This is a genomic window from Armatimonadota bacterium, from assembly GCA_017993055.1.
In the GTDB taxonomy this organism is placed as follows: domain Bacteria; phylum Armatimonadota; class UBA5829; order DTJY01; family DTJY01; genus JAGONM01.
Map to the genome: position 1 here is coordinate 1 of JAGONM010000020.1, position 57,671 is coordinate 57,671.

The window sequence follows — 57,671 nt, forward strand, 5'->3', positions numbered from 1 at the left end:
GTCCATCGGGAACGACTCGGGCGGCGCGATGGTCTTGTGATAGGCGATCGTTTCGAGCCGGAGGTCCGGCCGGACCTTCGCCACCTCTGCCTTCACGCGAGAGATAAGCCCTGACTGTCTGTCCGGCGGCTCTCCGAGGGCCCTGCACTTCTCGCATTCGCACCACGAGGCGCCGTCGGGCGGCCAGAAGTCGAACACCCGTATCTCCGGGCGCTCGCTCAGGTACTTCGCGAGGTTCGCCGTCAGGTACGCCACCGCGTCGGGGTTCGACGTGCAGATCACCCTCCCGCGCGACTTCACGCGCTCGCCCCTCTCGTTCATGCCGAACCACTCGGGGTGCTCTTCGAAGAGAGTGCCGCCTTCCATCTCGGCGTTCAGGAAGTTCTGGTAACCGTGGCCTCCGACCTCGATGATGATGCCGCGCCTCTGAAGCTCCGGGGTCAGTTCCTCCCGCCAGTTGTCCCACATCACCCGGCCGCCGCCCTGGTAGTCGGTCGGCACGACCAGCGTGTTGTACCGCGCCTTGGGCATCCACTCGATCAACTGCACGAGGTTCTCGGCATTGTGGGAGTGGCCCTCCTCGACGTAGAGTTTGCGGATGGGGAACGACGACGCCTCGCGCAGGTAGTCCTCCTCGGCCTCGTACACGATGGTGGGCTTCCTCGGAACGATCTCCGCCGTCCCCTTGTAGTGGTCGAACCTCGGCGCGAGCCACCGGCATCCGAGAAGTCGCAGGAACTCGTACACCCCGTTCAGAGCAGCCCGGTCCCACGCTCCGACGATGTACAGATGCCCGCGCTCCAGGGCGATCGCGAAGCCGTCGCTCTCCTCGCTGTTGTCGGCGATAAGCATCGCCGCCTCGGGGAGGGACTCCTGTGCCCCGACGATGACGGCGCGGTCGGGAAGCCTCGAAGACCGCTTCACGATCGGGATTTGGGCGCCGGACATCCGCTCGAGATAGCGCGACAACTCGCCCGCCGCGAACTCCTCGGTCGGCGACGGCTTCGACGGGACGACGATCGAATAGTCGCTGCGCCCGTCGTCGGCGATGGTGATCTTCGCGGCGTCGGCTCTGCACATGATCAGGATTCCGGCCGCGGCAAGCAGTAGAACGCGCATGGTGACGGCCTCCGATGTAGGTCTGCTTCCGGAATCCTGTTTGACGCCGTCCGCCGGCAATCCTTCGGAGGCGCGCCGCATAGCACAGAGCCGGGAACGCCCACCGCCCCACAAAAAAAAGTGCTTACAGTTCTACGATACTTTGCTATACTCGAACAGGTAACGCTCGGCAATGGTGCTGATGCTCGTTCCCGAGAACTCCGCAGCTTCATACACGGAACTCCCGAGACCGTCGGTCATCCGCGCCTGCGCTGGGTGAAAAATCAATCTGGGAGGGATGTCTGGTGAAAAGCGCGCGTATCGCAACCCCCGTCTTCGCGTCGCTTGCGCTGCTCCTGTTGCTGCTGATCCCCTCGGCAGTATGCGCAGGCCCCGTCGTCTATCTGGACGCAAACGGGAACTTGACGGCGATTGACAACCCCGCCGCCGTGGACGCCCTGTCCGCGCTCAAAGCTCTTGCGGGAGGCCCCCAACGAGGCCCGACCGCACTCGGACTCACTTCCGCCGTGCCGAGAGGTACTACCGTCCTGGACTTCGTGATCGAAGGCAGCGCGGTTGTAGTCAACTTCTCCCATCGGCTGACTGCGCAGGGTCTCGACGAGGCCCGGGCTCAGGCCATCTTCGAGCAGGTGAAGAACACCCTCTGGTACTACGGAGTCGAGGGTGATCTCTCCGTTCTGGCAAACGGCATCCCGTTCGCCGACTACCTTCCCGAGACCGCCGAAGTCGCTCCCGGCGCGGAGGCCCTGGCCCCGTACGCCAACGCGATCGCGAGTCTCGGAGGCAGGAGCGTGTTCCTGTCGCCGGGCCACGGCCTCTTCTGGAACGGCAGCGGATGGTACACCGCGAGGCCGGTGTACTGCTCCCCGCTCAATCAGGAGGATTATCACAACCTCGAGATGATGCGCTACCTGCAGGCTCATCTCGCCGCCGACGCCGCAACCGTGAAGCTGGCCCGATGCACGAACCTCGGCCAGGGCGCCTCTCCCTACAACGGCGGCGAGGCATGGTGGCACATGGGCGCGTCCTACTGGCTCAAGAACCTTGGATATCCGTGCTCGGTCTATGCCAGCTCGACCGGCGACTGCAACCTGGGCAGCGGAGGCACCGAGACGAACGACGACATCCGCGCCAGGCCGCTTGCGTCGGACTACGACAACACTAACATCTACATCTCTCTGCACACGAACGGCCTGTCCGGCGACTGCTACGGCTCGACGTGCCCGACCGGCACGATCACTTATTACGACTGCGGCACGGAGCACTCTTCCTGGTGCACCGTCAGCCAGAACCTCGCCAACTCGGTCCACGACTCGCTGATAAGCGCGATCCGCACGTACTACGACGGTAGCTGGACCGACAGAGGCAAGGCGAACTCGAACGGCGCATACGGCGAAATCCGCATCCCGGACCGGGCCGCCATCCTGATCGAGCTCGGCTTCCACGACACCTGCGAGAAGGATGCGGTGTACCTCAGGGACAACTGGTTCCGAAGCGTATCCATGTGGGGCATATACAACGGCATCTGCTCCTACTTCGGCACCGCTCCGACCTGGGGCTTCTACTCGTCGGAGGTCGTCAGCAACACCATCCCGAGTACGATGGCTCCCGGCGAGACCAAGTCGGTCAGCGTCACGATGAGGAACCGGGGAGTGCTCTGGAACTCCGCCCGCGGGTACAAGCTCGGTGCCGTCGGTGACAGCGATCCGTTCACCGGCACCACCAGGCAGCTGCTCTCGAGCGAGGTCGAGCCGAGCGGCACCGTGACCTTCACGTTCAACCTGACCGCTCCGACGACTCCCGGCACGTACACCACCGACTGGCGGATGGTGCGCGAGGGAGTCACCTGGTTCGGCGCCACCTGCTCGAAGACAATAACCGTTTCGTCGCCGGTGGTAGAGGTCATCCTGGACAACGCCCAGGCCGGTTTCACCGCGTCGGCGAACTGGTCCACCGGCACCTCGTCAACGGACAAGTACGGCGCCGACTACCGGTTCCGCTCGACCCAGGCGATCAGCGATGCTGCGACCTGGGCCGTCACCCTGCCGGCCGCGGGAAGCTACCAGGTGTATGCGTGGTGGCCCCAGGGCACGAACCGGTCGCTTACCGCGCCGTACATCGTCTACTACAGCGGCGGTTCGCAGACGATCAACGTGAACCAGCAGATCAACGGGGGCAAGTGGAACCTGCTGACGACCCAGAGCATGGCCGCGGGGTCGAACCAGGTCAAGCTCTCGTGCTGGACGACCCTCGGCAAGGTCGTCATGGCCGACGCCGTCAGGTGGTACAAGCCCTAGGCTCTGCACGCCTGTGAAGTCCGTTCCCGCGAGCGAGGAGGCCCCGGCAGGCGGGCCTCCTCCTTCCGACCTCTCCGCGGCGAACCCGCCGCGATCTCTGCAAAGGAGGATTACGCATTGAAAGGCACACGCATCCTACTCCTGTTGATCGGCCTGACGCTTGCGGCCGCCTCGGCATCCGCGGGTCCCGTCGTGTACCTGGACGCAGACGGCAACCCCGCCGTGGTTGACAGCGCCGCCGCCGTGGACGCCCTGTCCGCGATCAAGGCCCTCGCCGGAGGTCCCCAGCGATTCGGACTCAGTTCGGCCGTGCCGAGAGGCACCGCCGTCCTGGACCTCGTGACCGAGGGCGTCACCACGGTCGTCAACTTCTCGAACCGCCTGACTTCCCAGGGTCTCGACGAGGCCCGTACTCAGGCGATCTTCGAGCAGGTCAAGAACACCCTCTGGTACTACGGCATCGAGGGCGACGTCGTCATCCTCGTCAACGGAGTCCAGCTCGCCGACCTGCTTCCCCCCGCGCCGGATATCGTACCGCCCTTCGAGTCGGGCAAGGCCCAGGCGGGCTACGGCGTCGAGTCGCTGTCCGGGCACACCATCACGCTCTCGCCCGGCCACGGCATCTTCTGGAACGGCACCGGATGGTACACTCAGCGGCCGGTCTACTGCGCCCCCCTGAGCCAGGAGGATTTCCATAACCTGGACTATGCCCTCTACCTCACGGCATTCCTGGAGGCAGACGGCATGGTGGTGAAGAAGGTGCGCTGCCACGACAAGGCGTACGGGAACTACGGCGCCTACGAGTGGTGGAAGATGGCCTCGCCGTACTGGCTCCAGCACACCGGGTACCCGTGCACGGTCTACGGCAGCTACAGTGGATGCACGCTCGGTGACGGCGCGACCGAGGTGAACGACGACATCCGCGCCAGGCCGCTCGCGTCCGACTACGACGGCACGGACATCTATATCTCCCTGCACACGAACGGCCTGAACGGCGACTGCTACGGGGGCACCTGCCCGTCCGGCACGATCACCTACTACGACTGCGGCTCCGAGCACAAGAAGTGGTGTACCGTCAGCACCAACCTCGCCAACGCCGTTCACGACACCTTGATATCAACGATTCACAACGAAGTCGGTGACTCGTCGTGGACGAACAGGGGCAAGTCGAACTCGAACGGGGCATACGGCGAAATCCGCATCCCTGACCGGGCAGCGATCCTGATCGAACTCGCGTTTCACGACACCTGCGAGAACGATGCCGTCAAGCTGCGCGACCCGTTCTGGACCTCCGGCGCGATGTGGGGAATCTACAAGGGCGTCTGCACCTACTTCGGAACAACGCCTACCTGGGGATTCTACTCCGACGAGTACGTGAGCGACACCATCCCCGCGCAACTGGCTCCGGGCGAGACCCGACAGGTCAGCATCACGCTGAGGAACAGGGGTGTCAACTGGAACGAAGACAAGTCGTTCAGGCTCGGCGCCGTCGGTGACTCGGATCCGTTCACGGCGGCCACCCGCCACGCCATCTCCGGCAACGTCGCTCCCGGCCAGACGTACACGTGGACGTTCAGCCTGACCGCGCCGACGGTCGAGGGGAACTACGTGACCGACTGGCAGATGGTTCGAGACGGCGTGCAGTGGTTCGGCGCCGCGGTCACTCGCAGCATACAGGTAGGAGGGGCCGGCGACACCGAGCCTCCCACCGTCCCGGCGAATCTCTCCGCCGCGGCGGTATCTTCGACGCGCATAGACCTGACCTGGACGCCCTCCACCGACAACAGCGGAGTCGTCTCGGGCTACAAGGTCTTCCGCAACGGCGGCTACCTGGACACCACGAGTTCCGCCGGCTACTCGGACACGAACTGCGCGTCGAACACGACCTATACCTATGCCGTGAGCGCTTTCGACGGAGCCTTGAACGAGAGCGCGCAGAGCGCGCCCGCGCAGGCGACCACCCCTGCGGTGACCGATTTCATCATTGACAACCCGCAGGCGGCGTTCACCGGCACATGGCTCACGGGCACGTCGTCCGTGGACAAGTACGGCGACAACTACAACTACATCAGCACGTCCACCGGCGAGACCGGCACGGCCGTCTGGCGCCCTACGGTAGAGATCGCCGGAAACTACGATGTCTTCTGCTGGTACCCGCAGGGAGCTAACCGCACTACGGCCGCTCCCTACATAGTCTACTGGGACGGCGGAAGCCAACAGGTCAACGTCAACCAGCAGGCCGGCGGCGGCCAGTGGGTCGGCCTCGTCGCGGCCAAGCCGTTCGCCGCGGGCACTGCCGGATACCTGAAGCTCGGGAACGGTACCGGCGAGGCCAGCTTGGTGGTCATGGCCGATGCGGCCCGGTTCACGAAGGTCGCCGGCGGAGACACCCAGCCGCCCACCGTGCCGACGAACCTGAGCGCGACGGCAGTATCGGGCAGCCAGGTCAACCTGGCGTGGACGGCCTCGACCGACAACGTCGGCGTGGCGGGGTACAAGATCTTCCGCGGCGGCACGCAGATCGGCACCAGCGCGACCAACAGCTACTCGGACACGACCTGTGCGCCGAACACGACCTACACCTACACGGTGAGCGCGTACGACGCGGCGGACAACGAGTCGGCTCAGAGCAGTCCCGCTCAGGCGACCACCCCTGGCGACACTACGCCGCCGGTGATCTCGGGCGTGTCTGCGAGCGCCGGAGCCGGGAACTTCACCGCGAGTTGGACGACCAATGAGCCCGCTACCAGCCAGGTCGAGTACGGGCTGACGACATCCTACGGAAACCTGACGACGCTCGACGCGAACCTGGTCACCAGCCACTCCATGCAGGTGACCGGTCTGGCGCGCAGGACGACCTATCACTACAGGGTGAGGTCGAAGGACGCATCGGGCAACGAGGCGATATCCGGAGACTACACCATCAAGACGAAGTAACCATAGCGGCGAAAAGGGGGTCCGCGTCTACGCGGACCCCCTCAAAACGTTTCCCTTGCCCCGACTGCTACAGCTTCTCCAGCCCGAAACCGAACTTCGCGTATCCCGGAATCGAGACGGGCAGCTTGCCGACAGGTTGTATCCTGCCGAAAAGCATGTCCGCCGCGGCCTGAACTGTCGCGTCCGGGTAACCGTAGGTCGCCACGCTGGCCTTGGCGTCGGGGTAGTGGCAGAGGTCGTATGGCTCCCGCGCGGCGATGATCACCGCCGGCCTTCCGTTCCCGGTCTCGGACTTCGGGTCCGGCCGCACCAGTTCCCTGGTCCACGGTTCGGACTGGCAGGTGGTGAGGATGACGACCTTCGACTGCTTGATCAGCTCCCTGACCGCCGCGAGTTCCTTCTCCGTCGGCTCGTTGCTGATCCGGGCAAGCCTGGTGTTGGGATGGTACTTCCTGAGCGCGGCGGCGAACTGCTCGGTCGCGGGATGCAGCCCCGCCACCAGGACCTGGTCGGTCTTCATGAGCTTGAGCGGGAGGACCGCCCCGTCGTTCCTCAGCACGGTGACCGAACTCTCGGCGATCTCGCGCTCGAGGCTTCGGTTGGTCTCCGTCCCGACCGATTCTCTGACCGTGGAGATGTCCGTTGTCCGCCGCTGATCGAGCCCGTACTCGCTCTTGACGGCCATAATGCGCGCGACCGACTCCTCGATGCGCTCTTCGGATATCTCGCCGGACTCGACCGCCTTCAGAAGAGCGGTGCGGATCTGCGCCTGCGCCTCCAATGTGTGGCTCGCGAGCAGAATGTCGGTCCCGGCCTTCACGGCGAGCACCGACGCTTCCCCGACGCCGTAGTTGGCGGTGACCGCCTTCATCTCCATGCAGTCGGTAACGATCAGGCCGCCGAACCCCATGTGCTTTCGGAGGAGGCCGGTCAGAACGGCCGGAGAGAGCGTCGCCGGCATGCTGGGGTCGAGCGCGGTGAAGACTATGTGCGTGCTCATGACCATCGCGACTCCGGCCTTGATGCACGCCCTGAACGGGGCCAGCTCGACCTTGTTCAGCCGTTTGCGCTGATACGGTATGCTCGGCATCGAGAGGTGCGTGTCGGTGGACGTGTCGCCGTGGCCGGGGAAATGCTTCGCGCAGGCCATGATCCCGTTGGACTGGAAGCCCTCGACCGCCGCCGCCCCGAGTTCGGACACCATCTCGGGCGACTCGCCGTACGACCTGATGCCGATGATCGGGTTCAGCGGGTTGTTGTTGACGTCCACGCACGGCGCGAAGTTTGTGTTCACGCCGACGGCGGCCAACTCGCGCGCGATCGCCCCGGCGCATTCCCGCGCGAACTCGGCGGAGCGCGTCGCCCCCAGCGCCATGTTGCCCGGGAACGTCGTGAAGGGGTGCTTCATCCGGGTGATGAGGCCGCCCTCTTGGTCCGCCGCGATGAACATCGGAATGTCCGAGCGCCCCTGAAGCTCGTTCAGGGTGGATGCGATCTGCTCGGGCCCGCGAACGTTTCGGCCGAGCAGGATTATGCCTCCGACCTTGAAGTCGTCCGTCAGGATCTTGGAATGGGTGCACAGATTCTGGTTGTCGTGCTCGGTCTGTCCCTGCCAGCCGAACATGAGCATCTGGCCGATCTTCTCCCTGATGTCCAACTTGCGTCCTTACCTCTCTGCGCCGGCGAGTCTCGTCATCGTCAGGAACCCGCGGTACGCTCCCAGGAAATCGTCCGAAGCGTAGCCGATGGTCGTCGCGTCTTCCCTGACCGCCCCCGGCATGATCCCGGCCGCGTCCGCGAGCCCGGTGTTCGTGAATGCCAGTTCAAATCTTATAGGCGGTTCCAGGCTGAACGGCTCGAACTCCGGCAGCCTGTCGAACAGTCCAGCCGCCGCCGTCCTGATCCGCTCCCTCGCGGCCTCCGGGTGAAGGCAGTCGGCCGCGTACCTCGTGATAGGCTCCTTGACCGCGACCGCTTCGACCGGGCCGAGGCTCGACAGCGCCTCCCTGCACGCGGTGGAATCGCCGGTCACCATCACCACCGGCACGCCGAAGTATCCCGCCACCGCCGCGTTTATCGTGATCTCGCCCACCAGGCGCGAGTTGAGTTTCGCCGAATAGATCGTCCCGTTGTACGTGTGGCTCAGGACCGCCGCCGTCCCGGCTCCCGCGTGATATCCCACGAAGACCGCCGCGTCGAACGTCTCGTCAATTCCCTGCATCATCGAGAGCGGAGACCCTCCGCCCGTTATCAGGCGGACCCTCGGGTCGGCCTCCGCGATCTTGATGTTGCGCCCGTTCGCGTGCGAGTCGTTGACGAGAATCTCGGTCGCGCCGCCGTCGTAGAGACCTTCCACCGCCGCGCGGAGTTCCCCGGCCATCAGAGCGCGGGCGTCCTCGTATGACGGGTTGCCCGCCGAGGTCTGTTCCCAGTTCACTACGCCGCTGATGCCTTCCATGTCAACGGAAACGAACACCTTCACGAAACAGACCTCCGCGCGCCCAATCATTCACTGCTTATTCGATTATATCCCCGCGGGGTTCTTTCGTCAAGAGTTTTATGTAAACGTTTACTATTTCTTTTCTGCGAGGCAAACGGTGCGTTTGGAGAGAAGCGGGCGAATGTATGCTCGCACATCTCCCGCTGACTAAGCCCGTCCCATGCTCTTAACTCGGCATCTGAGATACGATCGGCGCCTACTCGTCCGTCGGGTCGTGGATCCGATAGGTCGCCGCCCCGAGCGTGATTCCCCCGGCAGCTACGGTAAGCGCGACGGCGATCACCGCCGAGGCCGTCATCGCGGGCGGTGCGTGGAGCAACCACAAGATGGCGCCGACCGCCAGCGGAGGGCCTATGCTCAACACGCTGAACAGCATGCTCAGCAGGTTCGCTATCCACTGCTGGGACATGTCGCCCCAGTTGGGGTAGAGCACCGCCACTGTCGTCTGGGAGCAGATCGTTCCGTAGGCGACGAACGGAAGCGCGACACCGGATATGATCATCAGGTCGGAGGTGGGCGCTCCCAGCAGGAACACCGCCGATCCGAAAAGCAGCCAGATCAACGCCCAGACCATCAGTCCGGCGTTGGCGGTCTCGGCGACCATCAGCCACCACGGTGAGATCGGCATCGGCTTGAGGATGTTCACCTGCTTGAGATCGGCCCTGAGCATCTGCCCCATGAACATGGCCAGCATATAGCTCATGTAGAGCGCAATGCCGGTCATAGCCTGGGGCGCGAGTGCGAGCAGTCCTCTGTCCCTGATGACCGCGCGGCCGAGCAGCGCGGCGACCGGGATGACAATCAGAGCGCCGATCATCGCCGACCGGCTCATGCGCAGCGAGAGCAGCATGTTCTTCCACAGGATGGCGGTCGCCCCGCGACCGAATGGAGTTACGATCGTGGCCGTCGAATGCTTCCGACCGCGCGCCAGCTCAGTGCGAAGCCTGCTGACATCGCCTGACTTCTTTGCCTCTCTGATCAACGCGCTTCTCGTGCTTGCAGCCAGGGACGGCTCGTACGGGTTCTCCTTCCGTGCGAGCACCATCGCCATGGTCCCGATCGCCATGGTTCCGAGGGCCGCCAACTGCCACGCGTGAGCCGGCTGCCACCCGTTGATGCCGGCCAAGGCCAGCCCCGACACCCATACCGCGGGCGCCGCTAGCCAGACCAGTATCGGCTGGTGGATCAGCGCAGCGATGGCGGAAGCCGCATCGCCGGTGCGAGCATATGCCCCGTAGACGGTCGCTCCCGCCAGGACCAGGATGCCGAGTCCCAGCGCCTGCACGGATCTCTTCTGCCACCGCTTCTCCACCGTGCCGTGTGCCACGATCAGGTTGATGACTGTCGAAAGATTGATGATCGTGATCGCGTAGAGGACGATTGACAGCCAGGCGACCAGGTCCAGGATCGGGATGGACGCAACCATTCGAGACGCCTGCATCCCGATGAACACGCCCATCAGGGCTAGCAACAGAGCGAACTTGGCGTATATGGCGCCCAGCTTCAGGCCCATGATGATCCGACGGTCGATCGGCATGGCGATCAGGACATCCATCTCCGCCTGGCTGTAGATGATCAGGCTGTTCGAGAACGCGTGGGCGATCGCGCCCAGCGAGATCCAGATCGTGACGAAGAGCAGAATGGACTGCATCATTTCCACGAGCTGTCCCACTATTGGCGGCTGTTGGTTCATTCCCCTGGTGGCAGCGAACGCCTGCATCAGCACGAAGAAACCTATCCAGACGATGAAGAGCACCGTCGGGATCAGGCGCTTCGGCGTCCGAAGGGTGATCCGGACCAGGTTCGCGAGTTGGCGGCACTCAAGGTACAGCAGGGGTCTCAACTTGTTCGGCCTCTTCGGTGAGCTTGAGGAATACGTCTTCCAGTGTCGCGTCGGAGCGCATCTGAGCGCGCTCGTGCAGCTCGCCGAGTGTGCCCTCGGTCACGACGTGCCCCCGGTCAATGATAAGTATCCGGTCGCAGAGCCGCTCAGCCGTGTCGAGCATGTGCGTGCTGACCAGGATCGAGCACCCGGCCGCCTTCGCCTCGAGCATCATGTTCTTCAACTCGCGCGCGCCCTTGGGGTCGACGCCGATCAGCGGCTCGTCGAAAAGGACCACCTGGGCGTCGTGGATGAATGCGCATGCCACCGCGAGCTTCTGCTTCATGCCCTTCGAGAGCGTCGCCACAAGCTCATTCTTCTTCTCGTCGAGGTCGAACTTCTCGAGCAGAGAGTTCGCTCTCTCTTCGAACTTGTCGAGGGTGTCGTAGGCCATCGCGATGAATCTGAGGTGCTCGTGGACGGTGAGCATCTCGTAAGGGTTCGGCGTCTCGGGGACGAACGCGAGGTTCTTCTTCGCGCCGGTCTCGTCCTTCGCCAGGTCGTGCCCGGCGACTTCGATGCGCCCGGAGGTAGGCCGGATTATGCCGGCGATGGAGCGCAGGATGGTCGTCTTCCCAGCGCCGTTCGGGCCGAGCAGCCCGAGGATCTCACCGTCGGCGACGGTGAAACTGATGCCGTCCACGGCGAGCGTGGTCTTGTACTGCTTCCTCAACTGGTCTACGATCAGCACGTGCTTGCTCCCTGTCGAGCGCATCAGTTCGCCGGGCACCGGTCACTTCCCCTACCGCATCTCCTGCCCGCCGGTGACGTTGATCGCCTGGCCCGTCATGTAGCTCGACTGCTCGGACGCCAGGAAGACCACCACGTTCGTCACATCATCGTAGGCGCATCCTCGTCCGAGCGGCACCTGGCCGAGGTACTTCTCCTTCACCTGCTCGACGGTGATCCCCTGCGTGCGCGCGTACTGCTCGAAGAGGCTGTCCTGCCAGAGCGTGCCGTCGAGGAGGTTGCCGGGGCAGATCGCGTTCACCCGGACGCCGTGCGGCGCCATCTCAAGCGCGAGGCTCTGCGTCAAACCGATCCCGCCGAACTTGCTCGCGGCGTAGGCGGAGTTCTTGAAACTGCCCTTCTTGCCGGACTTCGAGTTGATCTGGATGATGTTTCCGCTCTTCTGCGCGACCATCACCTTCGCCGCCTCGCGTGCGCAGATGAAGTAGCCGACGAGGTTTACATCTATCACCTTCCGCCAGTCGGCTGTCGAGAACTCGGTGACCTCCTCCGCCTTGAGGATTCCGGCGTTCGAGACCATGATGTCGAGCTTGCCGAACTCCCGGACGGCAAGTCGAACCATCTCGACGACCTGCTCGTCGTTCGTGACGTCCACCTTGAAGCCGACGGCCTTACGACCGGTGGTCTTGACGATGTCCTCCGCGACCTTCTGCGCGTTCTCGAAGACGATGTCGCCCAGGAGGACATCGCATCCCTCGGCCGCGAGTCGCCGGGCAATCGCCTCGCCAAGCCCCTGCCCGGCGCCCGTCACGATGGCGGCCTGCCCCGCCAATGCCTTGCACTCAATCACGCTCTTACTCCTCGTCATAGGCCCCATATGTCCCATCCGTCCCATCCGTCTAATAGGACGAATGGGCCTAGCCGGCCATCACCCTCAGCAGCTCCGCCTCCGCCTCGCGGTTCCAGAACATGCCGTCGGTGAGTTTCGCGTAGACCGTCGGCAGCTTGTCCTTCAGATCGGGCACCGCCGTCAGCGGGAGGTCCTTGATCTGCGGATAGATCACGACCTTGCCGGGATACGTCCCTTCCTTCGCCGCCTTCATGCCCTCCCACGACGCCTCGATCCCGCCGATCGCCGCCACCGACGTGTTTGTCGAGATCTTGCCCGACTCGGCCGCGTGGAGCGTGTCGAGCATGTCGCTTACCTTCGAGCCGCTGCTGCCCACGAACCGGACGTTGCTCATGAAGACGCCGCTCAGGTCCATGCTCACGATCGTGCCGATCGGCACTCCCGCGAAGATGTTCATCAGGCCCTCGTCGGCGAGGTATCCCACCGCCTGCTCGATCAATGCAGGCACGGGCGCGAGCATCACGATGTCGTCGAAGCAGTTGCCGTCCGTGAACGCCTCGATCAGCTTGTCGAAATCGTCCGCGCTCATCTCGTTCGGGTTCACGATAAGGAGCTCGATGCCGCGCCTCCGGGCTATCGGCTCGAACCGCTCGCGCAGGCTGTTCAGGCGCGCGGTGTCAATATCGGTGGCGAGCACCTTCTTCGGGCCGTCCTCCATTTCGAGCGCGCGCGGGAGGTGCATCTGCCCCATCGGTCCGCCCGTGCCTACGAACCACGCCGTCCCGCCGGCTCTCAACTCGCTCGGCATGCGGACCGGCTCGTAAGCGGATCCGATGTGCCTGCTCATCGTGCCGATGTAGGAGTGGTTCCAGTAGTGGACCTTGCCGACGTCTATGTTGATCGGGCGGGTGAGCGGCTCCTCTGAGACGATGTTCATGATCCCCTGCTTGCCGAGGAGCGTCGCCGCCTTCTCGATCACATCCGGGTTCGCGCCGAGCACGATTATGTCGTCGAAGCCGCCGTGCTTCTGCTCGAACGCCTCGAAGTCAATGGACTCGAAGGCGTCGGTCTCCCTCAGCTTGAAACGGCCGGCCTCCGACCAGAACTTGAGCTGGTCCATCATCGGCCAGTCGAGTTCCGTCGCGACCACCAGCTCGGGCTCCACCTCGAAGTCGAGCGCGTAGTCGCCGTCGTCCATCGCCGCGCCGATGATCCAGAGCTTCCCGCCGGGCTTGATTGACTTCCGGCGGGTTATCTTGTAGCTCGCCACGACGCAAGCCCAGGGCTCGGCGAGAGCGGCCTCGGCGTATCCGGTCGAGTCGGCCATAGGTAGCAGGTAGCATCCCTCGTCGCCGTCGAGCATCTCCTTGCCGATCACCTGGTACTGGGTCTGCGCGCCGGGGAGGACGTACCCGAAGGCCATGCTCACGCCGTTCACGAAGACGTCGGCCTGGACGGTGAACCGCTGGCCGATCTTGAACCGGTCCGCCACCTTCTCGCCGACGCCCACGACGGTGACCGCCGCCTCGTGGCCGAGCGTAACGGGGTCATTCACCATATCGCGCCCGGTGATCCGGGGGTGCAGGTTGCCCTGGTTGATCACCTTGATGTCGCTGAAGCAGATGCTCACGGCATCCACCCGGACCAGAAGCTCCTCCGGCCCGTACTCCGGCATCGGGTGCTCAACCGGCTTCCCGTCCTTGCCGAAGTTCTCCAGCCCCGCGCCGTAGAGATACCAGGTCAGTATCTTATCAGGAAGTGTATCGCTCATACTCGTGCTCCTACTCGTGATCGTACTCGGCGGCCGGTCCGACGGTCATGAATGTGCTCCACTCGCAGCACCGTCCAGTCCTGAGTGCGCGCTCTGGCGCGTGTATCGAAGGACGGCCTCCTGCAGCAAGAGCGCCCTTCGATACATGCCGTCATTCACCGGCATGCTCAGGGCTGTCGGTTACAGTTCCCCGCGCTAAAGGTTCTCTATCAGCTTCTTCCGCTGGATCTCGTCCGGGCGCGTGCGGATGCGCTCCACCGTCTGCTCGCTCATGTAGTTCGGCCCGCCGAACGCAAGCGTCCCCGCCAGCACCTTCGCCGTCTTGTCCCACATCGCCGTGATGCTCTGGACTTCCTTCGCGGTCGCCCCGAGCGCGATCAGGCCGTGGTTCTGCATCAGGATTGCCTTCGGGCGTTCCCCATGCTCGCGGATGTAGTCCGTCACGACCGACTTGATCTTCCGCGCCAGCGTCACGCCCGGATCGGTGAACTCCACGTGCGCCGGGGCCGCCCCGCAGCACACGACCTCGTCCGGGAACAGCCGCCCCTGCGTCATGTCGCGCCACCCCTTCGAGCAGAGGATGCCGTTCACCGAGATCGGGTGCGTGTGCCCCACGAAGCTCACGCCGGGGATGCTCAGCAGGTAGCCGTGGAAGACGGTCTCGATCGAAGGGAGCAGCTTGCCGTCCGGGTCGACCATCGCCGCCCGGAGGTTCGCCTTGATCTCGTCGTCGGTCAGCTCCGGGCCGTCGAGCATCCGCAGGACCTTCGGCGCGCTGACCTCGACCAGCCCCTCCTCCTCGATCGTGCCGAGTTGGGTGCCGCTCGCCTTCACGTAGAACGTGTCGTCGTCTATCTTGGCCGAGGTGTTCCCCTCGCCCAGTATCACCAGCCCCCTGCGCTCCTTGCCGAGCCAGTGGGACATCTCGATAAGCTGTTTCAGTGCTTCTTTCTTCGAACCCATATCAGGTGCAGACCCCCCTCGCGTTTACAAGACGGGGTATTATATCACGGAAACGCCCCTGCGACCAGAAGGCGACGTGACTTCCTGCTCGTAGTCGTACTCGAAGGGCTTCGCCGCCCGGAAGTCGAACGTACACAGTGAAGAAGGGCGGTCAACATGAAGGCATCACTGACGGCAATCCTCCTTGCGCTGGTCCTCTCCGCATCCGCGGCGGGAGCGCGGAACGGACGTGATACGATGATCATCATCCCGGACGAGCCGAGCCCGGTTGTCACATACGCAGCGAAGGAACTCCAGTACTTTATCGCCAAGTCAACCGGAACCAGGCCGGCGATCGTGGCAGAAAAGCATGCGGTCGGACGGCATGGATTCGTGCTCGGCCCGTGCAGGCGCAGCGGCGGCCCCGAGATCGAGAAGAGACTCGGTGAACTGCGCGAGGACGGCGTTCTCATCAAGACCGTCGGCGATGACGTCATCCTCCTCGGGCAGAACGACCGAGGCCAGCTCTACACGGTCTACGTCCTGCTCGAAAAGTACCTCGGCGTCAGGTTTCTCGCCCGTGACTGCACCATCATCCCGAAGCACGACAAGCTCGATCTCCCGGAGATAGACTACGCCTACACGCCTCCGTTCATGTACCGCGAGACGCTCTACTGGGACAGCTTCCCTAAGGAGATCGCGGCCCGTCAGCGCCTGAACGGCCCCTGGTCGAAGTGCGACGAGGAGGTCGGCGGGAATATTCGGATCGAGCCCTACGTCCACAGTTTCGCCAGGCTCGTGCCGCCGGAGAAGTACTTCGCCGAGCATCCAGAGTACTTCAGCCTCGTCGGGGGCAAGCGCACGAACCTGACCGTCCACGGCCAGCTATGCCTCACCAATCCCGACGTCCTCGAGATCGCGACCGAGCAGGTGCTCAAGTGGATCGCGGATAACCCGGAGGTCCCGATCTTCGACGTCTCCCAGAACGACGGCAACGGCCCCTGCGAGTGCGACAAGTGCATGGCTGTCGTCAACGAGGAGGGCTCCCAGCACGGGCCGATCCTCCGGTTCGTCAACGCGATCGCCGATGAAGTGGCGAAGAAGTACCCCGACAAGTGGATCGAGACGCTCGCCTACGCCTACTCGACCAAGCCGCCGAGCATCACCAGGCCGCGCAGGAACGTCATCATCCGCCTCTGCCACGCGGGCTGCTACTTCCACGGGTTCGAGGAGTGTGGCCTCGGCGCCAACCTTGCGGCGAACCTCGATGCGTGGAGCAAGGTGACCGACAACATCTTCATCTGGCACTACGCCGCCAACTTCGCGCATTACATCGCGCCGTGCCAGAACCTCGACGGCCTCGTGAAGGATATCCGATACTACGCCGCGCACAACGTTCGGGGGCTGATGATCCAGGCCGACTACCAGAGTCCCGGCGGTGAGATGGCCGAGCTTCGGCAGTACCTCGCCGCCCGGTTGATGTGGGACCCGAGCCGCAGTCCCGGGGTCATACGGCGGGAGTTCTGCAACGGCTACTACGGGGCCGCGGCGGGCGATGTACTCCGGTACGTCATGCTGCTCGACAGGGCGGCGCTCGACCCGGGCAGGCACGCGTTCGGCGCCTGGGACCCGAAGACGACCTTTGCGGACGCCTGGCTGGTCGAAGGCCTCAAGATACTCGAGAAGGCCCGGTCGAGGAAGCTCACGGCCGAGCAGGCTCAGCGCGTCGACCGGCTCTTCCTGCCGCTCTGGTACCTGCAGTTGACCTATCCCGACGCATACGGCTTCGACACCGCCAAGGCCCCCGCGCTCGTGCAGGAGTTCAAGCGGATCGCGCAGGCGAGCAAGATCACGCACATCAATGAGGGCGCTCTGGTTGATCAGTGGCTCGCGGGCATGGAGTCGAAGTATCACTAGTATTCGAGCGTCCCGATTCTTCAACTTGGCGATACTGCCGATCCGGTGCCGTCATTCCGAACTCGATTCGGAATCCATCCGGTCGCGCGCTGGATGCTGAATCAAGTTCAGCATGACGGTGCCCGCGAAACTGAACTTGATCGAGTAACAGGTGCAAGATATGACTTCGCGTGAACGCATACTCGCGGCAATGAGGTTCGAGAAGGTAGATCGCGTGCCCGTTTCTCCCTGGCATTTCTGCAGAGTTGATCGGGAGAGCCCGCTCGGTCGGGAGCTCCTGCGGAAGACCGATCTGTTCCAGGACGTCGGCTCCGGCGGCGACCCGATCCTCGGCGGTTCGGTGAACAGAGAGACGGAGCAGCAGGGCGACACTACCGTCACGACCATTCATACCCCGAAGGGTGACCTTGTCAGCAGGTATCGGCGCACGGAGATCACCGGCGCGACCGTCGAGTTCTTCTTGAAGGGTCCGGATGACGTCGAGAAGATGCTCTCCATCCCATACGAGGAACCGGATTTCGACCTCTCCGGCTATTATGCGTGGCAGGACCATATCGGCAACGAGGGGCTCGTGCTGATCGGACTGATCAACGGTGTCGCGGTTCCTGCATCCTGGTTCTCGCCGGAGGGGTTCTGCCTCGCGTGGGCGGATGAGCCCGATCTGGTCGAGCGGCTCACGGCGATCATGACGGAGCGCCTGATCAGCTACGTCGAGCGCCTCTGCAAGGCCGGGGTGGATGCCTACCGCATCGTCGGGGGGGAATACGCCTCCGTCCAGCTCGGCCCGGATGCATTCGAGCGGCTCTGCGTCAAGTACGACCGGGAACTGGTCGCGGTGATGCACAAGTACGGCGCGGTCGCCCACTACCACAATCACGGGCCGGTGATGCGCTACCTGGAGGATTTCGCGGCGATCGGGATGGACTGCGTTGACCCGCTCGAGGCGCCTCCTTGGGGGAATGCCGACCTCGGCGAGGCTCGACGGCGGCTCGGCGATCGGGTCTGCTTCCAGGGCAACCTCGACGACATGGAGGTCGTGGACAAACTGCCGACGGAAGAGGTGCTCGCCATCGCCCGCGAGCGGCTCGAATCGGCCGGCGACCGGGGATTCATCCTCGGCGGGACGACCTCCGGTACCTTCGGCGAAAACGGCGCGCGCAACTTCATCGCCATGGCGGAGATGGTGGCCGGGTGACGTGTCATAGGTCCCATGTGTCTCATATGTCTTATGGTCCGCTGCCTCCTCGCGAAGTTTGACAGTCCCCGGTACGGGTGGTATACTCCGAATAGACGCATGAACACAGCCGCTAGGGGTGCGTGGCGGAAACGCCCGCTGAGAGTCCCGCTCGACGGGACAACCCTCTGAACCTGATCCCGGATAATCCCGGCGTAGGGAAGCGGACGCGACGATCAGACGCCGTGTGCCCGCGATGAGGCCCACGGCGTTTTGTATGCGGAGAACACGGAAGCACGGAGGGAAACGGAACACACCGAGTTTCGCGAGGAAGCCATCAAAGCAGGAAAGGGAACTCCCGGTTTCCTGATACGGCACCCTTTTCCGTGACCTCCGCTTCCATCCGTTCAATCCGCGTTCTCCGAAAGAACGGTGAGGCATATGACACAACTCGAACACGCGCGGGCGGGGAAGATCACGCCCGAGATGAATATCATCGCCGAGCAGGAACGGCTCGATCCCGAGGACATCCGGGCGGGCGTCGCCGCCGGGACGATCGTCGTGCCGGCGAATGTGAATCGCGAACTCGCCAAGCCCTGCGGGATCGGCGCGGGCCTCCGCACGAAGATCAACGCCAACATCGGCACGTCCGGCGACTTCCCCAGCGTCGCCGACGAGCTCGAGAAGCTCCGGGTCGCGGTCGAGGCCGGCGCCGACACGATGATGGACCTCAGCACCGGCGGTGATCTCGCCGCAGTCCGCAAGACGATCACAGACAACTGCCCCGTCCCCCTCGGCACCGTCCCGATATACGAGGTCGCGGTGAAGGCCGCGGACGAAGGCTCGGTCGTCGGCATGTCGGAGGACGACCTCTTTCGCGTGATCGAGCGCAACGCCGAGGACGGCGTGGACTTCGTCACTGTCCACTGCGGCATCACCCGGGAGTCGCTGTCCCGCCTCAGGGATCAGGGGCGCGTCGCTGATGTGGTCAGTCGCGGTGGCGCGTTTCTGATCTGCTGGATGCTCGGCAACGACCGCGAGAATCCGCTCTACGCGCGGTTCGACGACCTGCTCGACATCTGCCGCACGCACGACGTCTGCCTGAGCCTCGGCGACGGCATGCGTCCCGGCTGCCTCGCCGACGCCACCGACCGCCCGCAGATCCAGGAGCTGATCATCCTTGGGGAACTGGTAGACCGCGCTCGGACGGCTGGAGTCCAGGCGATGGTCGAAGGGCCCGGCCACGTGCCGATGCAGCAGATCGTGACCAACATCCAGATTCAGAAGACGCTCTGCAAGGGTGCGCCGTTCTACGTGCTCGGCCCGCTCGTCACCGATGTCGCGCCGGGGTACGACCATATCACCTCCGCGATCGGAGGCGCGATTGCCGCCGCCGCGGGTGTTGATTTCCTCTGCTACGTTACGCCGTCCGAGCATCTCGGCCTCCCAGGGCCGGATGAGGTCCGCCAGGGAGTCGCCGCATCCCGGATCGCCGCGCACGCGGGTGACATCGCCAAGGGGATCAAAGGCGCGATGGACTGGGACCGCGAGATGTCCGTCGCTCGCAAGAAGCTCGACTGGGAACGCCAGGCGGAGCTCTGCATTGATCCGATCATGTTCCGCAAGTTCCGCTCCGAGCGCGCGACCCACGAGGACGGCGTCTGCTCGATGTGCGGGAAATACTGCGCGATGAAGGTCGTGGACGAGTATCTGCATAAGGAGTGAGTGTGCGGGCCTGATGTTGAAGCATCAGGCTAGTGGTGTGAGAAGCAGGCTGAAGCAAGCCGGTTCCGTCTGGGATACTGCGAGCTTGCTTCAGCTTGCTCTGCATGTCGCCAGCCTCGCCATTCGATGGTGAGGAGACGGAGTCAGCATGAAACTCTCAGAACTCGGCGAGGAATCTCTGATAGACCGCATCGTCGCGGAGCATCTGCTCCCCACATCCGGGCCGGGACTGATCGTCGGCGTGGGCGACGATGCCGCCGTCCTCGACACCGGCGGGAACGACTACACCGTCGTCACGACCGACATGCTCGTCGAGGGCCCGCACTTCCGGCTGGACATCAACACACCGTACCAGCTCGGCTGGAAGGCCGTCGCCGCCAACATCAGCGACGTCGCCGCGATGGGCGGCCTCCCGACTTGGACCTTCGTCTCGATCGCCCTCCGCGCCGATATGGATGCCGAGTTCGTGGACGACCTGTACCAGGGTATGACCGAGTGCGCCCGGCGCTTCGGCAGCGAGGTGGTCGGCGGCGATACGAATGCGATCGAGGCCGGGTGCGCTATCAGCGTCGTCCAGATAGGCAGTGTCGAGCGTGGGATGGTCGTCCGCCGGACGGGCGCCCGCCCCGGTGACCGGGTGCTGGTGACGGGCTGGCTCGGCAAGTCGCTGGCGGGGCTGCAGCTGCTCCTTACGTACGGATTTCAGGAAGCGGCCGGGCGGAACGCCCGCGCCGTCGAAGCCCACCTCATGCCGATACCCCGCGTCCCGGAGGCCCGCGCGGCGGCTCAGACCGGCGGCCTGCGCGCGATGATGGACCTCAGCGACGGCCTCGCCGCCGACCTTCCGAAGCTCTGCAGGGCGAGCCGCGTGGGGGCGGTCGTCCGCGCCGACCTGCTCCCGATCAGCGACAACCTCGTCGAGGCGGCGGCGTACGTCGGCCGGGACCCGATTGACCTTGCGGCGGGCGGTGGCGAGGACTTCGAGCTTCTCATGGCGGTATCGCCTGATGCGGTCGAACAGGTTGTCTCGGCCGTCGAGGAGGCCGCGGGCGCCCGCGTAACCGATATCGGCGAGATTACCGACGGCCGCTCCGTCGAGATCGAGCGTGACGGCGCGAGGAAGCCGCTCAAAGGCGGCTGGGAGCATTTTGCGTGATCGGTCAGACATGTCCGACGCGTCCGACCGGTCCAGACCGAAATGGGGCGCCAGCTTGAAGACCCTCGCCTTCCATACGACCGGCCCCGAGGAGACCGAGGCGCTCGGCGAGCGGATCGGGCGCGCGCTCGAGCCGGAGACCGTCGTCGCGCTGTTCGGCGGACTCGGCGCGGGGAAGACCACGCTTACCAAGGGGATCGCGCGCGGCCTCGACGTGCCGGACCTCGTCCACAGCCCGACGTTCACGCTGATCCACGAGCACAAGGGCCGGATGTGGGTCTACCACTTCGACCTCTACCGGCTCGACGATCCGGCGCAGCTTCTCGACCTCGACTACGAGGACTACGTATACGGGCCGGGAGTCACCATCATCGAGTGGGCAGAGCGCGCCGGAAGCCTTCTGCCGTCCGACCGCCTCGAGGTCCGCATCACAGGCGAGGACGAAGAGCGCACCTTCGAACTGACTGCTACCGGCCCGCATGCCGAGGCGGTCATCGATAGGCTGGGTTAGCCTCTCGTTATGCCCTGCGGGCTACTCGAGGAGATCGGCGGTTATGCTCACGGGGAAAGAACCGCCTAGTCTCGAGTAGGTTTCTCCGGAAACCATATCGAGAGACGGTCAGGTATAGCCGATGGTTGTGCTGCAAGGCCGCCCTTCGATACGATGCTGTGCATCACTCAGGGCTGACGGGTTCCAGTACTTCACCACTACATCACTCCAGCCCCAAGCCCAGCAGCCGGTTTGCGTTTCTCCAGCCGATCTTCTCGCACGCCTCGCGGGAGATCGTGCCGTCCCTGCGCGCGCCGCGGAGGAAGTCCGCCAGCGGCGTCTCCGTGTCCGGCGAGGCGATGTCCGTCCCGAAGTACAACCGGTCCTGGAACTCCTCCGTGAATGAGTAGCAGAACTCCGCGTCGCGGCTGAGGGCGTTGAACCCGCTGTTGGCCGACAGGTCTCCGTGCAGGTTCGGGTACTTCCGCATCAACTCGACGACTCGCCCGGGCGTAACCTTGCCCTTAGGGTAGCCGTTCCGCGTCTCATTCGTCACGTCGGCGCTGATCTCCGCCCAGAACGGCTGCGAGTGGCCGAGGAAGATCAGCTTCGGGAACTGCTTCAGCGTCTTCTCGAGCCGGGGGAGGCCGAGGTCGTCAATCAGCCCGTAGCACCCGCCGGCTCGCGGCCCGATGTGGAAGGTCAGCGGCATCCCGGCCTTCTCGCACTGGCCGAGCATGTTCCAGACCATCGCATCGTCGAACGGCATGTTCGCGGTGATCTCGCCGACGCCTCTGCACCCCGCCTTCTTGTAGTATTCGAGCAGAGGCATGAAGTCGGCGTCCGGCGAGTTCTTGACCATCCGGGGGTCGAGGTTGCAGAACGGTATGAACCGGTCCGGATGCCGCGCCGCGATCTCGATGACGTCTTCCGGCGTCACCCTGCGGTGAGCGTACTCCGGGCTTATCGCGGGAAGCAGGACGGCCTTGTCAATCTTCGACTCGTCGAGCTTCTCGAGGAGCTGCTCCGGAGTGCAGTATGTCCTCCCGTTCGGCCTGGTGACGGTCGCGGTCGGCGTGACGTGGGTGTGGATGTCTATGAGCATGATGATGCCTCCTCTATCTACTTCGACGCATCGGCGGCGAAACCTCGTGCTGCGTCTGATCCGACGCGTCCGACCGGTCTGATACAATGGAGGGGCAGGGCCCTCCGGCGGCGTACTAAGTCCTTGGAGAGCCTGCATGAAATCCTGCGAACGCATACTTGCGGCGATCGAGAAGCGGCCCGCGGACCGCGTCCCGATCTACCACGCATCCATATCCTCCCGCACGGCATCCATGTTGCTGCAGAGGGAAGCCCACGTCGGTGGAGGGATTCAGCAGTACAGGGAGGCGGTCGCCCTCTGGAACGGCGAGGACGCCCACCGCGAGTTCCTGGCGCGCACTCGCCGGGACACCATTGACGTCGCGGAAGCCCTCGACTGCGACCTCGTTCGCCCGACCTACTGGCGCATGAATGAGAAGCCGTCGCGCCGGATAGACGACAACACCTTCTTCTACGGCCGCGAGGATTCGGCGTGGCGCATCATGCGCTTCGATGCCGACAGCGAACTCTACCAGACCGTAGAGCACTCTCCCAGGGCCGAGTTGACCGAGGAGTCGCTCGAGGCGCAGATCGGCCGGATGTGGGAGCGCCTCGACGGCTATGACCCTGCGGACGAGACGCACCGCGACATCGTCGAGATCGTCCGGCGCTTCGAGGGACACCGCGCAGTCGCGCTGCAGGGCGGCGGTCTGGGCATCCCGAACCGCACGACAGAGTGGTTCGAGATGATCGCCTTGCGGCCCGACCTCATGAAGCGCTACATCGAGGTTCAGGCCGAGTACACGCTCAAGCGCATAGACTCCTTCGCCGGCGTCGCTGCCCGGATCATGCTCGGCGGCGGCGACATGGCGTCGAACGACGGGCCGATCTACTCGCCGAGGTTCTTCGCGGAGGTGATGGCCCCGGGTTTCGAGCGGCTGGCCGACCGGTGCCGCGAGCTGGGCAAGACGTACTGCTTCGCCAGCGACGGCAACCTCTGGCCGATTGCGGACGACCTCTTCCCGGTCGTAGACGGCTTCTACGAGATAGACAGCCGCGCGGGCATGGACCTCCGGCGGCTCAGGGAGGCATACCCGCATCTGACCCTGATCGGCAACATCAGCTCCCACACGCTGCACATGGGCTCGAAGGACGACGTAGTTGCCGAGACCCGGTCGTGCCTCGAGGCGGCGAAGGAACTCGGCGGCATCATCGTCGGCGTCTCGAACCTGATCGTCCCCGCGACGCCCGAGGAGAACTTCTTCGCCATGGTCGAAACGCTGGCGAATGAGAGGTAGTACATGGATTTCGCACGCATTCTCTGCATCGCAATGCTGGCCCTCGCCGCGGCGGCCTGCGCCGGCACGGTCGAACCCCTGCGGAAAGAGCACCCCTACCTCTTCATCGAGCGGTCGGATGTCCCCGGCATCAAGGACCGGGCCAGGCGGTTCGACTGGGCCGCCGGCACTCTCGACGCCCTGAAGACCCGCGCCGACGGGTGGCTCCGCCGGAAGATCGAAGTGCCGCCCTCGACTGGCAGGCACTCCGTCAGCTATGTCTGCAGCGAGTGTATGGAGCCTCTCGAGACGCTCTCTCCGACGGAGCATCGCTGCCCGAAGTGCAGGAAGGTCTACTCCGGCCTTCCATACGATGCCCATCTCTATAACGGTCGGCACGACGAACTCGCTGCGGCCGCGCGCGATCTCGGTCTGGCGGCCCTGTTCTTCGACAACAAGGCCTACGCGAGCAGGTCTCTCCGGATACTGCTGGGGTACGCGGATACATACGACAGCTACCCACTGCTCGACAACCGGGGAGGGCAGGCCGTATCCGCCGCAAGGGTTTTCGATCAGACGCTGAACGAGGCGATCTGGCTGATTGACATCGCCTGGGCCTACGACCTCGTGCTCGGCGCGGGAGTCGGCAGTCCCGCCGAGCGCGCCAAGGTAGAAGGCTTGCTTCGGAAATCGGCCGAGACCGTTCAGCGCTACAACCCTCTCAAGAGCAACTGGCAGAGCTGGCACAACGCCGGGCTGATCTGCGTCGCGCTATGCCTGCGAGACGAAAAGCTGCTCGACAAGGTGCTGAACGGCGACGGCGGGTTCTACTACCAGATGGAGCACAGCGTCCTCTCCGACGGAGCATGGTACGAGGGGTCCTGGTCCTACCATGCCTACACGATGTCCGCCCTGCTGAGGACCTCCGAGGCCGCCGTGCGCTCCGGCATTGACCTCTACAAGTCTCCACAGCTCAAGAAGATGCTGGAGGCGCCGCTCAGGTGCCTGATGCCGAACGGCAGGGCCCCCGCGACTAACGACGGGATGGAGCAGGGCGCGAGCGCCGGCCACTACGAGGTCGCCGCCGCCCGATACGGCGGCCCGATGTTCGAAGACGTCGTCGCCAGGGGGAAACGCGCCGGGTACGATGCGCTCTTTATCGGCCTGGAGAACCCGAAACGCCGCCCGAGCGCGCTCGGGAGCGACGTCATGGAGGGCATCGGCCTTGCGCTGCTGCGCCGGGGCGATCAGTTCGTCTCTCTCGATTTCGGCCCTCACGGCGGAGGTCACGGACATCTGGACAAGCTCGCGGTCAACTACTTTACGCTGGGACGGACCGTCGCGCCCGATCTCGGCCGTGGATGGCCGTACAACCTACCGATCCATGTGCAGTGGTATAAGAAGACGCTCTCCCACAACACCGTCACCGTTGACGAGATGCCTCAGAAGGAATGTGAGGGCAAGCTCGAATCACGCGACTTCGAAGGCGACTGCCACACCGCGACGGCCTCCGCCGATGCGGCCTACGACGGCGTCAGCCTGCGCCGGACGGTCGCTCTCGGCGACACCTGGCTGCTCGATATCTACGAGGCCTTGAGCGACGCCGAGCACACCTACGACTGGGTGTGGCACGGCCGTGGGGATTTCTCCACCGCGTTGCCGAATGCTCCCGCCGAGATGGAGTTCACCCAGCCGAGCTACTCATACCTCAGCAACATTCGGCAGGGCGACGGCTCGAATGACTGGCGCGCGGCGTGGAAGCCGGAGGGCGGCACGGTCTACGGGCTGTTCAGGGGTGCGTCGGGCCGGGACGTCATCCTCTGCGACGCGCCCGACAACCCGCGGACGAACACGCTCCACAGCGTGATACTTCGCGACCGGGCGAAGCGGTCGGTCTTCGTCTCGCTGTTCTCCACGAGGCCGATGGACTGGCAGGATCTACCCGCCGAACTGCGGCGGAATCTCTAGGTGACAAAATCGGATCCGGAGGTGATCGCGGCATGGCCGAACTCACGAGTGTTTCCCCGAACGAGAGGATCAGGATCGGATGTATCGGAGTCGGCGGGATGGGCACCGGCAACATGAAGAGCTTCATGAACCATCCAGAGGTCGAGGTGGTCGCCGTCTGCGATGTGGACTCGGACAATCTCAGAAAAGCCTCGGCGACGGTCTTGAAGAAGTCCGGCAGGCTCCCGAGGGCGGTCAAGGACTTCCGCGACGTTCTCGATATGAAGGAGGTAGACGCGGTGGTGATCGCCACGCCCGACCACTGGCATGCGCTGCCCTTCATCATGGCGTGCGAGGCGGGCAAGGACGTCTTCTGCGAGAAGCCGATCTCGCACGACATCTGGGAGGGCCGCCAGATGGTCGGGGCGGCGAAGCACCACAAGCGTGTCGTGCAGATCAACACCTGGCAGCGTAGCGTTCCTCACTTCAGGGATGCGATAGACTTCGTACGCGAGGGCGGAGCCGGCAGGATCAGGGTATGCCGCGCATGGATCACGAGTATCGGCGGGCTGGGCAGGAACCCGATCAAGGACCCGCCGGAGAACCTCGACTGGGACTTCTGGTGCGGGCCTGCGCCGAGGGTGCCCTACCACGATACCTACCATCCGCGCTGGTGGCGGCTCTACTACGACTTCGGCACCGGACTCGCCGGCGACTGGGGCGTGCACATGGTTGATATCGCGCTCCTCGGCATGAACGCTACTAGTCCGCTCGAGGTCTCCTCAGTCGGCGGGAAGATCGTCGCGGGCGAGGACGACGATCGCACCACCCCGGACACCCAGATGGCGGTCTACAAGTTCGACGGCTGGGTGATGAACTGGGAGCTTCACGTCGGCGGCGAGGGGCTCGACGGGAGCAAGAACTCCCACGGTACGGAGTTCGTCGGCGAGAAGGGCAAGCTGATCGTAGACCGCGGCGGCATCAATTGGACCCCGTTCGGCGATCACCCCGGCCCCGAGGCGAAGAACCCGAAGCGCGACCACATCGGCGAGTTCCTGGCCAACATGAAGACCCGTGAAAAGTGCGTCTCGGACATCGAGTCCATGTACTACACGACGACGGCCTGCCACCTCGCTAACCTGTCGTACCAGGCGGGACGGAGCATCAAGTGGGACGGCGCGAAGGGTGAGGTCGTCGGCGACCGGAAGGCGATGGATTTCCCGGCCTATCGGCGCGAGTACAGGAAACCTTGGAAACTGCCGGTGTACAAGGCATGAGGAAACGGTGGAGTAGTGGAGTGATAGAGAACCCGGAAGCCCGGCGCTCCACCACTCCACCATTCCATTCGCTTACGTATTCATCCAGTTCCAGACGTGAATCTCCTCGGAGGCGAACCAGTCTCCGGTGTGCTGAAGGTAGTTGTAGACGTTCTCCAGCGCCGTCAGGTGCTTGAGTTCCTCCTTGAGCAGGGCCCGGAAGAACACGCGCTCGGCCTCCGATTCGGCCTCTTCCGCGAACTTGGTGTAAAGGGCATGGCCCTCGCGCTCGAGGTTCGTCGCGTACTCGTAGGCTTCAGCGTTGTCCAGCGTCCAGGCGTCGCGCTCGGTCCACTCCGAGCCTTCGAATATCCGGCGGACGGCGTCCTCAAGGGATCCCGCGGGCGCCGAGAGCGATTCGCCCGCTCCGGTCTCCTCGGACAACTCCCGGATGCGGTCCATGTGATAGAGCTCTTCCTGCGCGAGTCCGGCGAATACCCCCTTCGTCAATGGGTTCTCCGACTGGTCGGCGATTCGTTTGTAGTAGTCATGCCCTCTCTGCTCGAACTCCAGGGCCGCTCTCAGCGCTTCCGACTGCACGGTGCTCATATTTCACCTCATTCCGCAGCGGCGGCGGGCGGTGTGAACACCCGCTGCCCAAGCTCGCGATCGATCATAAACATACCGTTTGGAGCGTCCTTCAGCAGCTTGATCTGCTCGAGAATGCCGCTCGCGTTCTTCTCTTCCTCGACCTGCTCCGTCACGAACCACTGAAGCACCGAGTTGGTCGCGTGGTCGCGCTCCTCGATCGCCAGGTTCACGAGGTCGTTTATCAGCGCCGTCACCTTCTGCTCGTGCTTGTACGTGTCTTCGAACGGCGCGATCGGCGACTTCCAGTCGGTCGGCGGCTTCTCGATCGCGGTCAGGATGGCTCTCCCCCCGCGAGCGTTGATGTAGTCGTATATCTTCATCGCGTGAAAGGTCTCTTCCTGGTACTGAACGCGCATCCAGTTGGCGAAACCCGGCAGGTTGACTGACTCGTAGTAGGCGGACATTGACAGGTAGAAGTACGCCGAGTACAACTCCGCGTTCACCTGCTTGTTCAGTGCGTCCTGCATCTTCTTGCTCAGCATGATTGTCTTCTCCTTCGGTGGTGCGTGACCACGCTGATTGATGATTGCGCCGGTTTCCCCGGCAAGTTGTTCTTACCCCGCCGGGTCGGTATCTACACATGGGGCGGGCGGGAGTACAACTCCCGCCCTGGCATGCTCTCTACGTTGGGGCAGGAGTTGTACTCCTGCCCCGTCGGTCATCTCCCATCTTCGTCCATCCGTGTTCTTCGGCGGCTGACGTTCCGCCCGGCGCTAGCTCCACTCGTACTTCGGGAGCTTCCACGGCCTGCGGTAGTCCCTCTTGTATGCCCTGCAGCTCATAGCCTTGCGGTCGCCGATTACCTCGCCCTTCGCGCCGTCCCACTTGATGCTCCGGCCGGCCTGGTACGCCAGGTTCGAGAGATGGCAGGCGGTCGTCGTGTAGTACATGGACTCGATGTCCGACCGGCACTTGCCGCGCGTCTTCACGTTCTCCAGGAAGTCGCCGATGTGGTTCGCATCCGACCAGCGGTTAGGCGCGTCCCCGCCCTGGTCCTTGCCGGCATCCTGAGGGCCGGGGTTGTCGCCGTACGGGGTCCAGTCAATGCCCTCTCGGGTGACGATCATCTTGCCCTTCTCGCCGATGAACTCGGCGCCGTGTCCGACCTTGCTCCCGTCGAGACCCTCGCCGCCGCACTTGATCTCCCAGTTCATGACCCAGTCCGGGAACCTGTAGACGGCCATCATAGTGTCGGGGCTGTCCCGGTCGTCGTCCGGGTCGCAGAACAGCTTGCCGCCGACCGCCGCCACTTCCAGCGGAGAAGTCGCATTCATGCCGAGAAGGATGATGTCAATCATGTGGACGCCCCAGTCGCCGCTCATGCCGGTGCCGTAGTCGTAGTAGAGCCGCCACATGCCGGGGTGATAGGTGTCGTGATACGGGTTCTTCGGCGCGGGTCCGCACCAGAAGTCCCAGTCGAGATTTGCGGGCGGGTCCTTGATCGGGTTCTTGCCGAGTCCTCCGGGGCCGTTGACCCATGCGCGGCAGACGCGGACCTTGCCCATGCCGCCGGACCGCACGAAGTCGATCGCCTGGCGGAAGAAGCCGACGCTCCGCTGCCAGGTGTTGATCTGGCTGACTCGTCCGAATCGCTTGGCCGCCCCGACCATCTGTCGGCCTTCCCATATGTCATGGGATATCGGCTTCTCGCAGAAAACGTCCTTGCCCGCCTCGCAGGCCGTGATGAACGGCAGCGCATGCCAGTGGTCGGGCGTGCCGATCATGACGGCGTCGATCTCCTTCATGTCGAGCAGCTCGCGGAAGTCCTTGAAAGCCTTCGGTTTCCGGCCGTACTTGCCTTCGACCATGCCGGCGGCTCTGTTCAGGAAGTTCGAGTCAACGTCGCACACGGCGACCACCTCGACCTCCGGCTGCTCCATGAACGCATTCATGTTGCCGGTGCCCATGCCGCCCACTCCGATCGCTCCCATCAGGATCTTGTCGTTCGCGCCGACCCTCGGGGCCTGCGCCCGGGCCGGGGTCGCGAGTGCGCCGGCCACGGTCACTCCGAGTCCCACTCCGAGCGCCGCTTTTCCGCTCGTTTCCAGAAACTCTCTCCTGTTCATCCGATCTTTCATAGTCCCGGCTACCTCCGATAAAGGTTCGTGGTCGTGTTGCAGCGATACTGCTTTCCGCATGTGATCGAGGGATTCCTGCACCTGTGAGTCCCATCGGTCGCATGAGTCCTATAGGACCTATGCGCCCAGCGACTTCTGCCACTTCTGTACCGCAGCTGTCAATTCGGATGTCAGTTCCGGATGCTCGTCGGCGAGATTCGTCCTCTCGCCCGGATCGGCCTCCAGGTCAGACAGGTGTACGTCATCCGCCGCGCCTTTCTCGAAGTCAATCCTGCCGTTGAGCACCAGCTTCCACTTCCCCTGGCGGACGGCGAGCTGGCCGTTGTAGTCCCAGAAGACCCGCTCGTGCGGGCTCGGAGCACCGGATGTCACCATCGGAAGGACGTCGGCCCCGTCAACGTCCTCCGCTTCTCCGCCCGCAATCCCGAGGAACGTCGGGAAGATGTCCATCATCGCGCCGACCTTCCCGCAGGTCTGCCCCGCCTCGATGCGCGCGGGCCAGGTCATGATCGCCGGCATGCGGATTCCGCCCTCGAACAGGCTGCCCTTTTGCCCGCGGAAGATGCCCGTGCTGCCGCCGTAGTACGGGTCCTCCGTGCCGTCGAGCCAGTTGCGGGTCTCCACGGACGGCCCGTTGTCGCTGGAGAAGAAGATGACGGTGTCCTCGTATTGCCCCGACTTCTTGAGCGCCTTGATTGTCTCGCCGACGCCGTCGTCCACCGCGGAGATCATCGCGGCCATGATCCGCTTGTCCCACGGCAGGTCGGGGTAGCGGTCGAGGTACTTCTGAGGCGCGTGCATCGGGTAGTGCGGTGCGCTGTACGGCACGTACAGGAAGAACGGCTCTTCGCGCTTCTGCTCGATGAACTTGACCGACTTTTCGGTGATGGCCTCGGTCAGATACCTCCCGTTGTCCCATACCTCCCGCTCGTTGTGCCAGAGATCATGGGTCGGGTTGTTGCCCTTGCCGACCCCCCAGTAGAAGATGTGCGAGTAGTAGTCTACGCACCCGGCCAGGAAGCCGTAGAACTCGTCGAACCCGTGGTCGTTCGGGCGGCATCCGCCCGCGAGGCCGAGGTGCCACTTGCCGAACATCGCCGTCCGGTACCCGAGCGGCCTGAGCGCCTTCGCAATCGTGGTCTGATCGGGCTTGAGGCCGGGTGTGTCCCTCCGGCCCGCGAGGATGCTCGTCACCCCGGCGTTCTGGGGGTACTTTCCGGTCAGCAGCGACGCCCTCGACGGCGAGCAGACCGGGCAGTTCGAGTACCAGTTCGTGAACCGCGCGCCGTCCTTCGCCAGCGCATCGAGGTGCGGCGTCTTGATGTACTCCGAGCCGAAGCAGCCCAGGTCGCCGTACCCGAGGTCGTCGCAGTAGATCACGACGAGGTTCGGCTTCTTCCCGCGCTCACTCGCGCCGATCGCCTCAGACATACTCATCCCTCCCAGCGCGGCCGCCGCCGCCGATGTCTTCAGGAACGTTCTTCTGTCCAAAGTCATCCCCATCCTGTCCGACCGGTCAGACAAGTCGGACTCCCTGCGAAATCCACACGGGGCTGAGCCAGGCGATCTGGTTGTCCTCCTGGGTGACCCTGATGTAGTAGAACGTGAACGGCGCCGCCGAGTACTCTGCAGGCGGCAGGTTGATCCCCCCGAGCGGCTCGGAGTCGAGCCATTCGAACTCCGCGTCCGGTCCGTCCGGACGGACCGTGTGGACATCGGCGTTGTTGCGGACGATCTCGATCGTCTTGATCTTGGACGTGCCGTGGACAGACACCTTGATCCGCCGCTCGTCCGCGAGTCCCGGGTGCTCCGAGAGGCTGACCTCCGAGCCCATCGGGTGGCCGCTGACCGAGAAGTCCGCGATGATCCGCGCTCCTGTCGTCCCATAGCAGCGCCGGTCGTAGAGAGCCTCGAATATCGCCTCGCGAGTGTTCTCACGCGCGTACACCGCCGCCAGTCCGCCGGTGTACGTGCCCGTCGGTTTGATGCGGACCGTGCCGTCGCTCGGATGGCCTGAGTGGTCGTCGCTCGCGGCGATGAAACCGACGCGCCACCCCATCGCCAGCGCGCGCTGGACGTAGCCGAGCGGGTTGATCCCCGAGTTCGGGTTGCGCTCATTCACCGGCGACCCCGGAAGGATGTTCCCGTCCTCGATGCTCCGCTCGGAGCACCCCCAGTAAGAGTATATCTCGACGAGCCGCTCCTTCGAGGGGTTGTGGTCCTTCCAGTCGTTGTGGTTGCCGATGTGCGCCGGGTGGTGCGGGATGACGAGCGCCTCCTCTTCCTTGAGCGCTCGGAAGAGGTCCGGCGGACTGGGATAGGCGTCGTCGTCCGACCGGTACATCGGCCGCCGGTCGCGCAGGTAGTAGACGTTCCGGTCGCCGTCGCCCCTCTTTCGCCACTTTGCCCACTCGTAACCGAGGAACGCGGTGAACCGCCCCGGCTCATTGTATCTTGCGACGGCCTCCTGGCTGAGCGCCCATATCTCGTCGGTGATCTGCTCGCCGTGATCATGGTCGGCGGTCGAGCCGAAGTCGATCGCGCACTCGTCGCGCATCTGCGAGAAGTACCGGTCGAGCGAGCCGGTGCCGTCGGAGACCTGCGTGTGCCCGTGGATCGAGCCCCAGAGCACTTGCGGCGCGCCGTCCGCGGGGACTCGGATCGGGTTCGCGGTTGCCCTGAAGCCGTTCGACGTGTCCGCGACCTCGAGCCGGTAGACGCCCTCTCCCGGCAGGGCGATCCCTTCGAGTCGGCAGCAGTTCGATCCCTCGACCGCGATGCGCTCTGCGGGGATCTCCAGACCGTCCAGCTGGACGAGCAGCTCTCCGGGAGCGGCGCAGGCGAGGTTGTAGTTCTTGTCCTCGGGCCTGACCAGCAGGGCAATGCTCTCACCGTGAGAGGCGGTGCTGGGCGCGTGAACGCGGATCGAGATCGGATCGCTCCCGGAGACGTCCATCATGCAGAGGCCGATCAGTTCCTCCGGCCGTTCGCCGTAGAGCAGGGGATGCCTCAACTCCGTGCCCGCCGGGACCTTGTGCAGGAGGAAGAATCTGCTTGAGACCGAGAACTTCGGCGCTGGGATTCCCGCAGGCCCGCCGAGTTCGGCGCGCAGCCTGTCGCCCTGCTTGAGGCCGACCGGCGGCGTCTCGAAGCAGAACACTCCCCCGTCGTCGGTCGCCCCCCTCGGTGTGAGCGTTCCGGACTCCGAGCGGAGCGACAGATAACCCTCGGCGGATTCGTCCTGCGCCTGGAAGCCCGGCCAGCGGCTCGCCCCGTTTCGCCCGCCGTGGACGTGCAGCCACAGGTCCTCCCCCGGCGAGACGTCCTGCGCAAGCACGAACGAGAGCGTCCATGATCCTCGCTCGTCCGCCTTGGCACAGGGTGGATCGGCGGCGCACATCTCGATGTATTCAGGAACTCTCAGGGGGCGACTTGGTTTGTTGATCATTCATCCAACCTCGAGTATCTGTTCCGGGCGACTGAAGTCACGGCAACAAAGGCGCGAAGTCCACCTCCGTGGACTGAGGTATCCAGTGTCCGAAGGGACACTTCGTGCAGTGGTTGCCGCGGTTTCAACCGCCGGGTTTCATCTCACTTACTTTCTTGTACGGCTCCGGCACGGTGACGAACCTGAATCCCCGCGCCTTCAGCGCCGCCGACGTGGCAGATGCATGTATGTACCGGGCGACTGAAGTCACGGCAACAAGGGCGCGAAGTCCACCTCCGTGGACTGAGGTATCCAGTGTCCGAAGGGACACTTCGTGCCGTGGTTGCCGCGGTTTCAACCGCCGGGTTTCATTTCACTTACTTCCTTGTACAGGTCCGGCACCGTGACGAACCTGTCACCCTCAGCTATGTACCGGGCGACTGAAGTCACGGCAACAAGGGCGCGAAGTCCACCTCCGTGGACTGAGGTATCCAGTGTCCGAAGGGACACTTCGTGCCGTGGTTTCAACCGCCGGGTTTCATCTCACTTACTTCCTTGTACAGCTCCGGTACCGTGACGAACCTGAATCCCCGCGCCTTCAGTTCCGGGATCAGCGTTTTCAGCGCCGCGGGAACCGACGGTCCGCCGACGTGGCAGATGCACGTGCTGTAACCCGTCCGATCGGCGATCTCCGCCATCGCAAGCACCCGAGCCCGCACGCCCTCGACCTGCCGGTCGTCGAGGAACAGGTCCTGCTGGAGGCACGGTACGCCCATCGCCCGCGCGACGTTCGCTCCGATCGCGACCGGAGACGTGTTCGAGTCGTAGAACATCAGCCCGTGTTTCTTCGCCACTGAGAGAACGCTCTTCATCGTCTCCGGGTCGCTCGTCACCTTCGACCCGCGGTGGTTGCTGATTCCGACCTCGTGCGTCACCAGCACCATCCAGCTCTCCAGAAGCTCCCTGATCTCAGACTCGGTCTGCCCGACGGTGATCTCCTCGCTGCGGTAGTTCGCCTGCCCGAGCGCCTCCATCGGCGCGTGCAGGAAGATCGCGCAGCCCGCCGACCTGATCGCCTCGACGCAGGCCGGGGTCGCCCACGGCATCACCGCGAACGTCATCGGTATCCCCAGGTCGAGAAGCGGCTTCACCTGCTCGACCTCCCGCCCATCGTCCACCATGATCGCGAGCAGTTTCTCCGGCCCGGTCCACTTCGAGGCAAACGGCTCCAGTCCCAGCCCACCGCCGCCGACACCCAGGTATGAGGAATAGAGCGGTGCCCCGTCGGACGTGTTCAGCCGCGCGGTGAAGTAGTCCCTGGAGCCGTTGTGCTCCGTCTTGTAAGCCTTTGCTGTCACGGGGAAGTCGTCGGAGCGCGTGAACCCCGTCACATATACCGCGCTGCTCCGGTCAACCGATACCGCGTCGGCGGTGTCTTCCGCCTTCCCGCCGAGCAGAGCGATCCAGGCGAGCTTCCCGGGGCTGTCAACCCGCGCTACGAAGCAATCCGCGCCGGGGGAGCATACCGTGCCCGACAGGAATGCGTTGTTACTCGAGTCGTACATCACCCGCTTGCCTCTCGCGAGCGGCCACCCGCGTCCGAGCGCTTCCGAGAGAAGCTTCCCGGCCTCGTCCGGCGTCAGGCTCTTCGCGGCGGATTCGATCTTGACGCGGGTGATGTCAGTTCCCACTGCGGCGCAGGTGACCTTGCCGCCGTCCACCGTGAATGTCAGGGTCACACCCGGCCACAGGTCCCGGTATGCGACTCCCTTGAACGTTGGGACGTCGGCAGTCCACTTCGAAGGATCGTTCCCGATGATGTACCGGGCCTTCGCGGGCTGCTCCTCGAGACCCTCTATCTTCGCGCCGGAGCCCGTCTCCCGGAAGCTGATGCGGACGGTCTCGACCTCAACCGCGGGGATCGGCCTTCGCCTCTCCGCGACCGCGTCGCGCAGGTCGGCGGGGACCTCCGAGTCGTTCTTGGCCGGGGAGGCGGCGCCGGTCTTGCGGCAGAGGGTGATCGAATCCCTGGTGACGAGCGCAGATCCTTCCGGCCCCGGGATGATGAACAGAACGTCCCTGTCTGATTGGCCCTCGTTCCGGATGACCGGAGGCGAGAGCGGCGGGAGCGCGACCTGAGCCGGCCGTTGGCCGTACTCCTGGGCTGCCGACGGGATGGGGACAAAGAGCAATGCGAAGAGCAGCAGTCGTGCGCGGTGACCCGTCATTGACACTTACCTTTCCGGAAGGCAAAGAGGAACGCGGGGATGAATCGTCCCGCGCTCCTCCCTATGTTCGCTACCCGCTCTACGGTTTCCTCATCGCGGAAGAAGCACGATCTGCTCAGTAGGGGCGAAGCATTGGCTATCGGGCTCAGAGAGCCATCCGCGCCAAACGCCAATGCTTCGCCCCCACAGTGACCTCTACTTCAGGAACAACTCCACCACCGGCACCGCGACGCCCGGCTTCTTCTGCGGCAGCTCCAGGGTCAGAGCGCCCGCCTGGCCCTGCATGGTCGTGTTCTGCGCCTGCGCGTGCGGGTCAATCTCCGTCATCTTCACCTCGGACGCATCGTTCAGAAGCTGCGCGTACTCCACCTTGCCCGCGAGCCCATCGAGGTGGACATGCTTGTACGGCCATGCGAAGAGATGCAGGTAGAGCCGCTTGCCGTTCTGCGTGAACCGCGCGTCCTGCGGTGCTGTGAACTCGCTCTGGGAGCACCCGTAGATCGAGCGGTTGTGCAGGCGCATCCATTCGCCGATCGCCCGCAGCCGCTCTATGGCCCTCGGATCTATCTCGCCCCGCGCGTTCGGGCCGACGTTGAGCAGGAGGTTGCCGCCCTTCGAGACGGTGTCTATCAGCGTGCGGATCAACTCGTCCGGCTCGCGCCAGCTGTGCTCGTCGCGGTAGTATCCCCAACTCCCGCTGAAGGTCTGGCACGCCTCCCAGATCACCGGCTTGCCGTCCACCTTCACCCACTCCCGCGGCTGATACTGCTCGGGCGTCTTGATGTCCCAGGCGTCCGGCAGATCGAGTCGGTCGTCCAGCAGGACGTGCGGCTGAAGCTCGCGGATCATCTTCACGAGCCTCTCGGACTGCCAGTCGTCGCGTCCCTTGCCCTTTGACCAGCCGTAGTCCGCGTGAGGGTAGGAGAAATCGAACCACATGATGTCCACGCGTCCGAACCTGGTGAGCAGTTCGCGCGCCTGGCCGTGGAGGTACTCGACGTACTTGCTCATGTCGCGTCCCTTGTTTGCCTCGCGGAACTCCTCGTTGTTGCGCATCGGATGCAGGCCGTCAACTGTGAACTCGGGGTGATGCCAGTCAATGAGCGAGTGGTAGAACCCGACCTTCAGTCCCTCCTCGCGGAATGCCTCGACCATGGGGCTCAGGAGATCCCGCCCGGCGGGGGTGTTCGGCGCCTTGTAGTCAGTCAGGTAGGAGTCCCAGAGGCAGAAGCCGTCGTGATGCTTTGAGGTCACGACGAAGTACTTCATGCCGGCGTTCCTCGCCTCCTGCGCCCAGACTCCGGGGTCGTAGAGGTCGGGATCGAAGTGCTCGAAGTACTTCTGGTAGGCCTCGTCCGGAATCTGCTCGTAGTGCTTGATCCACTCGTGCCGGGCCGCCGCGGAATAGATCCCCCAGTGGATGAACATGCCGAACCGGTCTCGCACGAACCATTCCGAGTCGCCTTTTGCGTATTCCATAGGTTGTTCCTCTCCAGGCATAGGTCCCGTGGGACTCATGGGCCCCATGCCGGCCTCCGCGGTCTACTTCTTGTCCGCCGTTACTCCGGGCCAGTCGTCCGTGCGGAAAGGCGACGCGGGGAGGCCCGCCTTGTTGTACAGGTTGCCGTCCGGGTTGATCGCCCACGAGTACCGGACCGCCGCCGGCTTCTTCACGTCCGGGCTGCTGACGACGACGTTCCTGCCGACGATCTTCGCCTCGGCCGGGACGAACTTCCTGTCCTCACCCGCGATCGTGAAGCCCTTCAGGTCGCCGTCCTTCGCCATGAGGCCGCCGTCCACATGGTCGAAGACGAGGATGATAGTGCCGTACTCCGGCTCCATCGCGCGGTACATCGGACCCGAGTAGACGAGCTTCCGGCCGTAGGTCTTGGCGAGCGCGTTCAGGGCGAGCCTCCGCCCGACCTCCTGCTTATTGGTGGGATGTATGCTGACCGGGTCGCCGATGTCTATCGCCACCGCCATGCCCGTGTTCTTCAGCGAGAGCGTCATCGTCTGCGCCTCGCGAAGCTCCGCCCAGGTGTCGTTGTATTCCGGCGGGCTCGGCGCCCAGTTCGCGAGCTGGACGAACAGGAAGGGGAAGTCGCCCTGCCCCCAGTCTCTGCGCCAGTTCTTGATCATGTCCGGGAAGAGCTTTCGGTACTGGTACGCCTTGCCAGCGTTCGATTCGCCCTGATACCAGATCGCGCCCCTGATGCCGTATGGTATGACCGGCGTAATCATCGCGTTGTAGAGGCTGGAGGGAATCCACGGGTTGTAGGCGGCCTCCTTGGGCTTCTCCGGGGCCTCATTGCCCTCCGCCTTCGCCTTCTCTGCGTCCTTTTCCCACTGCGCCAGCGCGGCGGGGTACTCCGCCTTGACCTTCTCGTAGCCGGCGATCTGTTCGTCGTACCGCTTCACGATGGCATCGTAGTCCGGGTCGGACTTCAGGGTCGCGAGGCTCGTCCACGACTCCGCCGGGGTGCCGCCCCAGGATGTGTGGATCAGCCCGATCGGGACGCCCAGCGCCTTGTGTAGCTCTCGTCCGAAGTAGTAAGCCGCCGCGGAGAAACCCGGAACCGTCTCGGGGCTGCACTCGACCCACTTGCCGTCGAGATCGCTCATCGGCTCGGCGGCCATCTTCTGCGGCACGGTGAACAGCCGGATGTTCGGGTGATTCGCGTTTGCGATCTCCTCTTCCGCATTCGCGGAAAGCTTGACCGTCCACCACATGTTCGACTGGCCGGAGCCGACCCAGACCTCGCCGATCATCACGTTCTCGAACAGGACGTTGTTGCTGCCGACGATGAGCATCTTGAACGGCCCGCCGGCCTTCATCGGCTCGAGCGCGATCCTCCACCTCCCGTCCGCGTCCGCCGACGTATTCACGGTCTGGCCGTTGAAATGCAGGCGAATCCTCTCGCCGGGGTCCGCAGCGCCCCATACGGGCACCTTCATGCCCTGCTGCAGCACCATGTTGTCGCTGAACATGCCGTGAACCTGCACGTTCGCGAGCGTCGGGATACAGCCTAGAAAGATCAACAGAACCATCATGGAAATCGCACGCATAGTCACTCTCCTCCGTTATTAGAGCCCGAAATCACTTCACCGGCGCGAATACGATGGTCTCGATCGCGTCCGTTATCTCGCCCTCCGTCTTGACGACGATGCACGCCGAGGCCGTTCCCTCGGGCGCCGCGAAGACGGTATCCTTTCGATCCTGCGTCACCGGCGCTTCACTCTGCGACCGGGCCAGTCCCGGTGACAGGTTCGTGTGCCAGCGAACCGCCGCGCTTCCCTTGCCGCCCTTCTTCCATCGAATGGTCAACTGATACTTGTCGCCCGCCGTGACGGGCACGACGTCGCTCTCCCAACCTGCGGCGGTCTTCAGCCAGCAGTCCGGCGCGCCGGGCGTCTTCCACTCGATCCTGAGGTCGGGGTTTCGCAGGAGGTTTCCGGCGGGTTTCAGCGTCACCATCATGATGTTCAGGTTGCGCGTTTCGCCGGGCTCCAGCCTCAGCGTGAAGCGGTTCATCCGGCAGCCGGGCGTGAGTATCCGGCCCATGTAGGTGCCCGGCGTGAGGTTGTGGAGAGCAAACTTCCCGTCAGCTTCGGCGAGGGTCGAGAGGTTGCTGCCGTCCATCATTATCTTCGCCGTCCGACCGTCCGCGGGGGCGTCTGCTTTGGTCAGGGTGGTTCCGCGGAAGACCGCGGCGTCCGGGGTCGGCGACAGCGCTATCCGCCCCAGCGTGTAGAGTAGGTCAGCGGCGACTCGGCTGCACTCGTTCGCGCACTCCAGGGCGATCGGTTCGACCGCCGGGCGGTTGTCCGCCTTGACGAATGGGGCCATCTTCTCCGCGCGCTCGACGGAGTAGGCTATCAGCCCGTCCATACGTTTCAGATAGCCCGCCAGCGCCTCGTCCTCGGTCTTGCCCAGCAGTCTCGGCTCGTAGCCGGCGATGCCGATGCTTTCGCCGTCCACCCAGTTCTCCATCTTGCCGTGGTCTGCGACGCCGGGCCGCGCGTGCGGAGGGGCCCCCGAGTCCTCGGTGTAGTGCAGCAGGGAGCCGATCCACCGGGCGGCGTTGACAGGCGTCTCGTGCCGAAGGGCTTGAACGCTTCGCCGGAAGAACGGCTCCAGCGCGCTCCTCACTCCCGGCATGGCGTGCGCCGCGTGCTTCTGGATCTCCGGAAAGAGCAGGTAGTCGTCCGCGTAGTACAGGCTGCCGTCCGTGTCCTTTCTGATGCTGCGATCGTAGTCGGGCATCCAGCAGTACGTGGCGAGCTGGTCGAACGAGTCGACCAGATGCCTCGCCAGCGGGTCGTTCGCGTCCAGCACGTCGAGCGCCGCCTGGGTGATCTGCGTGTGCGGCCCCCATGCGGACGCCGGGGCTGCCGGAAGGACCATCAGCGCCGCCGTCAGCGCGCAAATCGCATGCGTCATGTACTTCCTGTAGGTCAACTCCATCCTCATCTTGCCACCTCGAATCTGATCTCGAATCTTCCCGTCATGCCCGTGATGTCCGCCGCGCCCGTCGAGTCCACGGGAACGGGCTTCCCGCCTGCGGACGCCGACTTCACTCTCCAGCCGTCGGGCACCCTGGCCCGGATGAGCATCTTCTGCGGCGATTCCCTGGGGGCGCTGACCTCCGCCGTCACCTCTCCTTTGTCGAGGCGCGAGGTCATCGCGGCCGACACCTCGCCGAACGCCGTCGGGGCACGCTCTATCTTAACCGATTTGCCGCGTTCGAGCCAACGCCGCGGAGCAGCGTACATCAGCCGCAGGGTCTCCGGGCGGCCGTCGCCGTCCATGTCCCAGTCCTGCACCAGCAGGTTTCTCAGCATCGAGAGGAAGAAAGCGTTCGAAGCGCTGTTCGGCGGGAGGTAGAACTGCCGGCCGAACTCGTCCAGCGGCACGGGGCAGGATCCCTCGCCGCCGATGAACGTGTCTCGCGTGAGCCCCTGGGCCAGCTTGCCGTAGAAGCTCACCAGCGCGCGGTCCACCTCATCGCGCTGCAGGAGTACCAGTGTGTACCTGAGCGTGTAGAGATCGTCTATGTTCTGGTTGACCGCCCAGAAGTCGTTCAGAGGGTGCGTCCGCACCATGCCCATCATCAGTCCGCCCATCTTCTCGAGGTAGTCGGTGATCCAGTGGGCTTCCTGCGAGTCATAGGGGAAGAAGCCGCATGCCAGTACATAGGGCGCGACCAGATCCCAATACCCTCCGAGGTTGGTCGCGGTGAGAGGGTCGTAGGGCTGCTCCTCGCCGAAGAGCGCCATGGGGACGAAAGGCGGATTCACGTCCGTGCGGACGCTCTTCCGGACGGCGTCCATCAGGCGGGGATGCCACTCCTTCGCCGAATCCGCAAGCAGCTGGGCCTGCGCATGGTCGCCCATATCATCCAGGGCCGCCGAGAAGTGATGCAGGCCCGACCAGCCGTTCGCGTTGGAGTTCAGCGAGTACACCTGCGTGTGGATATCGCCGCAGTAGCTCTCCCTGGGTGCGAGGCCGGTGTCTTTTTCCCGGCCGTCCACCAGCCGGTTGACCTGCACCGCCACGCGCGCCTTCTGCTCGTCGAACCAGGACTTGTCGTGGGTGAGCCAGTAGTAGTCGGAGAGAAGCTGAAGCTTCTTGCCCGCCTGATGGAAGAGCAGGTCGTCGCGCTTGTAGTCCATGAGCGGAACGAGCAGCCGTCGGGCGACATCCGTCTGTCCCCAGAGCGCGAGCGCCTTGATGGCATCGCCCCCCTCGCCGACGTACATCTTCGCATACTGGTTGCCCACACTATAGTTGACGTTGTCGCCCTTCATGATCTCGAGCGTCCCTATGATGAGCGACTTCCAGGCATTGTTGACGATCGGCTCGGGGACTTCCACCTGCATCCCCTTGTCAAGGATCGCCTCCCAGGTCCGGATGCACTTGGCGCGCTGGGCGTCATAGATGGAGGCGTCGAGCTTCGGGAGTTCGCCGGTCGCCGGCTTGGCTGGAATAGCAAGGTAGACCGGCTTGTCGGGCCGCATGATCGTTGAGAGCCTCTGAGCCCCGGGACCCCATTTCCAGTTCTCGTCGAACCAAAGGAGCGCGCCTCCCTGCAGATCATGGACGATGCCATCCTTAGTCGGGAGGACCGCGTTTGCCTCGTATGCAATCTGGGCCATGAGCTTGCCCTTGCCAGTGAAGCGCACGAAGATCATGCCGCTGTCCGCATAGTCAATGGGGGCGAAGGCCTCCTGGGAGGCGACCAAGTCCCCTCGTCGGTAGGTGTTTTGGACGATGGGCAGGTAGCCTTGCTCGTACTTCGGCCCTTGAAGGTCCTCCAGGTCAGCGCCAAAGACCGAGCCCCATTCGCCGAAGTAGAAGGTCACGGGATTGCCGACTTCGCCGATCCAGTTGAGCGCACGGGCGCGAGCATTGACCATGCCGCCGTTGCTGACGAACCGGCCTTTGACCTGGGCCGAGGGCGCACTGAGCACGATTGGATATTGGAGGAAAGATGTGTCTACATATCGGAGCGGCGGCATCAGCTTGGCGAAGTACTCGTAGCTCGGCCCGTTCGGCTTGCGCATCGAGATTTCGCCCCAGACGTCGGTCTTCGATGCGATCGCCTGCTCGACCGTCGGCATCTTCTCGGCCATGGATGTCGCTGCGGTGAGCAGTACTATTGCTGCAAGGACGTATCGCAAGGTGTGCCTCCAGTCAAATGCCCGACGCGTCCGACGTGTCTGACGTGTCGGAGACTCAAGAGGGGGTATTCGACGCTGCGCGAGAGAACTCATACTTCAGTACCTGTCTGGAGCTGTGGCATCAAGCCTCATGCCGGCCGCTGGTGGGGCAAGCTAGACGACGAGGCCTGCGGAACGGTTGCCCGCTGAGGCCGAACGGCAGTCGGGTCACTGATCCTTCTTCCAGCCCTGCTCGACCTGCGACAGTATCTTCTCGGTGTCGAACGGATCGTGGGCCTTCTCGAGCAGCGACTGAAGCGTCTTTTCCATCTGCTCCTGCAGGTCCTTGTGCTCGGGGTCGTTCACCAGGTTCTTCACCTGCTGCGGGTCTTTCTTGTTGTCGAAGAGCAGCCACGGCCCGCCCTTCTGCAGCTTCGCATAGGTGTGAGTCTTCGTGCGGACCCCCCGCCACTCGGTCGCCGCGTTCGCGATCCACGGGTTGCCGCCCGGTACCATCTTCATGAGCAGGAGCGCCTCGTGCTCCTCGCAGTCCTGCCTCATCGCCGCGCTCGCCAGGCTGATCCCCTCGACCTCCTCCGGGCACTCGAGCCCGGCCAGTTCGAGGATCGTCGGCATGATGTCCATCGGCGAGAGCAGAGCGTCCGTCGCGGACAGCTTCGGTATCACCCTCGGGTAGCGGATGATGAACGGGATCGAGATCGCCTCCTCGAACGGCTCCTGCTTGCTGCCCATCCGGTGCGAGCCGAGCATGTCCCCGTGGTCCGAGGTGAAGATCAGTATCGTGTCTTCCTCTATCCCCGCCTTCCTGATCGCCCGGGTGAGCGTGCCCATGCAGTCGTCGAGCGCGGTCGCCGCCGCGTAGTACGATGCCATGTTCCTGCGGACGCCGTCGTCGGAGTCGAGCCACTTGCGCCACTCGGCCCTCTTCTTCCCGGGCGCGGACTCCGGGTCGAGCGGGTTCTTCTCGATCTGCTCGCCCACCATCGCCGACTCGGACACGTTCTCGCGAAGCTCCATCTTCTCGGCGGGGAAGCGCTTTTCATATTCCTCCGGCGCGTTGTACGGATCGTGCGGTGGCCCCCAGGACATGAACAGGCAGAACGGTTTGTCCTTTTTGCTCTCGATGTACTTCACGGCGAGGTCGGTCTGCGCAACGGGCTCATATCCCGGCAGAGGGACATGCTCCGGCGTGTCGCCGCAGTAGAAGGATTCGAAGTAGTTATGGTTCAGGTTGCGGACGGCCCAGTAGTCGAATCCCTGGCGGTTCTCCTTCGCGACGAAGGGTTCGGTGTGGCTCTCGAGGTGCCACTTGCCGATGTAGCCCGTCGCGTAGCCGTTCTCCTTCAGCACGGTGGCGATCGTCTTCTGCCCCGGGAAGGGCGCACGACCGTTGCTGATCACCCCGTTCGACATCGGGCAGCGCCCGGTGAGCAGCATCCCGCGGAACGGCGAGCAGACCGGCCACGTGCTTATCGCGTTGAAGAACCTCGCGCCCTGGAATGCGAGCCTGTCGAGATTCGGGGTCTTTGCCTGCGCGTCGCCGTAGCACGCGAGCGACTGCGACCTGAGCTGGTCCGCGAAGACGACGATCACGTTCGGCTTCCGCCGCGTCACCGGCGGCGCCTGAGCCCCCGCTTCCGGCAGAGATGCCGCAATGCCTGCGCCGACTATCGCCGCGCTCGCCGCACTCTTGATGAACTCCCGTCGCGTCTGCATGGCGTTACTCTTCCTCCCCGCGGGCCTCTCGCGGCTTCATCCTGAGGTTCGTCCTGCTCCTTCGGGCGATCTGCTGCTTGATCTTGCCCGAGTCGAAGGGATCATTCGCCTTCTTGAGGAGCTTCTGCATCGTCGCTTCCATCTCGTCCTGAAGCTTCTTGTGCGCCGGGTCGCCGATCAGGTTCTTCATCTGATAGGGATCGTTCTTGTTGTCGAAAAGTATCCAAGGCCCGTCGTACTCCAGACGAGCATACGTGTGTGTCTTCGTCCGGACGCCGCGCCATGGGGTCGCCGCGTTGCAGACCCACGGGCCGCCGCCGGGCTGCATCTTCATGATCAGCACGGCGTCCTGCTGGTCGGAACGCTTGCCGAGCGCCGCCTGGTCGAGGCTGATCCCCTCGACGCTCTTCGGAACCGGCGCGCCGGCGAGGGAGAGCAGCGTCGGCATGATGTCAATCGGTGAGAGGAGGGCGTCCGTCACCGTGCCCTTGGGGATGCGCTTCGGATAGCGGACTATGAACGGGATCGAGATGGACTCCTCGAACGGCTCCTGCTTCAGGCACATCCGGTGCGAGCCGAGCATGTCGCCGTGATCCGACGAGAAGACCAGGATCGTGTCGTCGGCGATCCCGAGGTCATCGAGCGTCTTCATGATCCTCCCTACGAGCACGTCGAGCCCGTGGGTCGCCGAGTAGTAGCCCCAGAGGATCTCCCGCACGCCGTCGTCCGAATCGAGGTCCTTTCTCCACTTCGCGCGTTTCGGCGTCGGGCCCGATGCCTCGTCGGTCGGATGCTTCTCGAGTTGCTCGTCCACCAGCGCGCGCTCGGCCACATTCGTACGGAACTCCATCTTGTCCTTCTCGAAGCTCTTCATGTACCTGTCGGGCGCGATGTACGGGTTGTGCGGCGGGTTCCATGACATGAAGAGGCAGAACGGCTTGTCCTTGTTGGACTTGATGTACTCGACCGCCTTGTCCGTCTGAACCTCCGGGCGCCAGGTCTGCTTGCCGTCCGCCGAAGTCGAGATCATCTCGACCTGGGAAGGCTCCCAGTAGTCGAATCCGAGCCGCCGCCCGGGAAGGCGGTCCGGGATTCCCCCGCTCAGGTGCCACTTGCCGATGTAGCCGGTCGCGTACCCCTGAGCCTTCAGCGCGTCGGCGATGCACGTCTGGCCGTCCCAGATGGGCAGGTCGTTGTAGACTACGCCGTTGGTCATCGGGTAGCAGCCGGTCATCAGCATCGCGCGGAACGGCGAGCAGACCGGCCACGTGCTGATGGCGTTCGTGAACCGCGCGCCCTGCGACGCCAGCCTGTCAATGTTCGGCGTGACGGCCTGCTTGTCGCCATAGCATCCGAGCGCCTGTGCCCGGAGCTGGTCCGCGAAGACGAAGATCACGTTCGGCTTGCGCCCGGAATCGGCTGCCAGGCACTCCAGCCCGCCGAGCGCCATCCCGGCGGCGACGGCGCCTGTCCTCTTCAGAAACTCACGTCTGGTCTGCATGGTGACACTCCAATCACGATCATCTGTTGCAGGAGCGGATTCCGCTCCGCGATTGGTTGTACTGCACGGACGCTTCTCGATATGCTGCGCTACTCGAAGCTGTCGGTTCCGGCTGCGAAACAGAGCAACCGATCTCCCCGAGCAGCCGCTCTGGTGGCATAACGAGAGGCTAACCCAGCCCTTCGCGGACAGGAGTCAGCTCCTGCAGCGTGGTTCGGGAGGCCGTTGCAGGTCATGCCGACAGCATACTGCGCAGCGACATGCGGAAGGCCTCGCCTACGGTCTCGCCGCCCTCCAGCCGTCCTTGAGCTGCCCGGCGAGCTTCGCGACGAGTCCCTTGCTCTCCGGCAGGCCGGCGATGTTCACGTTTCCCTGCGGATCGGTCTTGTAGTCGTACAGCTCGACCCCGACCGGCGGCTCCCCGGAGCCCCTCTTGACCCACTCCGTGTAGCGGTACCTGTCCGTCCGCATTGAGTAACCCATCACGCCGTCCGGGCGCGGGTACTGGCTGAAGGCCGCCCTTTTCCATGGGCGGTTGGGATGCTCTATGATCGGCACCAGGCTCGTTCCTTCGAGATCCCTCGGCACCGGCAGACCGGCGAGGTCGCAGAGGGTCGGGTAGATGTCCACGAACTCCGCGAGGGCCTCGGGTTTCGCTCCCTGGTGTTTCTGGCCGGGAACGCTGATGATCAGCGGCGCGCGCGTGGCCTCCTCGAAGTTCGTGTGCTTGCACCAGATGTCGTGCTCGCCGAGTTGCCAGCCGTGATCGCCCCAGAGGACGATAATGGTCTTCTCCCGCAGGCCGAGCCTCTCCAACTCGCCAATGACCCGACCGATCTGCGCGTCCGTGTAGCTCACGCACGCATAGTAGGCATGGATCAGCTCGCGTGCCTTCGTGCGGTCAATCGGCCCGACGTCCGGGATATCCGTGTAGGCCCGCATCTCCGCCGAGTTGTAGAACGCCACCTCGGGCATGTCCTTCGGCTTGAACGGGTTCGGCGCGAGCTTGATCTCCGACGGGTCGTAGAGGTCGTGATACTTCTTCGGCGCGACCAACGGGAGGTGCGGCTTGTGGAAACCGACCGCCAGGAAGAACGGCTTGTCCTTGATCTCGCGCAGGCACTCGATCGCCTTGTCCGCGGTCATGCCGTCCGCGAGCGCGTTGTCCGGGCAGTCGGGGCTCTCCCACGCCGGCCCCTTGAGCTTCACGTCGGCTCTGTCAACCTTGAGCGGCATCCCGGTCTCAGGATCGGTCTCGACTACGTGCTCCTTGTAGTCCTTCCCTTCGGCTATGAGCTGCTCCTCGAGCTTCTTCCTCGCCCTGATGCTTTCGGGTTTGAGATAGGTCGGAGCTTTCGGGTTCCAGTGCGGGACCGACCACGAGGCCGCGTCGTCGAGTCCGGAGTGGTATATCTTGCTCAGCCCCTGCGCGAAGTACCCGTGCTTCATGAACTGCTGAGGAAGCGTCACGGCATCTGGCATGAACTTGCGGAAGTGGTACTGCAGGTTGTATATGCCGGTGGTATCCGGCCGCTTCCCGGTCATGAGCGAGGTGCGCGACGGGCTGCAGAGCGCCTGCTGGCAGTAGGCGCGCTTGAAGAGCGTCCCGCTCGCGGCCAGCTTGTCCATGTTCGGCGTCTTGATGATCGGCGCGCCGTAGCATCCCAGCGTCGTGCGCATGTCGTCTCCGACGATGAACAGCACGTTGTACTTCTGGTCGGCCGCCCCGAAGGCGAACCGCGGCAGAACGCTCGACAACCCCGCGCATGCCCCGGCCATCATTCCCGCCTTGATGAACTCCCGTCTTGATAACATTATTTCGCCCCCATTCCTGGATTCCTACGGCCTCGCCGGCTTCCAGCCGGCTCTAAGCTGCTTGCTTAGCTGCGCAACGACCTCCCTGCTCTCCGGCAGGCCGGCGACGTTGATGTTTCCGCCGGGGTCGGTCTTGTAGTCGTAGAGCTCGACGGCCGCAGCCTCGCCGGTGTCTCTATTCTGCCACTCGGTGTAGCGGTAGCGGTCGGTCCGCATCGAGTAGCCCATGATGTTTCCGGGACGCGGATACTGGCTGAACGCGGCCTTCTTCCACTCGCGCGTCGGTTTGTCCATGACAGGTCTGAGACTGATCCCCTCGCAGTGCTTGGGGACCGGCACGCCCGCAAGGTCGCAGATCGTCGGGTAGATGTCCACGAACTCCGCGAGCGCGTCCGTTTTGGCGCCCCTGTTCTTCTGTCCCGGCGCGCTTATGATGAGCGGCGCGCGGGTTGCGATCTCGAAGTTGGTGTGCTTGCACCAGAGGCTGTGCTCGCCGAGGTGCCATCCATGATCGCCCCAGAGCACGATCACCGTCTTGTCGCGCAGGCCGAGCCTGTCGAGTTCGTCCACGACCCGGCCGATCTGAGCGTCCGAGTAGCTGGTGGCCGCGTAGTACGCGCGAATCAGCTCGCGCGCCCTGGCGTTGTCCATCGGGCCTACGTCCGGGATGTCGGTGTATGCTCGAAGCTCCGCCCAGTTGGTGAGCGCCTGAGACGGCGCGTCCTTCGGCGGAAAGCGGTTCGGCGCGAGTTTGATGTCCTTCGGGTCGTAGAGATCGAAGTACTTCTTCGGCGCGTTGAACGGCAGGTGCGGTTTCAGGAAGCCGCACGCGAGGAAGAACTTCTGATCTTTGACCCCTCGCAGGGTCTCGATGACCTTGTCCGCGGTGACGCCGTCCGGGTACGCGTTGTCCGGCACGTCGGCGTCCTCCCACGCCGGGCCCTTCAGCTTCGCGGCGTTCGTGGCGATTCTCAGCGCGAGACCTGTCTCGGGATCCCTCTCGACCACTTCGTCCTTGAGGTTGGCTCCCCTGGCCTTGAGCTGCGCCGCCATCTCCTTGCGGGCGGCGATGCTCTCAGGCTTGAGGTAGTGAGGCGCGCCGGGATTCCAGTGCGGCTCAGACCATGAAGCCGGGTCGTCGAGGCCCGGGTGGTATATCTTGCTGAACCCGAGTGACCGGTAACCGCGCTCTTTAAACAGTTGCGACAGGGTGACCGCGTCCGGCAGGAACTTGCGGAAGTGGTCCTCCAGGTTGTAGATCTTGGTGGTGTCGGGACGGCATCCCGTCATCACGGAAGTTCGCGACGGGCTGCACACCGCCTGCTGGCAGTATGCCCGGTTGAAGAGCGTCCCGCTAGCGGCCAGCTTGTCTATGTTCGGCGTCTTGATGGTCGGCGCGCCGTAGCATCCGAGCGTCGGCCGCAGATCGTCCACGACGATGAAGAGCACGTTGTACCTGCCCTGTTCCGCCGCTTCCGCCAGTCCGGATGCGAGCCCGGCCATCCCTGCGTAAGCCCCGGCCATCATCCCCGTCCTCAGGAAATCACGCCTCGTCAGCATGGTGTCGCTCCTACTTCGTCCTCTGAACCAGAGGCAGGACGTTCGCCTCGATCGCCGCGTCGCCCTTCGACGGCTTGACGCCCTTGAACAGGTGCCAGCTCTCTACCAGAGTGGCGCTCTCGCCCGGATCGAGTTTCGTGAGCGGCCCGAGGTCCTCCACCTCCATGAAGTTGCCGTCGGTGTAGGTCTCGAAGTTGCATCCGAAGTCCGGGTAAGCCGCGCCTTCGACATACGGGAAACTCTTGACGAACAGCAAATCGCCGAGTTGATACGCCGCCCAGCCCTGCTTGTTCGCCACGCCGATCTTCTGCGGGATGCCGGCGCGCTTCTCGTCGGTGCTGAGCGTGACGTACTTCGCCCCGAACCCCCAGCGCGGGTCGCTCAGGTCGGTATAGTGCCAGAGCGTCATCGGCCTTGCCGGGAGCAGCTCGTCGTCGTGCGATATGAAAGGCTCCTGCGGGATGATCGTAGTGCCGCCGCCCGCGACTATCGTGAGACCCCACGGCGCGAGTTCTATCGGCCAGTGGCAGGCGTTGGTCAGCTTCTGAGTCAGGGTGACCTTCGTGCCCTCGGGGTCGAGCCGCACCAGCATCTCCCGCTGGACGCGCGCCGGGCCGAGCTTGGGAGTGAGTCGGATCGAGTCGCCGCCGACTATCTCGAAGGCGACCGGCTCGTCGTCCGGCTCGTAGGTGCGGGGGAGCGACTCGGGCGCGTGCCAGAGCCGGTGCCCTCCCCACGGGTGCCATTCCCCGAACTCGGTCTTGTTGACCGCGTCTTTGGTCATCTCGGCCAGGATGTTCTTTCCTCCGGCGAACCGGTAGCCGATCACCCTCGGGCCGATGTCCGTCGTCACGATGACGTCCACCGTGCCGTTGGAGAGCTTGTAGCAGTTGGGTTGGTTGAAATACGGTATCTTCTCGATGTTCACCTTTGAGGCTCCTGTCGTGGGGATCGCGGCCAGCGCCGCCAACGCTCCCAGTAATACAGACACGCGAAAACGCATTGTCGTCCCTCCCTCGATCGGTTCAGAGTTCGACGTTTCAAGGCCATTTTCGCCGCGTCGGATCGTCTGTCCTTTCTCGCTGCTCAAGACGCGCCGGCCGCCGAGATTGTTCAGGCGGTCTTCTCGGGGAAGAACGGGTTCGTCCACGCCCGGTTCCCGTTCCCGTCCACGACCTCCACGCGCAGGTAGTCGAGCATCGGGCTGAACTGCGCCTCGGCGGAGGTGAGCGGCTCGCCGTCAGCGTAGAACACCCGGCCGGTGGAGCGCCTTCCCACGAAGTGAATCTCCTTCGCCGGGGAGCACCTTACCTTCAGCCTGCCGTCCTCCAGCCGCGCGTCCTCTATGGTCGGGCCGGTGGATGCGTAGAAGCATCCTTTCCTCAGCGCATCCATTACCGGCCCGACGGCGAGGCTCTCCGCCTTGATCATGGTCCATCCCATGAAGATGTCGCGTCCCCGATGGCAGTCGTCCACCGCCACCGCCGGGAGGAGCTTGCCCGCGTCCAGCAGGTCGTCCCACTGCACCGAGCTGAACCCCTTGCCGATCTTGGTGCAGGTGGCGTTGTAGACCTCGACGGCGATCGCGCCCTCTATCGGCATCAGGTGGCTGATGTTGTGGCCGCACCAGTACGGGTGGGCGATGATGACCTCTCCGCCGGCCTCGCGGACCATGTTGATGCGGGCCTGAGGGTCCGGCTCCTCCTGGAGTTCCAGCCCGTGCGGGACGTTCAGGCAGACGAAGTGGTACGGGTCGGCGTCCGGGCAGAGGGGGTGCGTCTCCATCCCGCTGATGACCAGCAGGCCGTCGCATGAGAGGCCGGCCACATCGTTCGTCTTGTTGTGGTCGGTGATCGCGAGGACATCGTATCCTCTCTCGCGGTACCGGCCGATCCGCTCCGCGGCGCAGGCATCCCCGTCGGAGATGGTGGTGTGCGTGTGAAGATTGGCCTTGTACCAGTTGCCGGGCGCGTCGAACGGGTTCGTGAACTGCATCTATCTCCTCTTTGTCGGCGGCGCCGATGCCAGAAAGACGCAGGCCTCGCGCACGCGGGTAATCTGATCGGGGGTCACCGTCAGGTAGCGGTGCCTGCCCTTCTCGTCGGCTGTGAATCTCGTGACGTTCTTCTCGTCCATCGTGATCCTGCCGTTCGGCGAGACTCCGAAGTAGCCCCTGTCCGGGCGGACGGCATAGAGGACCGCCGTCAGGTCCCAGGTCGGGCGGTCGTACGGCATCTTCATGTACGCCCGGTAAGCCTCGGCGACCGGGTGGTTCTTCACCCACCCGTAGTCCTTCTCGATGCTCTCGGCAGGGTAGAGTATCGCCGCCCCGATCTCGAACCCGCTCGCGGCGATCGGCGTAGGCCAGCGCTCGAAGACCCGGCGCGCGGACTCGGCGTCCTGCACCACGTTGTACTCCCCGCCCGGGTCCGGCCCGAAGGCCCCCGCCATCATCACGTACTCCCGAACCTTCGCCTTCACGAGTTCCATGCCGGTGAGCGGCGACGCCTTGTCCGGCTTCGAGTCGAGCAGCCGCGCGAGGTTCGTCATGAAACCGACGCTCACGATGACAACCGACCCGTCCGGCTGGGCGGCGAGGGTCTTGCGGAGAAGGCTCACCGCCTCCGGGGCGTCCGCGCCCGACCCGAGCCTACGGGGGTACGCGAACGCCTTTCCGTCCCTGCGCTCCGCCACGACCCTTGCGTATCCGTCGTCGGGAGTCTTGCCGTCTCGCACCGTGCCGATCGGCGTCCTCGGCCTGCCGTAGAAACGGTTGACCACGTCCACGTAGACCCCCGCCCACGGGTTGTCCTTGCTCACCGTCACGGCCAGCAGCTCGACCTCGCCCCGGTCAGCCAGCGTGTGGATCATCGCCAGAGCGAGCGCGTCGTCTATGTCGTTGCCGATGTCGGTGTCGAATATCATCTTCACGGGCGCGCCCGCCGCTCCCTCACAGCAGTTCATCGTCAGACCTCCCAGGGCGAGGATTCCCAACACGAGGCACGTCGCTCTCATCCCCAACCGCCTTTCAGACCCTTTCCGGCTTCGGCTCGGCCGGGCCGTGCGCGTGCTCCCAGAGGTGGCCCGGACGCTTCGCGCCTTCCATCGTCGTCTCGAAGAAGACCGCCGCCCCCGGCTCGATCACCCTCTGCACGTCGTGGTGATGGCCCATCCCGGTCGCCACGCAGTCCCCGGGCCCGACCTCGAAGGACTTCCCCTCCGACACCGCGACGCACCGCCCGCTGAAGAAGATCCAGTACTCGTCGCAGTCGTGGAAGTGGTTGTCGAAGCTGGTCGTCTTCGGGTACTCGGTCTTGTCGCCCCGCTCGACCGGGTTTTCGTCGTTCCACACGGGGAAAATGCCCGAGCCGCCGACTTCGTCGCCCCACCGTCCGCACATGCGGATGAGGACGGCCTCCTCGGTGACGTCGGTCACCTCGAAATGAGCGCCGGGCGCAAGGTCGAGGTTCGCGTTGGGTTCGGCGTCAACCGCCCGGCCGCCGGACGACACCCTGCACTTCCCGCCGCAGACGATGAGCTTTTCCCTCTCGCCGACCCGCTCGAAGACCTTCGTCTCGCCGGGAGCGAGACGAGTGACGTCGAAATACTCCATCTCGCACCACGAGGGCGCGAGTCCCTTCCCGGACCTGAATACCGGCATGTGCTGCCTCCATCTGGATTCGCGGCGATCATCCGCCGCCGGTCAGTATACGCATTCCCTCAAGGCGTCCGCGAATGCCTGCAGGTTCTCCGGGTCGCCGTGGAAGAAGTGGTCGCTCGGACAGCAGATGTACCCGCCGTTCGGGCATGCCGCGTGCAGTTCATGGACCATCTCCCTGACGATCTCCGGCGTCCCGTGCTCGAAGCCGCGGTTCTGGTCGAACCCCCCGACGAAGAACAGCCTGTCGCCCACCAGCTTTTCGGCCAGCGCCAGATCGCAGTCGGCCCCCATGCTCGGCGGAGTCATCGTCTCCAGCCCGTCCGAGCCGTTCGCGGCGACGAGGTCGAGCATCTTCATCAGCCCGCCGCAGAGGTGGTAGACGACCTTGTACCCCGCCGCGTGGAGCGCGTCAACCTGCTGTCTGTCGTAAGGCAGGCAGAACTCCTCGTGGAGCTTCGGGCTTATGACCGTATTCGATCCCGCGCCGCCGCCAAGCTCGATCAGGTCGAGAGGGACCTCGCCGGCCATCATTTCGACGACCTTCAACTGCTTTGCGACTATCGCCTGCTCGACGTGATGCACCCACTCCGGCTCGTCCACCGCGAACATGATCGCCTCCTGGGTGCCGACCATGAAGCAGAAGCTCTGCCACGCCCCGACCTGCCCGTAGCTCCACAGGCCGCCCCTCACGATCCCCCTGTCGCCGAGCCTCTCCAGGCACGCCTTCACCGGCGAGCCGTCCACGCCGCTGGGCACGGGGAAGTACCGGTCGAACAGCTCGAAGTCCCGCTTCGTCTTGATCAGCGGCTCGGTCGTCCACGGCGTGATCTCGCTGGCAGCCCCCGCGGTGTGCAGTTCGCCGCCGGGCGTCCTGATCGTCTGGGTCCAACTCCGGACGCCGTCCGCGTCCGTGCCGAGGTCGGTGTGCTCGACCTGCCAGTTCGCAAGGTCGCGCTCGTCGTACGACCATTTCGGCCCGACGTAGATCGCCATGTCGAGCCCGAACCGCTCGTAGGCTTCGAACTGGTCAACGCCGCCGAGGTAGTGCTGCAGGTAGTGCGCCATCCAGCCGTGAACCTGCCCCGGCAGGCGGTCGGGCTTGCCGTTGTTGATGGCGGTGAGCATTCGTTCCCGCGGACTCATGGTTCGTCGTCCTTCCTAGAGTGCGTGGTCGTCCGCCTCAGCGTCAATATGGCCGATGACCTTGTCGCCGTTCAGGAACTCGATGCGGCCGTCCTTGTAGCGCACGCGGACCTTGCCGTCGTCGTCGAGAGCGATATCGTGCCCGTGCATGTGGATGCCGGTGCCGTACTTGCCTGCCACGTCGAGGCCGGTTTCACCGACCCCGTTCAGTCCGATGCCTTTGTCCACATGCCCCTCGCCGTGGACCTGGATGCCGTACTGCATCGGCTCTCCCGGGAGCATCTGGATGTTCAGCCCGATCATCTGGGTCGAGTCGGGCCCGGTGTAGCGGTTCGTCATCTCGATGTTCATGCCGAGCGCGACCGCCCGCCCGTGATTGAAGACCTCCGAGTGCAGACCGCACGACCACCCCGGCCCGTTCTTGGTCAGGCGGGAGCAGAGGACGCACGCGTCGCCGCCCGTGTGGTGGGTGGTCAGGTGCGAATAGATCGTCCAGGGATAGGAGGTGCCGTTCCCCTTCTGCTCGTGCATCAGCGAGAGAATCTCCTGGGTGCCGACGGTCCCGGTGGTCTCGTCGGACCGCTCGAAGCGTATCATGGTGTCGAGCGGCTCCATCGGCGGGCGTCCCTTGTAGACGCTGCTCTTGAGCACCTGGCCCTCGGTCGTGAGCGGGCCTTCCTCGGTCTGCGGTGTGTCGGCGGCGAGCGCCTTCCGTCCGAGCAGCCCTCCCGCGAGTGCGAGCAGCCCTCTCACGATGAAGTTCCTGCGGCGTGACGTGTCCATTGGTACCTCCAGTCAGACGAGTCATAAATATCGGACGGGTCTGACTACCGAATCGGTGATCCGCACCTCCGCACGGTCGGAAGCGGCGCATCCTCCGGCCAGGGGACCTCGTACGGGATGCCCGGCAGGAGGTCGAAGACGTCGTCCGCGGCGGGCGAATCGCAATCCGGGTCGAGGCAGACCGCCCAGACGAAGGTCGGCGACGCGAACACCGCCCGATCTCCCCGTCGCTCGATCTCGATCTTCGGCTCGGCAAACTTCAGATCCTTGAATCGCGTGACGAAGACCCTGTTCTGGCTGACGGTGATTCCGTCCTTCAGCAGGATGGCGAACGCGCCGGACGAGTCCTCTCCCAGTGACCTCCAACTCTCCATCGGTATCTCGCCAATGATTGTCGAGGCGTTCGGCGCGAGCGTGACCTTCACCTCCCCCAGCCCCTCCTTGTCAAGGAGGGGAGCAGCGCTGTCCCCCTTGATAAGGGGGACCGGCCTCTGGGCCGAGGGGGTCTCCCCACCGTCGAGCCGGAAGAGCCCGAAGCGGACCTCGCCGGTCCACGGTTCGGGCGTGTCGTTGACCCCGAAAATGAGTACCTTTTCGCCGTCCGTAACCGGTATCACGTGCACCGGCGCGAAGGCCCGGCGGACCGGGTGGTATGCGAGCTTCCGGCGCAGGTAGTAGTCCACGATCGTCCACCCGTGGCTCGCGGGCCAGCAGTCGTTGTACATCCAGAAGATCGCCGACGACGAGCTGAACATCCGCCGGCGGAAGTTGTTCGAGTACTCTTGAAGCCCCTCGGCCTGAAGGATCCCGCTGTAGAAGCAGTAGTCCTCGAACGAGAGGTCGTCCGGCGTCTTCCCGAGCCACCGCTCCAGGATGTCGTAGCACACCCCCGAATCCTGCCAGTAGTTGCAGGCGTTGTCGTGGAACTCCCAGGATGGCGAGAAGACGCGCCGCTGGTCCTCGGGGAGGAACTGCCTGAGGGTCGCCATCCCGGACGCGCCCAGCACTCCGCCCTCGTTCGGGAAGCGGCTCACGTCCTTCCGGTACTCCCAGAAGTCTCCCTTGCCCGCGCCGAGCGAGACGTGCCAGGGATGCTGGTCGCCGGTCGTCGGGTCGGTCGGGTGGCGGCCCTCGGTGGAGTAGGGCGAGCTCGGCCAGTAAGGGCGCGACGGGTCCTCCTGCTTCACGATGCGCGGGATCTCCAGGTGATAGAGCGCGTAGTCCGGGTGCGGGTGATTGCGGTCGAACCCCCACGACCACGCCGCCCACTCGAGCTCGTTGTTCCCGCACCAGACGAGCAGGCTCGGGTGGGGGGAGAGGTCGCGCACCTGATGGGTTATCTCCCGGCGGACGTTCTGCAGGAACCCCGCGTCGTCGCTCGGGTACTTCGCGCAGGCGAAGATGAAATCGTGCCAGACGAGCACCCCCATCTCGTCGCAGGCGTCCAGGAAGGCGTGGTCCGCGTAGAGCCCTCCGCCCCAGACGCGCAGGGCGTTGACGTTCGCCTCGACAGCGAGCCGGACGAGCTTCCGGTAGTGGTCGGCGTCCGGCCGCGCGTAGATCATGTCGGCCGGCACCCAGTTGCCGCCCTTGGCGAAGATCGGCCTGCCGTTCACCTCGAGTATGAAGTGCTCCCCCACCACCGGATGCTTGTCCTGGTTGATGCGGATGTTCCGGATGCCGGTGCGCCTGGCCGCCGCGTCAACCACCTCTCCGTCAACGAGCAGCTCGATCTCGACGGTGTAGAGCGGCTGTCCCCCGTGGGGGATCGGCCACCACAGCTCCGGGTCCGCGATCTCGACCGAGACGTCCTGGCGGGAGATGCCGGCCGGGAGTTCGACCTCAAGCTGTCCCCCTTGCCAAGGGGGACCGGCTTCCGGGCCGAGGGGGTTCTGTGTCGCGCGGCCTTCCGAAACCTCCCCCAACCCCTCCTTGATAAGGAGGGGAGCGTCCCGGCTGTCCCCCTTGCCAAGGGGGACCGGCCTCCGGGCCGAGGGGGTCTGGGGTCCGGACACCCGCACCTTCACGACCGCCTTCCGTTCGTCCGGGCTGTCCACGAAGACCCGCGCGTTGACGACCGCGCTCCTGCGGTCGTCCGAAAGCTCCGGGAACACCGCGACCGCGTCAATCCTCGGGGCGGAGGTCCACTCGAGTCGCACCGGCCGCCAGATGCCGACGTTGATCAGCCTCGGGCTCCAGTCCCAGGAGAACGAGTTCTGCGGCTTCCGGAGCCAGGGGCGCTTCGTCAGCCGGTTCTCGAGGCCGCCCGCGTACCCTTCCGCCTGCTTCTCCGCCACGGAGTAGAGGCCGCTCTCGATCCGCACCGCTAGGACGTTCTCCCCCGCCTTCAGTTTCCCGGTGACGTCGAGCCTGCACGGTACGAAGCAGTTGTCGTGCTTCCCGATCTCCTCGCCGTTCAGGTAGATAACCGCGTCGAGGTCGAGGCCCTCGAAGACGAGCCATGCGCGCCGGGAGAGCGACTCCTCCGGCGCGTCGAACCGCGTGCGGTAGACCCACACCTGCTCCTCGACCCATCGGGCGGCCTGCGCGTTCAGGCCGAAATTGCAGTCCCCGATCAGCCCCTCGCGCTCGAGGTCCAGGTGGACCTCGCCGGGGACGCGGGCTTCGATGAATATGCGCTCGTCGGCGTCCGGGCCGAGGTAGCTCTCCGGGCGGCCGTGCTGGCCGTCGAACCCTCTCAGCTTCCAGGCGCCGTTCAGACTCAATGTTGACAGCATTGGGACTCCTCTGGTGGTTGCTGGGGAGATTGTACTCCGTGGGGCGAGCGCGCGCAAGGGGGCGGCTCGCCCCTGCTCGCAATCGTACTCGTACTCCTACTCGTACTCGTACTCGAACCCGGGCTGGCCTACCGCCGTCACCTTGCCGTCATGCCGGACTCGATCCGGCATCCAGGAAGGCGCTTGATCCTGAACCGAGTTCAGGATGACGTGGTCGTTGCGCGACGGAGACCGTGAGCCCTGAGTGCGCGCTCCGGCGCGTGCCCTGAACTCGTTTCAGGGGAAGGGCGGCTGGGGCCGCAATCCCCCGCATTTCGCCAAGACACATGGGCCGTTTACGCAGGCCCGCCCACAAAGCGGGCCTGCAAACGTGGCCTTCCGTGAAATGCATCTTCGCCCTTATCAGATTCGCGCTCGGAACTTGTGCAGTTGCGCAACACTATATACTGCGCAAGTTCTTGCGCAACTCGGTTCACGCTCAGACCTTCGGAAGTACGGCAACACTATATAGTGCCGAAGGTCTGCCGAACCTGGTCGCGGCCTCTGAGGTTTCGCGTTTTCGCCAGACACTATATGGCGAAGAGCTTGGCGAAAACCATCTAGCGCCGCCACCTTCTGCAGATGCACCCATATAGTGCAAAGGGTTCTGCAAGAGGTATATCTTCCGCCCGGGCGA

Annotated in this window: 40 protein-coding genes and 1 riboswitch; of the genes, 10 read left to right on the plus strand and 30 right to left on the minus strand. The window is 64.3% G+C overall.

What is annotated here, in order from left to right:
* Positions 1-1,119 (minus strand): DUF4838 domain-containing protein (locus KBC96_08875; protein ID MBP6964506.1); only part of this gene is annotated, 1,119 nt, incomplete at its 3' end.
* Positions 1,120-1,403: 284 nt separating this feature from the next.
* On the opposite strand from KBC96_08875, the gene KBC96_08880 reads away from it, so the two are divergent.
* Positions 1,404-3,416 (plus strand): N-acetylmuramoyl-L-alanine amidase, encoded by a 2,013-nt coding sequence (locus KBC96_08880; protein ID MBP6964507.1) that lies wholly within the window; start codon positions 1,404-1,406, stop codon positions 3,414-3,416.
* Between the two features lie 117 nt (positions 3,417-3,533).
* A complete protein-coding gene (locus KBC96_08885) occupies positions 3,534-6,353 on the plus strand; it encodes an N-acetylmuramoyl-L-alanine amidase (GenBank protein MBP6964508.1) in 2,820 nt (939 codons plus the stop codon).
* Between the two features lie 67 nt (positions 6,354-6,420).
* On the opposite strand, the gene KBC96_08890 is transcribed toward KBC96_08885, so the two are convergent.
* From KBC96_08890 to KBC96_08920, 7 genes are all read right to left on the minus strand, one after another.
* Positions 6,421-8,010 (minus strand): glycoside hydrolase family 3 C-terminal domain-containing protein, encoded by a 1,590-nt coding sequence (locus KBC96_08890; GenBank protein MBP6964509.1) that lies wholly within the window; start codon positions 8,008-8,010, stop codon positions 6,421-6,423.
* Between the two features lie 9 nt (positions 8,011-8,019).
* A complete protein-coding gene (locus tag KBC96_08895; protein ID MBP6964510.1) occupies positions 8,020-8,835 on the minus strand; it encodes a M55 family metallopeptidase in 816 nt (271 codons plus the stop codon).
* Between the two features lie 214 nt (positions 8,836-9,049).
* On the minus strand, positions 9,050-10,696 hold the full coding sequence (locus KBC96_08900; protein MBP6964511.1) for a hypothetical protein: 1,647 nt from the start codon (positions 10,694-10,696) through the stop codon (positions 9,050-9,052).
* Positions 10,674-11,450, minus strand: coding sequence for an ABC transporter ATP-binding protein (locus tag KBC96_08905; GenBank protein MBP6964512.1), 777 nt, complete (start codon positions 11,448-11,450; stop codon positions 10,674-10,676). The genes KBC96_08900 and KBC96_08905 overlap by 23 nt, the downstream gene beginning before the upstream one ends.
* 27 nt (positions 11,451-11,477) lie before the next feature.
* Complete coding sequence (gene srlD, locus KBC96_08910) at positions 11,478-12,293, minus strand: sorbitol-6-phosphate dehydrogenase (protein MBP6964513.1); 816 nt, start codon at positions 12,291-12,293, stop codon at positions 11,478-11,480.
* A gap of 49 nt (positions 12,294-12,342) precedes the next feature.
* A complete protein-coding gene (locus KBC96_08915; GenBank protein ID MBP6964514.1) occupies positions 12,343-14,046 on the minus strand; it encodes an alcohol dehydrogenase catalytic domain-containing protein in 1,704 nt (567 codons plus the stop codon).
* A gap of 195 nt (positions 14,047-14,241) precedes the next feature.
* Positions 14,242-15,009 carry a class II aldolase/adducin family protein gene (locus KBC96_08920; protein ID MBP6964515.1) on the minus strand — a complete coding sequence of 256 codons (768 nt, stop codon included), beginning with the start codon at positions 15,007-15,009 and terminating at the stop codon, positions 14,242-14,244.
* 156 nt (positions 15,010-15,165) lie between these two features.
* On the opposite strand from KBC96_08920, the gene KBC96_08925 reads away from it, so the two are divergent.
* The 5 genes from KBC96_08925 (at position 15,166) to tsaE (ending at position 21,471) form a co-directional block, all read left to right on the plus strand.
* Complete coding sequence (locus tag KBC96_08925) at positions 15,166-16,905, plus strand: DUF4838 domain-containing protein (GenBank protein ID MBP6964516.1); 1,740 nt, start codon at positions 15,166-15,168, stop codon at positions 16,903-16,905.
* 160 nt (positions 16,906-17,065) lie between these two features.
* Complete coding sequence (locus KBC96_08930; GenBank protein MBP6964517.1) at positions 17,066-18,100, plus strand: hypothetical protein; 1,035 nt, start codon at positions 17,066-17,068, stop codon at positions 18,098-18,100.
* Between the two features lie 104 nt (positions 18,101-18,204).
* Positions 18,205-18,318: riboswitch (TPP riboswitch) on the plus strand.
* A gap of 202 nt (positions 18,319-18,520) precedes the next feature.
* Complete coding sequence (gene thiC / locus KBC96_08935; GenBank protein ID MBP6964518.1) at positions 18,521-19,804, plus strand: phosphomethylpyrimidine synthase ThiC; 1,284 nt, start codon at positions 18,521-18,523, stop codon at positions 19,802-19,804.
* A 148-nt stretch (positions 19,805-19,952) separates the two neighbouring features.
* Positions 19,953-20,960, plus strand: coding sequence for a thiamine-phosphate kinase (thiL, locus tag KBC96_08940; GenBank protein ID MBP6964519.1), 1,008 nt, complete (start codon positions 19,953-19,955; stop codon positions 20,958-20,960).
* Complete coding sequence (gene tsaE / locus KBC96_08945; protein MBP6964520.1) at positions 20,953-21,471, plus strand: tRNA (adenosine(37)-N6)-threonylcarbamoyltransferase complex ATPase subunit type 1 TsaE; 519 nt, start codon at positions 20,953-20,955, stop codon at positions 21,469-21,471. The genes thiL and tsaE overlap by 8 nt, the downstream gene beginning before the upstream one ends.
* A gap of 202 nt (positions 21,472-21,673) precedes the next feature.
* Here tsaE and KBC96_08950 read toward each other — a convergent pair whose 3' ends face one another.
* Entirely contained in the window at positions 21,674-22,555 is an 882-nt protein-coding gene (locus KBC96_08950) for an amidohydrolase family protein (protein ID MBP6964521.1), read from the minus strand.
* A 136-nt stretch (positions 22,556-22,691) separates the two neighbouring features.
* On the opposite strand from KBC96_08950, the gene KBC96_08955 reads away from it, so the two are divergent.
* The 3 genes from KBC96_08955 to KBC96_08965 are packed head-to-tail and all read left to right on the plus strand — an operon-like array spanning position 22,692 to position 27,034.
* Positions 22,692-23,831 (plus strand): hypothetical protein, encoded by a 1,140-nt coding sequence (locus tag KBC96_08955; protein ID MBP6964522.1) that lies wholly within the window; start codon positions 22,692-22,694, stop codon positions 23,829-23,831.
* Positions 23,832-23,834: 3 nt separating this feature from the next.
* Complete coding sequence (locus KBC96_08960) at positions 23,835-25,778, plus strand: heparinase II/III family protein (GenBank protein MBP6964523.1); 1,944 nt, start codon at positions 23,835-23,837, stop codon at positions 25,776-25,778.
* A 32-nt stretch (positions 25,779-25,810) separates the two neighbouring features.
* Positions 25,811-27,034, plus strand: coding sequence for a Gfo/Idh/MocA family oxidoreductase (locus tag KBC96_08965; GenBank protein MBP6964524.1), 1,224 nt, complete (start codon positions 25,811-25,813; stop codon positions 27,032-27,034).
* A 72-nt stretch (positions 27,035-27,106) separates the two neighbouring features.
* Here the strand turns inward: KBC96_08965 and KBC96_08970 are convergent, their stop codons facing one another.
* From KBC96_08970 to KBC96_09070, 21 genes are all read right to left on the minus strand, one after another.
* On the minus strand, positions 27,107-27,622 hold the full coding sequence (locus tag KBC96_08970; GenBank protein ID MBP6964525.1) for a ferritin family protein: 516 nt from the start codon (positions 27,620-27,622) through the stop codon (positions 27,107-27,109).
* A gap of 8 nt (positions 27,623-27,630) precedes the next feature.
* Positions 27,631-28,146, minus strand: coding sequence for a ferritin (locus KBC96_08975; protein MBP6964526.1), 516 nt, complete (start codon positions 28,144-28,146; stop codon positions 27,631-27,633).
* Between the two features lie 231 nt (positions 28,147-28,377).
* Complete coding sequence (locus tag KBC96_08980; GenBank protein ID MBP6964527.1) at positions 28,378-29,742, minus strand: Gfo/Idh/MocA family oxidoreductase; 1,365 nt, start codon at positions 29,740-29,742, stop codon at positions 28,378-28,380.
* A 117-nt stretch (positions 29,743-29,859) separates the two neighbouring features.
* Positions 29,860-31,233 (minus strand): sulfatase-like hydrolase/transferase, encoded by a 1,374-nt coding sequence (locus tag KBC96_08985; GenBank protein MBP6964528.1) that lies wholly within the window; start codon positions 31,231-31,233, stop codon positions 29,860-29,862.
* A 25-nt stretch (positions 31,234-31,258) separates the two neighbouring features.
* On the minus strand, positions 31,259-33,190 hold the full coding sequence (locus KBC96_08990) for a DUF3604 domain-containing protein (protein ID MBP6964529.1): 1,932 nt from the start codon (positions 33,188-33,190) through the stop codon (positions 31,259-31,261).
* A 503-nt stretch (positions 33,191-33,693) separates the two neighbouring features.
* A complete protein-coding gene (locus tag KBC96_08995) occupies positions 33,694-35,397 on the minus strand; it encodes a divergent polysaccharide deacetylase family protein (GenBank protein ID MBP6964530.1) in 1,704 nt (567 codons plus the stop codon).
* A gap of 195 nt (positions 35,398-35,592) precedes the next feature.
* A complete protein-coding gene (locus KBC96_09000; protein ID MBP6964531.1) occupies positions 35,593-36,876 on the minus strand; it encodes an alpha-L-fucosidase in 1,284 nt (427 codons plus the stop codon).
* 63 nt (positions 36,877-36,939) lie between these two features.
* Positions 36,940-38,385 (minus strand): sialate O-acetylesterase, encoded by a 1,446-nt coding sequence (locus KBC96_09005; protein ID MBP6964532.1) that lies wholly within the window; start codon positions 38,383-38,385, stop codon positions 36,940-36,942.
* A 109-nt stretch (positions 38,386-38,494) separates the two neighbouring features.
* Entirely contained in the window at positions 38,495-39,856 is a 1,362-nt protein-coding gene (locus KBC96_09010; GenBank protein ID MBP6964533.1) for a hypothetical protein, read from the minus strand.
* An 8-nt stretch (positions 39,857-39,864) separates the two neighbouring features.
* Positions 39,865-42,078, minus strand: a complete 2,214-nt coding sequence (locus KBC96_09015; protein MBP6964534.1) for a hypothetical protein — start codon at positions 42,076-42,078, stop codon at positions 39,865-39,867.
* Between the two features lie 207 nt (positions 42,079-42,285).
* Entirely contained in the window at positions 42,286-43,794 is a 1,509-nt protein-coding gene (locus KBC96_09020; GenBank protein ID MBP6964535.1) for a sulfatase, read from the minus strand.
* 4 nt (positions 43,795-43,798) lie between these two features.
* Positions 43,799-45,295, minus strand: a complete 1,497-nt coding sequence (locus KBC96_09025; protein MBP6964536.1) for a sulfatase-like hydrolase/transferase — start codon at positions 45,293-45,295, stop codon at positions 43,799-43,801.
* A gap of 276 nt (positions 45,296-45,571) precedes the next feature.
* Positions 45,572-47,074: a sulfatase gene (locus tag KBC96_09030; GenBank protein ID MBP6964537.1), complete on the minus strand. Its 1,503-nt coding sequence runs from the start codon at positions 47,072-47,074 to the stop codon at positions 45,572-45,574.
* Between the two features lie 60 nt (positions 47,075-47,134).
* Positions 47,135-48,613, minus strand: a complete 1,479-nt coding sequence (locus KBC96_09035) for a sulfatase (protein ID MBP6964538.1) — start codon at positions 48,611-48,613, stop codon at positions 47,135-47,137.
* 67 nt (positions 48,614-48,680) lie between these two features.
* A complete protein-coding gene (locus KBC96_09040; protein MBP6964539.1) occupies positions 48,681-49,673 on the minus strand; it encodes a hypothetical protein in 993 nt (330 codons plus the stop codon).
* Between the two features lie 110 nt (positions 49,674-49,783).
* On the minus strand, positions 49,784-50,665 hold the full coding sequence (locus KBC96_09045) for a CehA/McbA family metallohydrolase (protein ID MBP6964540.1): 882 nt from the start codon (positions 50,663-50,665) through the stop codon (positions 49,784-49,786).
* On the minus strand, positions 50,666-51,634 hold the full coding sequence (locus tag KBC96_09050) for a nucleoside hydrolase (GenBank protein MBP6964541.1): 969 nt from the start codon (positions 51,632-51,634) through the stop codon (positions 50,666-50,668).
* 64 nt (positions 51,635-51,698) lie between these two features.
* On the minus strand, positions 51,699-52,331 hold the full coding sequence (locus KBC96_09055; GenBank protein MBP6964542.1) for a hypothetical protein: 633 nt from the start codon (positions 52,329-52,331) through the stop codon (positions 51,699-51,701).
* Between the two features lie 42 nt (positions 52,332-52,373).
* The gene (locus KBC96_09060; protein MBP6964543.1) at positions 52,374-53,474 is read right to left on the minus strand and encodes a hypothetical protein; all 1,101 of its coding nucleotides are present in this window, start codon (positions 53,472-53,474) and stop codon (positions 52,374-52,376) included.
* A gap of 15 nt (positions 53,475-53,489) precedes the next feature.
* Complete coding sequence (locus KBC96_09065; protein MBP6964544.1) at positions 53,490-54,257, minus strand: hypothetical protein; 768 nt, start codon at positions 54,255-54,257, stop codon at positions 53,490-53,492.
* Positions 54,258-54,301: 44 nt separating this feature from the next.
* Positions 54,302-56,995 carry a hypothetical protein gene (locus tag KBC96_09070; GenBank protein ID MBP6964545.1) on the minus strand — a complete coding sequence of 898 codons (2,694 nt, stop codon included), beginning with the start codon at positions 56,993-56,995 and terminating at the stop codon, positions 54,302-54,304.
* Between the last annotated feature and the right edge of the window lie 676 nt (positions 56,996-57,671).

Bases quoted from the DNA above. Each gene is read 5' to 3' on its own strand.
- KBC96_08905 (MBP6964512.1), bottom strand. From the start codon at position 11,450: ATGCGCTCGACAGGGAGCAAGCACGTGCTGATCGTAGACCAGTTGAGG.
- srlD (MBP6964513.1), bottom strand. From the start codon at position 12,293: ATGACGAGGAGTAAGAGCGTGATTGAGTGCAAGGCATTGGCGGGGCAG.
- KBC96_08915 (MBP6964514.1), bottom strand. From the start codon at position 14,046: ATGAGCGATACACTTCCTGATAAGATACTGACCTGGTATCTCTACGGC.
- KBC96_08920 (MBP6964515.1), bottom strand. From the start codon at position 15,009: ATGGGTTCGAAGAAAGAAGCACTGAAACAGCTTATCGAGATGTCCCAC.
- KBC96_08925 (MBP6964516.1), top strand. From the start codon at position 15,166: ATGAAGGCATCACTGACGGCAATCCTCCTTGCGCTGGTCCTCTCCGCA.
- KBC96_08930 (MBP6964517.1), top strand. From the start codon at position 17,066: ATGACTTCGCGTGAACGCATACTCGCGGCAATGAGGTTCGAGAAGGTA.
- thiC (MBP6964518.1), top strand. From the start codon at position 18,521: ATGACACAACTCGAACACGCGCGGGCGGGGAAGATCACGCCCGAGATG.
- thiL (MBP6964519.1), top strand. From the start codon at position 19,953: ATGAAACTCTCAGAACTCGGCGAGGAATCTCTGATAGACCGCATCGTC.
- KBC96_08950 (MBP6964521.1), bottom strand. From the start codon at position 22,555: ATGCTCATAGACATCCACACCCACGTCACGCCGACCGCGACCGTCACC.
- KBC96_08955 (MBP6964522.1), top strand. From the start codon at position 22,692: ATGAAATCCTGCGAACGCATACTTGCGGCGATCGAGAAGCGGCCCGCG.
- KBC96_08960 (MBP6964523.1), top strand. From the start codon at position 23,835: ATGGATTTCGCACGCATTCTCTGCATCGCAATGCTGGCCCTCGCCGCG.
- KBC96_08965 (MBP6964524.1), top strand. From the start codon at position 25,811: ATGGCCGAACTCACGAGTGTTTCCCCGAACGAGAGGATCAGGATCGGA.
- KBC96_08970 (MBP6964525.1), bottom strand. From the start codon at position 27,622: ATGAGCACCGTGCAGTCGGAAGCGCTGAGAGCGGCCCTGGAGTTCGAG.
- KBC96_08975 (MBP6964526.1), bottom strand. From the start codon at position 28,146: ATGCTGAGCAAGAAGATGCAGGACGCACTGAACAAGCAGGTGAACGCG.
- KBC96_08980 (MBP6964527.1), bottom strand. From the start codon at position 29,742: ATGAAAGATCGGATGAACAGGAGAGAGTTTCTGGAAACGAGCGGAAAA.
- KBC96_08990 (MBP6964529.1), bottom strand. From the start codon at position 33,190: ATGATCAACAAACCAAGTCGCCCCCTGAGAGTTCCTGAATACATCGAG.
- KBC96_08995 (MBP6964530.1), bottom strand. From the start codon at position 35,397: ATGACGGGTCACCGCGCACGACTGCTGCTCTTCGCATTGCTCTTTGTC.
- KBC96_09000 (MBP6964531.1), bottom strand. From the start codon at position 36,876: ATGGAATACGCAAAAGGCGACTCGGAATGGTTCGTGCGAGACCGGTTC.
- KBC96_09005 (MBP6964532.1), bottom strand. From the start codon at position 38,385: ATGTTCAGCGACAACATGGTGCTGCAGCAGGGCATGAAGGTGCCCGTA.
- KBC96_09020 (MBP6964535.1), bottom strand. From the start codon at position 43,794: ATGCAGACGCGACGGGAGTTCATCAAGAGTGCGGCGAGCGCGGCGATA.
- KBC96_09025 (MBP6964536.1), bottom strand. From the start codon at position 45,295: ATGCAGACCAGACGTGAGTTTCTGAAGAGGACAGGCGCCGTCGCCGCC.
- KBC96_09030 (MBP6964537.1), bottom strand. From the start codon at position 47,074: ATGGCCGGGGCATGCGCGGGGTTGTCGAGCGTTCTGCCGCGGTTCGCC.
- KBC96_09035 (MBP6964538.1), bottom strand. From the start codon at position 48,613: ATGGCCGGGCTCGCATCCGGACTGGCGGAAGCGGCGGAACAGGGCAGG.
- KBC96_09040 (MBP6964539.1), bottom strand. From the start codon at position 49,673: ATGCGTTTTCGCGTGTCTGTATTACTGGGAGCGTTGGCGGCGCTGGCC.
- KBC96_09045 (MBP6964540.1), bottom strand. From the start codon at position 50,665: ATGCAGTTCACGAACCCGTTCGACGCGCCCGGCAACTGGTACAAGGCC.
- KBC96_09050 (MBP6964541.1), bottom strand. From the start codon at position 51,634: ATGAACTGCTGTGAGGGAGCGGCGGGCGCGCCCGTGAAGATGATATTC.
- KBC96_09055 (MBP6964542.1), bottom strand. From the start codon at position 52,331: ATGCCGGTATTCAGGTCCGGGAAGGGACTCGCGCCCTCGTGGTGCGAG.
- KBC96_09060 (MBP6964543.1), bottom strand. From the start codon at position 53,474: ATGAGTCCGCGGGAACGAATGCTCACCGCCATCAACAACGGCAAGCCC.
- KBC96_09065 (MBP6964544.1), bottom strand. From the start codon at position 54,257: ATGGACACGTCACGCCGCAGGAACTTCATCGTGAGAGGGCTGCTCGCA.
- KBC96_09070 (MBP6964545.1), bottom strand. From the start codon at position 56,995: ATGCTGTCAACATTGAGTCTGAACGGCGCCTGGAAGCTGAGAGGGTTC.